Source organism: Enterococcus sp. BWR-S5 (genome assembly GCF_016745255.1).
Taxonomy (GTDB): domain Bacteria; phylum Bacillota; class Bacilli; order Lactobacillales; family Enterococcaceae; genus Enterococcus_L.
This window is the reverse complement of record NZ_JADOEQ010000013.1, coordinates 1-57671: the sequence shown is the minus strand read 5'-3', so window position 1 is coordinate 57671 and position 57671 is coordinate 1. Positions and strand designations below refer to the sequence as shown.

The following is a 57671-nucleotide window of genomic DNA, read 5'->3' as shown; positions in this document are numbered from 1 at the left end:
AAAGGTAAATTAGGCGCAAACGCTATTCTTGGTGTTTCTATCGCTGTAGCTCGTGCTGCTGCTGATTACCTAGAAGTACCTTTATACCACTACTTAGGCGGATTCAATACAAAAGTATTGCCAACTCCAATGATGAACATCATCAATGGCGGATCTCATGCTGACAACAGTATCGACTTCCAAGAATTCATGATCATGCCTGTAGGCGCTCCTTCATTCAAAGAAGCTCTACGTATGGGTGCAGAAGTATTCCACGCTTTAGCAGCTATTTTGAAAGCTAAAGGTTTGGCAACTTCAGTAGGTGACGAAGGTGGTTTCGCTCCTAACTTAGGTTCTAACGAAGAAGGTTTCGAAGTAATCATCGAAGCTATTGAAAAAGCTGGCTATGTACCTGGTAAAGACATCGTTCTTGCTATGGATGCTGCTGCTTCAGAATTCTACGACAAAGAAAAAGGTGTTTACGTTTTAGCTGATTCAGGCGAAGGCGAAAAGACTACTGAAGAAATGATCCAATTCTACACTGACTTAGTTGCTAAATACCCAATCATCTCTATCGAAGATGGTTTGGATGAAAACGACTGGGATGGCTTCAAGAAAATGACTGAAGTTATGGGCGACAAAGTTCAATTAGTTGGTGACGACTTGTTCGTAACAAACACAACTAAATTGGCTGAAGGTATCGAAAAAGGTATCGCTAACTCAATCCTAATCAAAGTTAACCAAATCGGTACTTTAACTGAAACATTTGAAGCAATCGAAATGGCTAAAGAAGCTGGCTACACTGCAGTTGTATCTCACCGTTCAGGTGAAACAGAAGATTCTACAATCTCTGATATTGCTGTTGCAACAAACGCTGGTCAAATCAAAACTGGTTCTCTTTCACGTACTGACCGTATTGCAAAATACAACCAATTACTACGTATCGAAGACCAACTTGGTGATGTAGCTCAATACAAAGGTTTGAAATCTTTCTACAACCTTAAAAACAAATAATCATTTATAGAGTGATTTACCCCTCGGATTTTCCGAGGGGTGTTTTTTTGCAGTGAAAGCTAGTATATCTATTGGCAATCGCTAACCAAGGTTTTCCATTTTTCTTTTTAAAGGTTTAGAAAATATTTTTCTAGAAATCTTTATAATAATGAGTGGCTGCTATTAATGGAGAAAAAACTTAAAGCAGCTGCAATCTAAGAAAAATTGGAGGGAACTTTAGTGAAAAAATGGTGCGGATTGTGGAATTCTATGGATTTTAAGCAAATCGACAACTGTTCGGAAGCCGGAAATCCCTTGACTGTCTATGCCTCAGAGCTTTGTCAACAGGCCAACGAGCTGGTTCTTACGATTAAAGGAGAGAACTTCTACGAGGTACTTCCTCAACTGATGACGTTAGATGCTAAGTTGAGGCTAGTAAAATTTTATATTTCCAGTAGACAGCTATTCAGTGAACTATCTGATTATGAAATTGTTAAGCTGATTGACGAGGATTACAAAAATGCTCATTTTGAAAAGATACTGAATTTCAGTAAAGCGTTTGAAGCGGAGGATTCAGTACTTTTTCAAATTGGATAATCAATCTTATAAGTGAAAGAAGCTGTTGTGGGTATGGAGACCGCAACAGCTTTTTAGATAGTTTAAAGGAAGGTAGAGGATAGAATTTTTTGAAGTTCAGTTGTTCCAGGTGGGAAATCGATAAATAGTGAACGAATCGACGGATTATGTTGTTTTGGTAATGCGGTATTTTTATCCACGATAAATAGTGTCTCACTTGGTTGTACGGTATTTTTTTCGGCTTCTGCGAAATCAGAATAGACAGAAAATTGGATGGTATGTGGCAGGAAATCTTTCAACATCATTTGTGTAATATGGCTATCCATGTTGTTTTCTGAGATTAGAGCAATCGTAGAAACTTGCTTTTTAATAATAAACGGGCTTAATCGACAGCAAAGCACGCTCATGTGTTTTTCAGTGATGTTCAATCCATAAATATTCCATTGTTGAATAATTTGTTCAATTTTTCTGTAGAGGTCAGTATTGACTCTGCCAACACGTAAGTATTCTGTTGAAATCAACGGATGAAGCTCTAGTGTAATGTCTTTTAAAAATATGAAGAGAGCAGATAAGAACCAGTCTTTGGATGTCAGGCTCATTGAAAAGCTCTGTTCAAAACCATCGGTCAATCGCTTGACGCTGGGGTCGTTGAGAAAATTTTCTCGGTAGGCAGCCAGCGTTTCGGAAGGCATAGTTTGGTCAAAAACATGTGTATTAATTATCATCAAGGAGAGGATGGAAAAAAGATATTCTTCTTCAAAATTATCTTGCCATACATCCGAAAAGTTGACTCTGATTGCCTCTTCAAAGTTTTTAGGTCGCAGATAGCTGTTAATAGAATCCAATGTTTCGTCTGGAAAATGAAGGCAGCTTTTTGGCAGTTTATCGGCAATTGTTGTTTGAAGCAGAGAGTCAAAAAATTTCTTTTCGCTGTTGGAAAACTGAATGTTCAAGTCTTGTTCTACAGCACGCAGAACTCTTAGGCTTTTCTCGGTTATTTCCTGATTGAAGGTAAATAGTTCCAGTCCGAATTGTCTAGTTAAAACTGAAGCTAAGAAACGAACCTTAATCTGGTTTCCTATAATCTGATTTTCCGAAATGGTTAAATCGAGCTCCTTTAAAAATTTCTCCACGGTTGCTCGAAGGAGATATCCCTTAGAAACAGAGATAAATTGTTCGTCGATAAATTCAATGTATCTTTTTTTTGAAGGAATCAAAAAATAAGACAAGGTTTTAAGAAATAGGGAATGAGAATAGATTTTTCTGCCAATCGCATCACGATTTCCTTCTGTAAATGGATCGATTCGATACGCGCCGGCTTCACTTTCCAGAACGGTTATATGTAATGTGTTACGTAGATAGTTGATATCATTTGCTGCCGTAATTGGCGTGCAGTTTAAGGTAGAAGAGATACCTGTTTGGCTGATGTATTCTTCGCCTAACAGTAAATCGACCAATTCAACAGCGCGCAGCAGTCCCTTTTCTATGTACGTATAAATCATGGTTGCTTCACTCGATTCATGAATAAATGGTTTAAGCTATGTGTAGAACAATGTGAAACAATGCTGAATAATTTGGGGTAGTCAGCAAAGACAAAAGAGAGCATGTGGCTATTATTCATAAGACATCAATCCTTTCTATCGTTTTTGATTGAATGAATGGCACAAGGGAATTGTAATAGAAATAACAATCATTTGTAAAGGAATTATCTGTGAAGGATGTTTGAACTTAGCCTTTTTTTAATAAATACTCGTATTGAAATAACAAAAAAACAGAAGTATTTGAACTAGCTGCAAATACTTCTGTTTCTTTATAGATAGAAATCTCTGTAGGTATCAACCTTTTCGGCAAAAGTTTTATAAATCGGTTGATATAATTTCGTTCGTTCTTCATCCTTCTTAATAAGCTGGAATGAAGGTGTTGCGTGTTGCTCCAAGCTGTTATCTAGTAAACCAAGCAGACCGAAACCTGGCTCATTCTGTATAGAAAGAAGACAGTCCTTCCCTAGGATATCTGCAGCTAATTGAGCTAGCTTGGTATGACGAAAAACACCACCGTTGATTGATATCTCTTCATCAGAAATTTGGTTTGTCTCCATAATAAACTTCAAATTCAGCAGCATGCCTTCGATTACTGCCCGAATAAAATCGGAACGACCGTGAGTGGTGGTGATTCCTTGAAAAGTACCGGTGATATGCGGCGCCCATAGCGGAGCTCTCTCTCCGTTGATATACGGTAGAAACTGTAAGCCGTTTGAACCGATGGGCGCAGTATCAAGTACAGTATCCAAGTGCTCAAACAAGGCAGAGGGAGTGTCGAAGAATAGACGACTGACCCATTCCAAAACTGTACCGCCGTTATTGGAGGGGCCTCCGCACACCCAAAGATCCTTTTTTAGATAATAACAAAAGGTGGTTCCTTTTGAATCTAATTGACGAGTTGATGAGAGCTTCCGAACAGCTCCGCTTGTACCTAATGTGATGCTGGTTTGAAGTCCGGTATTCAGATAGCCTGCGAATGCAGCAAGACAACCATCGCTGGCACCGATCAAAAGCTTTGTCTCATTACGTAGTCCTAAATCGTTTTTTCGATAGTCTTTGATATCAAGAATAGTATTCGTATCGACGAGCTGAGGAAGTTGTTCTCTTTTTATCTTTAAAAAATCGAGAATCTCATCGTCCCAGTCCATGATTATACTATTGAATAATCCGGTTGCAGAAGCAGTAGAGTAATCCAGCAAGTATTCTCCGGTAAAGAAGTCAGTAATCAGTTCTTTTAGCCCAATCCACTTTTTGACAGGCAGAGAGAAAGGCACTTCTTCTTTTATCCACAAAAGCTTGGAAAATGGCGACATATAATGAATAGGTGTACCTGTTTTTTCGTAGACCTGTTGACTGAAGCTTGTTTTTTTGAACGCTGCAACACTATCAGCTGCCTGTTTATCAGACCATATCAGGATTTCACCGTACCCATGTTCAAAAACGGGAAGTAAACTGTGCATCGCTGTGCTTACAGCAATATAGTCAATGGGGCTTGCCGTCTGTTGAAGTAGTGCCTGCAAACCGGTACGCAAGCTGTTAAGCAGCTCGTCGGGCTTCTGATAAGATTTTCCGTTTGTTTCTGAATAGGTGGTAAGCTGGATTTCCTGCTGATGAATCACTTGTTTCGCTTGATAGAGAAACAGCTTGATTGCTGTTGTTCCAACATCAATGGTTACTGTTGTCCCGGAAGTCATTTGACAGCCTCCTTCACTGCTGCGTGACCGCCAAACTGATTGCGTAATAGAGCAACGACCTTCTCGGCAGTTCGATCCTTACTTTCAGAAGAATAACGGAAAAGAAGTGACTGCGTGATGACGGGCGCTGCTATTTTCAGACTCAAGGCTTCTTCAATGGTCCACTGACCTTCGCCTGAGGAGGGGATGACCCCTTCGATTGTATCTAGCTGCTCGGGCGCGCGGAAAATATTTTCTGTCAGCTCCATCAGCCAGCTGCGAATCACTGATCCATGATTGAATACTTTCGCTGCTGCTTCCAAATCGTAGTCATAAGGAGCGTGAGCAAGAATATCGAAGCCTTCAGCGATTGACTGCATCATACCGTATTCAATGCCATTATGAATCATCTTCAAATAATGACCGCTGCCGGCCGGACCACAGTACAGTACACCGTCTGCTACACAAAGGTCTTTGAATAACGGTTCGATAGCTGCATAATGCTCTGAGGAACCGCCTATCATCATGCAGGCGCCGTTTGTTGCGCCATCTACACCACCTGAGGTACCGACATCAAAAAAGTGAACACCTTGTTCACTGCATAGCTGCTCATTTTTTTTGCTATCTGTGTATTTTGAGTTACCGGCATCGATAAGCGTATCTCCTTTTTTTAGAAAGGCGAGGCAGTCGCTAATTGTCTGATTGGTTAGCTCTCCGGCGGGAAGCATTAGCCAGACGACGCGAGCTTCTGCTTTTCTTGTGTTCAAAAGCTCAGAAAGAGTAGGGAAGAACACAGCGCCTGTTTCCTCAGCAGGAGCTTTTAGTTTTTCGTTAATGTCCATGCAGTGAATCGTATATTTCCTTTTTTTCGATAAATTTTTTAGAATTCCCATCCCCATTTTACCTAAGCCGATCAATTCGATATTCATGTGGTGTACTCTCCTGTCCATGGTAGTCTTCTATCAGTTAAAATACTCTCCTTAATCAGGTTGACTTCATTTGTGGTTGCTAGAAGTCCGTTTGAGTAAGGAGAGTAACGTTATGAAGCGATTGGTTATTGTGGAAGTATCAATTGTCTATCTGTAATCAATTGCTTGTACCAGTACCCTGATTTCTTTAGGCTTCTGGTTCGTTTCTCATCTAGCTCGATTCTGACCAGACCGTAACGGTTTTTGAAAGCATTCATTGGCGAAACGCAGTCGGTAAATGCCCAAAGCATGTATCCTTCACAGTTTGCGCCTTCTTCCACTGCCCGAAGCAGCCAAGCCAAATGCTGTGAAATGAAATCAATGCGATAGTCATCCTGTACCTGACCGCTTTCATCGATATATTGTTCTTCTTGCTCGCGTCCCATCCCATTTTCAGTGACCAGCCATGGGATATTACCATAATTCTCCTTTAGGTAGACAGCCATATCATACATCACCTTAGGATATATCTCCCAGCCGCGCGAGTTGTTCATTTTTCTGCCGGGAAGCTCGAAGTTTTCATAGAACATTTCCGGATGGAAGGGTGTTTCCCCGTTCCATTGATAACGTGGCGCGCGAACTCGTTTTGGATAATACTGATTGATTCCGAGAAAATCGACAGTATTATTTTTAATGATTGCCAATTCCTCTTCTGTTGATGGAAACATGATACCATGTGTACGACATAAATCAAGTAATTCTTTAGGATATTCACCAAGAATCATCGGATCAAAAAAGACTTTATTGAAAAACAGATCATACATATGTGCGGCTTTCTGATCGTGGGCTGCACTTGAACGAGCATAAACCATTTCAGGATTTAGAATACAGCCGATTCGTCCGTTGTATGCTTTTTCATGGAATAGTTTGACTGCTTTGGCAGTAGCCAACGCTTTGTGATAGTTCCAAGTCATCCATTTCTTCGTATCCTGTTCGTGAGGCCAGCGTATAGCATCTAAGTAGCAACGTGTTTGAGAGACAATGGGTTCATTAAAGGTAAACCAGTAATGAACTCGATCAGCATAGCGTGAAAAAACGATTTCAGCATAACTGATATAGAGCGCCACAACTTCTTTTGAGCTCCAGCCATCATATTTTTCCAATAGAACAGCAGGGACTTCGTAATGCTCAAGGCAGAGCATAGGTTCTACGCCGGCTTCCAGCAGGCCGTCAATAACTGCATCAATGTGTGCGGCGTAGTCTTCATCAACAATCAGTTTTTCATGGTCTGTAAAAAAGCGTGCCCAGTTAATTGATGTTCGATAGTGGGTTAGTTTAATTTCCTTCATCAACTCAATGTCTGTTTGATAATTTTCCATAAAATTTGTCGCTGTATCGGGCCCGTAGCCGTCATGCCAGACAAAGGTTTCATTCTTGTACCAAAGATCGAGGAAAGAGTCCTGATTGTCCTTCTTTCCTTTCCAACCTTCAGTCTGCCACGCGGAAGAAGCGGCACCGATAACGAAATTTTCAGGAATCATGATGTTCATAATTTTACCTCCAAAAGAGAATTTTATTTAGCTGTTTCCAATTGTTGACGATTCGATACTTTTACGAATGGCAGATAAATCAACACTGAAACGATAATACAAACGAACTGTGTAATGACTGCTCCAAAATCTCCGGCAGTAGCCAAATAGCCGTTAACCAGCGGTGGCATTGGCCAAGGGACCATTACGACTGCTTTAGCAGCGAAACCGAAATAAGTAGCAACATACCCAATTGTTCCGGTAACTAATGGTGTCAGGATAAATGGAATGGCAAGAATTGGGTTCAACATGATCGGCATGCCGAAAATCACCGGCTCATTAATATTGAAAATACCGGGAGCTGCTGAAAGCTTAGCAATTTCCTTCATGTCATCACGCTTACCTACTAAGAAGATAGCAATTAACAGACCGATTGTCACACCGGAGCCGCCCATACTCATATACATATCCCAGAAAGGCATAGTAATAATGTTTGGGATTTCTTTTCCAGCTTCAAATGCTTCTGTATTAACTGCGATTGCTGCCAGTAACAAGGGTTCTCTGACTGGCTTAACCATCTGATTTCCGTGAATACCAATGACCCAGAAGACCTGTGCGATGAACATTAGCAATAGAATACCTGGTAATCCTTGGACGACATTTTCCAATGGTTTTTGAACGAGATTATAGATAATATCGTACATGTACATCCCTGTCAGCGCTTTGACAGCAAATCCAAGTGTCGCAATCGCTGAGACAGTCAAGACGGTTGGGAATAGAGCGGAAAAGCTTGCGGAAACGTTTGTCGGCACAGTATCCGGCATTTTTAATTTTAGCTTGTCCTGCTTACCAAGCCAACAGTATAGCTCGATAGATAAAATGGCGATAAACATTCCTAAGAATAAACCTTTGGTATCTGTAAACTGTTTAGCCAGCACATTTTCAGCAATCACTGCTTTTTCTTCAAAGAGAAATTCATAGGTAGTTGGGTTGACTGATAGATAAGACATAACAGCAATAATACCGGGAAAAACACCCTTTACCTGATTTAGCTTTGCCAGCTCAATTCCTATTAGGAAGACGGCGTAAATAGTCAAAAAGCTGAGTGTCACATAAGAAATACTGTTTGCAATCGGTTTTAGCGCACCTAAAAATTCAAGTGGTCCAAGCTGTGCCAGACCATTTTCTGTGTCGAAAACCATAGCGGAAAACAAGGTTCCAAAAGCGCCGGTGATGATGACTGGTATCAATGCAGCAAATGCTTCTTTGATGACCTTAATGTAGCGGAGGCTGTTAATCTTTGTTGCAACATTCCCCAAGACGTCAGCAAACTTGTCCATAAAACTTCGATTTTCCATTAGTAAATCCTCCTTAGTATTGTAAAGCTTCCCAAATGCCGTTCAAATAACTTGCGCCAAGTGCTCGATCGTATAATCCGTATCCTGGTCTTCCTTGCTCACCCCAAATCATTCTGCCGTGGTCAGGTCTTAAATACCCCTCATAGTTGTAGCGTTTCAACAGTGATAACACCCTGACCATATCAACCGAACCGTAAGCAGACATGTGTGCGGTTTCTTCAAAGCTGTTGTCCTCATGAAGCAGAATATTTCGAGTATGCATGAAGTGGACGCGTCCCTTCTTTAAGTAATCTTCAAGCATCGTATAGATATCATTGTCGATTCTTGCACCTAATGATCCTGTGCAGAAGGTTACTCCGTTAGCCGGACTGGAATTGAGGGCAAACAGTCGTTGGAAAGCCTCGTCATTTGTGATGATTCTAGGTAAGCCGAAAATAGGGTAGGGAGGGTCATCTGGATGGATGGCCATATTGATTCCCACCTCTTCTGCAACTGGAATAATTTCATTAAGAAAATAGCCTAGATTGTCCCAAAGATCCTCCGCAGTAACCGACTGATAAGCTGCAAACAATTCACTTAGCTCATCCTTTGAGTAAGATTCATCCCAACCGGGAAGTGAAAAATCTCCTGTTAAGGGATCGAGTGAGGCAATTTCCTTTAGGTTTAATGCAAGAGACGAGGAAGAATCCTGATTGATAAAGTTTAAATCTGTTCGAGTCCAGTCGAAAACGGGCATGAAGTTGTAACATATTGTGGTTACTCCGGCTTTGCCCAGTCGTCTGATGTTTTCCTTGTAATTTTCGATATATTTTGCTCGGCTGGGTTTTCCAAGCTTAATATCTTCGTGTATAGGAACACTTTCGACGACTTCAAACAGCATCCCATTTGCTTCAACCTCCATTTTTAGTGACTGAATATCTTTCTCAGGCCATAGCTCGCCTACTGGTACAGAGTATACTGCGCTGACGATTCCAGTCATATTAGGGATTTGTCGAATGTATGACAGTGGAATTGGGTCGGTTGAACCGTACCATCTAAAGCTGAATTTCATTGTATGAACTCCTTTCATAGTCATCTGATGATTTTAATATAAAATACATCTGATGACTTGTCAATAGAAAACGGTTACTTTTTTGTGGTTTAGCATAAAATTAGAGAGGGTGTGTGAAAAAACTATAAAAAACGACCTGAGAAAAGATACGTTTCTCAGGTCGTTTTTTGTAGCAGTTTATTCATTTTCACTTCGCTCAAATTGATTTAGGTTCATTCTGTTATAGGCCATATGCACCGTCATGGCATCGAAAGCCGCGTTGCTATCATGCTTTTTGATGGCTTCGACGATTTCTCGGTGAAGCAAAAGGGTTTCTTCTTTGACCCGCTGGTTTGTATAGCGGTCGTTATAAAGAAACATTGATTCGTTGATAACGGGAATTAAATGATGCATAGCCACGTTATTGCTGGCTTTGGCTATTAGAGAATGGAACTCAACATCCAGATTTAATTGAAGCTGAGTGTCTGTATCCATGGCTTCTTCGATAGCGAGCCGGACCTGATCGATGGCTTGAATCTCCTCATCGGTTGCGTTGGTAGCTGCTAATGCTGCTACACGTGGTTCGAGGATATATCGAATCTCAAACAAATCTTTAGTAAGCTTGAGGGTATCTTTTACAAGTCCAAAACCAAGAGGATCGTCAGCGATTCCTCGTTTCTTACTGATGAAGGTGCCGGCACCTTGTCTGACCTCCAGCACGTTGCGGGAAGCGAGTGAACGAACAGCTTCTCGTATTGTGCTACGCCCGACATTCAGTTCTTTTGCCAAGTCATATTCATTTGGCAAACGGTCACCGACTTGTAAGTCGTGCTCATGTATGTATTCAATAATTGTATCTGCCACCTGCTCCGGCAGTTTTTTTCCAATGTTTCCCATAATAATCCCTCACTTGTCTGATGAATCTATTCTAGCTTACTTTTTCAAGACTTGCAAATTGGGTAGTTAAAAATTAATCATAAGATGAATTGTAGGAGATATCTCTTTGGAAAAGGCAAAACTCTTTGGATTTGTTCTATTGTTTCCTGGCTGTTAAAGTACTGTATCTGAAGGGATTGAAAAAGAAGGATGCACACTATACTATAATAGTATTGTAGAAATAATAAGGCTAAGGGAGTTCTAAAATGAAACGAAGTGTGTTGGGAATCTGTGTTGGATTTGTGTTGATTTTGACTGGTTGCTCATATATTGAACAGAAAAGCGGACATGAAATTAGCGGTACTGAGGAATCTGATGTGTCAGTAGATATGGCTTCGCTGGATCGCTATCTTGGAAAATGGGCATCTGATGGGGAAGAATGGCAACAATATTTAGAGGTTGTAAAGCAAGGGGAGGATAAGCTCATTGTGACAAGCTTTTCTGATGGAGACTCGGAGGGAAGTAGCTATGTGATGGTGATAGATTCGCTTGAAAGAGATAAGATGGATTGCCTTTCGTTAAATGAAAACAATCGCTATTTCTTTTATTTTCTAAATGAAAATCAGCTGACTTATCATTCCGGTGTAAACGTAGTGAAGCATCCTAAGACTGATGGATTATCTAAACCAGTTACTTATATTCGTATGAAGGATAGTGGGGAATAAGGAGATGGAAAGATTGGTTAGAAAGCTTTCCGATATCAGGTCGTGCAAAGCCTCTCCTTGCGACGAGTAATTACTGGAATAGAAATGTTTTATCTTGAGGACCGAGCCCTTCAATTCTTAGCAATTCATTGGTTAGAGATGGAAGAGTTCGTAGTAATATAGCGTCTTAGGACCTGTTCATTTGGTTTGAGAGTAGAGAAAAGAGTGGGAGCCAACGGCCGTCCACTCTTATTCAATATGTTCTAACTAGTTTTTTGTTTTTAAAATGTCCGATAGACATATTCATTTTCCGGTGGTTCAATTTTTTTAACAGTATTAACAGTCATGATTGGCAGCGTTCGTTTAAATGGATGATAGTAATCTGTTGTGATTGTTCCCTCCAACTTAACCCAATCATTATTATCCAATGTTGTACCTTCTGGCAGGTGAGTAAGTAAACCGAAAACACCGGCATCAGCGACACAATGGATGATACCAAAACGAAAAACAAAACTATTTTCGACAGTATCGTCTTTTGAGTGGAAAACAAAGCCTTGGAATGACACCGTTTTTCCTAAAAAATCACTGGGGTAATTATAAATCAGCTCCATCACCTCTAAATAATTGTCATCAGTGATTGAAATGACCTCTTTATTTTCATATTCAGCCATCAATTCTTGCATTTGCCGGTCATAATCAGATTTTTCAAAGAAAATGCTGGTGTCTGGCTTCAAGTATTGTGTCTGGATATCGGGATCGCCTGTGGACTCCTTGCTTAGAGGAAATTGAAATCCCTTTGCCTCGACAATCGTTGTATCCAAGCTGACGGTTGGGAAGGCAAAACCGACAATCAGAGGAAGCGAAAGCAGCAGGTAAGCCCATAATTGCTGCAAAGGCTTCTGTTTGTGATGATGGTCATCATGGTGTTCATGGCTGCTGTGATTCTCTTTATCATTTTTTGTCCAGAGAACCAATTGAAAAACTGCCAGAATCAAGGATAATGCCATCGATAACAGGGCAAGATAACGGTAATGGATATTGATATATTGGTTAAGCTTTCCGGAAATTTGTAAAGACATCATCAATAAGCCATATCCGGCAAAGATAATAAAGCGAATCATACGTTTCCCTCCTTAAATAAGATAGGCGTAGGCGGCCGCTAAAAGTGTAATCAGACCGACGAACTTAAGCATAAATGCCCCTTTGAAATAACGTTTCATCATTAGTAGATTCTTGATATCCACCATTGGTCCAAAGACGAGAAAGCCTACAACCGGACCTGTACCAAACAGGCTTAGTAGAGAGGAGCCAATGAAGGCATCGGCTTCTGAACAAAGGGAGAGAACAAATGCCATCAGAATCATAACGGCAATCGCCAAAAGCTTTGTTTGTCCCAGCTGGAGAATTGCTGCTGTAGGTAAGTAGGTTTGCATAGCAGCTGCCAATAAGGCACCAATAATCAGGTAGCGGCCTGTATCAAAGAATTCATCGATGCCATGTGTTAGGACTTCTTTAGATTTCGAAAGGAAAGAAGCTTTAGGTGCATGTAATGGCTGTGTTGAACAAGCTTCTTTCTCAATCGAGACGTCAGAATCAATAGTTGCTAATAGAATCTCTTCTTTATTGATGAAGGCAAGCCAGAATCCAACAGCAAAGGCAATCAGAAAGCTACCGCCTACGCGCCAAAACACAAATTGCAGAGAATTGCTAAAGGCGATATAGGTCGAAAATAGCACAATAGGGTTGATAATCGGTGCCGTAAGCATGAAAGCAAAGGCGGTGTATGCTGGAACACCTTTCTTTAAAAATTGATGAACAATCGGCACGATTCCGCATTCACAGGACGGAAAGAAAAAACCTAAGATACTACCAAGGAAGATAGACAGCACCTTGTTTTTTGGTAGGAGCCGAATCACTCGCTCTGGCGTTAAAAAAACGTGAATGGCACCGGAAATGAGGCAGCCTAATAAAACAAAAGGAAAAGCCTCGATGACGATAGAAAGGAAAATCGTACTCATTTGCAGGACAGAATTTGGCAATATATGCTCCATTAATTAGGTCTCCTTGCTTGTACAGTATGCGCATGTAAAACTCTTGAATAAATGCTTGAAACTCCTCACTTATTTAACTCCTTTTTTCTTCATAATACAAGCCTCTTCAGCTAAATTTAAAGAAACTTTGTTTCATTCTCATCTATAGAATAGCTGTAAAAAGTGAGAACATGTATTTTTAACTGGAGCTGCCAGAAAACCTAAAGAACTGGCTAAGTAAGACAATTTAAATACTTCTGAAAATAGCTACTGCGTAGTCAGTGGTTATTTGCTATATTATTAGATAACGGATGTAATAAAACGACATTTAGGGGAGTCATGTATGAAAAAGATTTTATTGTTAGAAGATGATGCGAATTTGAACCAAGGGATTACGTTGTGTCTGGTGAAAGAAGGATACGAAGTGTTCTCCTGTAAAACGATTAGAGAAGCGGAAAAGATGTTTGGTTCTGAAGAAATCAATTTGGTTATCAGTGATATATCGCTGCCGGATGGCAATGGTTTGGATTTCTGTAAAGAGATTCGGCAAAAGTCGAGAGTTATCATCATTATGCTGACCTCGTATAATCAAGAATACGATATCGTTTCGGGTTATGAGCATGGAGCGGATGACTATGTAACGAAGCCGTTCAGTCTGATGGTGTTAATTTCTAAAGTAAACGCGTTGATTAAACGCCTTCCGGATGGTAAATCAAAGGTGTTTTCCTCAGACAATATCCGTTTGAATATTTCTGAGATGAAGGTGTTTATTGAAAATGAGTTGGCGCAATTAAGTAAAACAGAAATACAGATGCTTGCATATTTTATGGAAAATCCCAAGCAAATTTTGACGCAGGAACAGCTTCTTGAAAAGATTTGGGATAATAAAGGAGAGTATGTGGACAGTAATACGGTATCTGTAAATATCAGCCGTTTGAGACAAAAAATCGGCAAAGAGAAAATCAAAACAGTGAGAGGAGTTGGCTACATATGGGTCAGCGAGGTTCAAAAGCTCTAACAGTGCTTTTTCTGTTAATCATAGCAGTAATCACAGGAGCATTGTTTCTGAACTATCAGGACTTGGCTAGGCGAACCCTCATAGATAACCGACAGGCTTTAGGCAGTTTTGCGCAAGCTGATATGCTGGATGAAGCGACAGTTGTTGCGGGTTTTGAATCCGCGTTGGATGAAAGCAAAGTAGCTGAAGGTGAACGTCTGGAAGACAAATATGGGTACTCTTTTCAGGACACCCGCCAACAGCAGAATTTGCAACGCTTTCTATTTCGGATGGTACTTATCCTTTCCATCAGTGGTCTGCTGCTTTTAGTCATCTGGTGGATCAGTCGAAAACAACAAAAAACGCTTGAATCAAATTTACTGTTACTATCCGAACGATTTGAAGAGGAAAAGCGACGGAATGCAGTTCTTCTTGAACGGAGAAAGTCTGAAGAAGAGAATGTCAAAGCTGTAATTACAGACATTACGCATCAGCTGAAAACACCAATTGCCTCGTTGAAAATGAGCCTAGAAATTGCTGGTTCCGACAGCTTTTCGATAGAAGAAAGGCAACAGTTTTTTATGCAGGGAAGCAATCAAATTGATAAGCTGGATTTAATGCTGGATTCAATGGCTAAGCTTTCTCAGCTTGAAGCAGAGTTAATCAGTATAGAGCCAACTGCCTTTTCTCTGAAAGAGCTGGTAACTCAGGTTGTCAGTAGTTTAATCATGAAAGCCTTGAACAAAGACATTGAAATAGAGGTAGATATAGAAGCGGATCATTTGATTATTGCTGATAGAAAGTGGACAACTGAAGCTGTCAGTAATATTTTGGAAAATGCGATAAAGTATTCACCGAAAAGAACAGCTGTTACAGTGAGGGGAACAATTCTTCCAAGCTATGCTCTGATCGAAGTGATGGATGAGGGGCCGGGGATTCCCAAAGAAGAGGTGAACTTAATCTATCGCCGCTTCTACCGTGGAAAGAACGCTACTGTTCTTGAAAACGAAGGCTCAGGTGTTGGGCTATATTTAGCGCGTAAAATCATTGAGGAACAAGGCGGAATCATTATGATGAAGGATTGCCAGCCGCAAGGAGCCAACTTTCAGCTGACCATTCCATTAGCATTGAATATAAACACTACCGTAATTAAATCGTAAGCGGCAGGTTTAAAACAGCTGGCGAGGTGAATTTTCGAGAATAGAAAGGCAGATTGTTATTTTCTTACAAACTTGTTATGTTCGTTGACAAGAAAATGAAAGATTCCTTCTGTACACTGAGTTTAGAAAAAGAAAAGAGGGAATAAACAAATGGTATTGAAAATCAATAATCTGGTAAAGCACTATAGCGATGGCGGTACAGTTGTCAAAGCTGTAGACCATACAAGCTTGGAAGTAAAAAAAGGGGAGTTTGTCGCAATCATTGGTAAATCCGGCTCTGGGAAGAGTACCTTACTGAACTTAATTGGCGGTTTGGATCGCCCTGACTCAGGTGAAATATATATTGATGGAAAAAATGTGTTTGAAATGAAGGATGAGGCGTTGGCAAAATTCCGTCGCCAAAAAATCGGCTTTATTTTTCAAAGCTATAATTTGATTCCGTCACTGAATGTTTGGGAAAATGTTGTGCTTCCGCTTGGCTTGGATAATCGAAAGGTAGATGTCGAATTTGTTGACGACCTTTTGAAGAAAATAGATATCTTGGAAAAGAAAAAGGCACTTCCAAGTATGTTATCCGGTGGTCAGCAGCAGCGTGTAGCGATTGCTCGAGCAATTGCTGCTCGTCCGGCTATTATATTGGCAGATGAGCCTACAGGAAATCTTGACACCAAGACAGAGCTGGAGGTTATGTCATTGCTGAAGCATTCTGTTGAGAGCTTTGGGCAGACCTTAATTATGATTACCCATGACGAAGCGATTGCCCAGATGGCGGATCGAGTGATTCGGATTGAAGACGGGCGGGTGAGTTAAATGAAGACAATTAATTCACTTGCCTGGGCAAATGCGAAGTATCATAAAGGGAAAAATCTGCTCTCTGCAATTGCGGTTGTTTTAACAACGGTGTTGATTTTTCTGGTAATAACAATCGGTATTGGTGTAGTAAATGTACAGAATCATGTGGTGAACAAAACCTATCCTACTTGGCATGCGATGTACCGAAATATCTCGGAAGAAAAGAAGAACGAGCTGTTTCAGCATGCGGCAATCGAGAAAGCCGGATTGCGACAGGATATCGGTCAAAGCAGCATCGGTGAGTCTGAGTTCTATATCATGTATATGGATGAAACGGCTCAGGAGCTGAATAAGGCTGAGTTTGTAGAGGGAGCAGCGCCAAAAGCAGGTAATGAAGTTGCGATGACTAAAGAAACATTACGCAGATGGGGCTATTCTCAAGTCGAGGTAGGGGATGAAATCAGTCTCGCTTATCAAAGTAACGAAGCTGACGGGCTGAGCTTGGAAAAAGAGGGCGTATTTAAGCTAGTCGGTATCCTTCCTGATAGTGAAGAAGGCAGTAAAAAGGGTGTTTTCTCAATGCTGGTTTCTACGGAAGTCATGCAGGCAATAATTCCCGAAGCTGAGCGCAACTATCGTGTCATGGTTCGTTTGTCAGAGAATATGTCAACCTCGACAGATGCAATTGAGGAAATGTGCGAAGAGATTGGTCGTTCCTTTGGTGTGCAAGACGATGATGTTGTTGTGAACAGCGAGTACCTGTTTGCCAATTATGTTGATCCAAGCTTTTTGAGCGGAATGGCTGTATTGGTCGTTATCATTGTAATTGCCGGTGCATTAACCATTTATAGTATTTATTATGTCTCTTTGATTAATAAAGTGCAGGAGTTCGGTAAGCTGAAAGCGCTGGGTGCAACGAAAAGACAGATTCGTCAAGCGGTCCTACGAGAGAACTTGATTGTTGCAGGAGCCGCAATTCCAATCGGGTTGCTTATTGGGATAATCAGCACAACACTCTTTTTCAATAGAATTATGTTGTCCTTTATGGATGGGACTGTCTCTTTGAAGGTGATGAAGGAAACCTTGGAAAATGGTGAAGTTCAGTTGATTCTTCCGTGGATTGTTGCTTTGACGATTGCCGTTAGCTTGGTAACAGTTCTTGTTTCTTCGTTGAAGCCAATGCGGCAGGCTGGGAAAATTCTGCCAATCGAAGCGATGCGATACACAGGACAATCTGCAAGCAAGCAGACGCAACGTCAAGGTTTCATTGATATTACCTTGGAAAAACTTGCTGGTGCAACACTTTCCAGAAATAAGAAGCGGACATTGATGACGATTTTCTCGTTAGGAACGATAGGTATTCTATTTGTGGTCGTTTCTACAGTTTTCAATTGTATGCAGCCAAGTCAAATTGCTAGAGATTCGATTGCCGAAGATTTTAGACTTTCCCTTGAACACTGGAGTGGAGATAAGATGAATCCTGAGCGTGAATGGAAGATGATGCAGCAGAACAATCCGCTTGATGAAGCAATGAAGGAACGGATTGCTGCGATTCCGGGAGTGGAAGCGATAGAAGCTCATTTGATGATAAATGGCGAGATACCTGCATTGACAGATTCTTATACCGGAGAGGCATTAGGTGTTTCTATAACTGGTGTTGATGAAGAGCAGTTTAAGAAGTTGCAATCAAACATAAAGGAAGGCAGTATCACTTATGAAGAGCTAACGAGTGGAGAAGCTGTTATCGCCAGTGATATTTTTGCCAACAATTATCCAGAAGCGGAAATTGGTGATGTGTTGGAAACGACGATTTTTGATGGCGAAAGCAGCCATACTAAAAAATTAAAAATCGCAGCCATTGGCGAATTTACTCAGGCGCAGAGTAATTACAGCACCTTTATCAGTTCGAATAACAGTATTCAAGGAATGTCAGATAATAATCTAACCAACTATTATGATATCAAAGTGCAGCCGAAACAGGAATCGAAGGTGAAAACAGCTCTGTCGGAAATCGTTTCCGAGAATGAGGTAATTGAACTGGAGACTTACCAAGAGGCCGTGACTCAATGGGAGTCAATCATGCTGTTGATTAATGGTGCGGGCTATGGAATCATGGCTATTCTGGGCGTTGTTGGAATCATGAATCTGATTAATACAACCATCGATAGTATTCTTACTCGTAAGAAAGAACTTGGCGTCATGCAGGCGATTGGAATGTCCAATAAGCAGATGAAGCGAATGCTTCAGTCAGAAGGTCTATTTTATGCTTTCGGCATTACCGGAACATCGGTTGTGTTTGGCAGTCTGCTTGGCTATATGGTCTATTCATTTGCGGCAGCGAATCGCTTGATGCAAATAAGAGAATATTATTATCCCGTTATACAGGTAATTCTATTGGTAGTAATTGTCGTTGTTATTCAGTTGGTCTTAACCGCAGTCACTACTTCGTTAGTTAATAGAGAACCGGTCATTGAACGTATCAGGGGAGCGGAATAAGTAAGAAAACAACAGCCTTGCCGAATTCGGTAAGGCTGTTGTTTTGCACTTATTTCTGATTAATTTGCTGATTAAGAATGGGCGTAAGTGGCCTGCTAAATATTAATGCATTCGATTGCGTAATGAATGGAATTCTATTTTCTATCTTGAAGATTCTCAAATTGAATAGTAAGGTTATCTTTACTTGTAATATTACTAGATTATATTCTTTGGAATCCTGTTATCGGTAACATCATAAAAACGCTTGCAAAATAACGCAATCGATTGCACAATGAGGATGTCAAAAAAATAACTCTGGGGGAACTAAAATGAATAAAAGAAACTGGAAAAAAATTGGTTTAGGTTTACTGGCATCAGGTGTTGCTCTTGGCTTAGCAGCATGCGGCAATGCATCAGATTCAGCAGGTGGTTCAAATGGCGGATCGTCTGATGGAAAGACAACGGTCGATATTTTTCAATTTAAAGTAGAATTCAAGGATCAGTTCGAGGAGTTGGCAAAAAAATATGAAGAAGAGCATCCGGATGTAAAAATCAATGTAGAAACTGTAGGTGGCGGTTCTGATTACGGTGCGGCTTTGAAATCTAAGTTCTCATCTGGAAATGAACCTGATATTTATAACATTGGCGGTCCGGAAGATGTAGATATGTGGATTGACAGCCTGGCAGATTTAAGTGATACAGGGTCTGCGAAGCAAGCATTGGAAGGAACGTTGGCAGGGGCAACGAAGGACGGTAAGGTTTTGGGCTTGCCATATAACATTGAAGGCTATGGCGTTCTTTACAATAAAGAAATTTTCAAGGAAGCAGGAATTGATGCAGAAAGTATTACAACCTTAGATGATTTGGAAGCAGCTGCAAAAACGTTGGACGGAAAGAAAGACGAGCTTGGGATTGATGCACCATTTGCCTTAGCCGCAAAAGAACAATGGATAACTGGACTGCAAGGCTCGAACGCCTTTTTAAATGCTGAGTTTGATAATGATGTGATGAAGGCTTTTGAATCAGATACAGTAGAGTTCAAATATGGCGATCAATTTAAGAAATATATTGATATTTCCAACAAATACTCTGTTCAACCAACAAACAGCTTGGACTACTCACAACAAGTTGAGCAATTATTCTCTAATGGAAAAGTAGCAATGACACAACAAGGAAACTGGGTTTATACAACAATTGAAGAAATTGATAAAGAATTGGCGACTGAAAATATCGGATTGCTGCCGATTCCAATCGATGGTGTAACAGAAGGGACGATTCCGGTAGGCGTACCAATGTATTGGGGTGTGAATCCGAACGGCTCTGATGAAGAAGTACAAGCTGCGAAAGACTTCTTGGATTATCTATATACGACAGATGAAGGTAAGCAAATTGTTTTAGAAGATTTCAAATTTGTACCGGCATATGAAGGCTATGATACAGACAAAATCTCTGATCCATTGTCTAAGGATGTCTACACGTATTACACTGAAGGCAAAACAACTGGCTGGGTGTTTATGGGCTACCCTTCCGGCTGGGGAGAACAAACATTAGGCGCACAAATTCAGAAATATGTTGCCGGTGAAGCAACTTGGGAAGAAGTGCTGAAGACAGCGCAGGATAAATGGGCTGCTGAAAGAAAATAAGTTTCAAGATGTAGCTTTTAGAAGGGACATCATAGGTTGCGGTAAGGCTTTTCTGTGGAAGACATAATCGCTGAAATGAAGATGCTGTACCTATAAGAAGTATGACGGACAATCCCCAAAATATGTAATGCTATTTTGGGGATTTGTTCCATTTATTTCTAAAAAGAAAGCGGCTATAGCGTGTTTGCTCCGCTTTGTAGAGTGGGTAGGTAAATGTCACAAGCTTAACGTTAAGTATGAAAAGGGTCTGGAACAGAAGTCATCTTTCCGACCTTGTTACATAGGAGGGGACAGAAAATGAAGCATCAAAAGAAAACATGGTTTTATTTATTTGCAGCACCTGTAGTACTGGCATTGACGATTGTAGTGGTCATTCCATTTTTATATGGTGTTTATTACTCATTTACTAACTGGGATGCCGTTGCAAAGGGCGAATTTATCGGTCTTGCAAATTATCAGGCATTACTTTCAGATAGTGGTTTTTGGTCAGCTATTGGATTTACTATAAAGTTTGCAGTTATATCTATTTTATTAATTAATGTGATTGGTTTAGGCTTGGCGATGCTGGTAACCAGCAAGTTCAAAGGAGCAAATATCCTAAGAACAGTATTCTTCATGCCGAATCTAATCGGTGGTTTGATTCTTGGATTTATCTGGCAGTTTATCTTTATTAATGCTTTTGGGGCAATTGGGGATGCTATTGGGAATGAGTCATTGAAGACTTGGCTGTCTACGACTCAGACTGGTTTTTGGGCCTTGGTTATTGTGATGTGCTGGCAGATGTCCGGGTACATCATGGTTATTTATATCTCTTATTTGCAAAATGTGGATGATGCGTTATTAGAAGCTGCGGATTTAGATGGCGCAACAGCTTGGCAAAAGTTTTGGCACGTGAAGTTCCCACTGATTATGCCCGGTTTTACAGTCAGCCTGTTCATGACTCTGTCAAACAGCTTCAAGTTATACGATCAGAATCTATCTTTGACAAATGGCGGTCCATACAATTCAACGCAGATGGTTGCAATGAATATCTATAACAGTGCATTTGTCGAAAACAAGATGGGGTATGCGCAGTCGAAAGCGGTAATTTTCTTTATCATCGTAGCTGTTATATCATTGGCACAGGTTTACTTGACGAAAAGAAAAGAGGTTGAAGTCTAATGCAGAAACAAAAAGCAGGCAGTCAGCTAATGCGTGCCGCCCTCGGCTTTGCTTTGGGGCTAGTTTGGCTGGTTCCATTTTATTTAATGATTAGCAACTCAGTTAAAACGAAACAGGAGATTTTTACCAATCCGCTGGGAATCCCGGAATCCTTTACTTGGGATAACTATCCTGAAGCGTTCACACAATTGGACTTTTTGAAAACCTTATTCAATTCATTGCTCATCACTGTTGTCAGTGTAGTTGTCATCGTGATTTTCTCTTCTCTATGTGCCTACGCGCTAGAACGCATGCAGACAAAGCTAAGTACCTTTATCTTTATGGTCTTTGTCGCTGCGATGCTGGTTCCTTTCCAGTCTGTTATGATTCCTTTGATTTCATTATTTGGTAAAGCGCAAATGCTGAACCAGGCGGGGATTATTTTCATGTATTTGGGCTTCGGTGCAAGTATGTCAATTTTCCTTTATCATGGTGCGTTGAAAAGTATTCCTAAAGCATTGGATGAGGCAGCGATTATTGATGGCGCCAATCGTTTTCAAGTATTTTGGAAGGTGATTTTCCCAATGCTGAAGCCAACTACAGTCACTGTAGTGGTGCTGAATACGATGTGGATTTGGAATGACTATTTACTTCCATCATTGGTAATCAATTCACCGTCAACACAAACAATCCCATTGAAGATGTTCTTCTTCTTTGGTCAATATACAAAACAATGGCACTTAGCATTGGCTGGTTTGGTAATCGCGGTTCTGCCGGTTATCATCTTCTACTTTGTCATGCAGAAACAAATAATTAAAGGAGTTGCCGACGGCGCAGTGAAATAGCGTCCCGCAACAGTTGGAGGATTGACATGCATAAACGATTATTTGACATCGATCCATGGAAAATCACGACCAGTCATTTGGATCGAGAAAACAAACGCTTAATGGAAAGCCTGACCTCTATTGGTAATGGCTATATGGGGATGCGGGGAATGTTCGAAGAAACCTATAGTGGAGATTCCCATCAAGGAGTCTACCTTGCCGGTGTGTGGTACCCGGATAAAACAAGAGTTGGCTGGTGGAAAAATGGTTACCCTGATTATTTCGGCAAGGTCATTAATGCCGTAAATTTCATCGCCATGGATATTTTTGTTAATGGCAAACCACTTGATTTAGCTCAAGTAGAGGTCAAGGAGTTTCACGTAAGCCTGGATATGCGCAACGGGCTGTTGACTAGAAGTTTTATCTATGAAGACGGAGCGACACAAATCAGATTTACCTTTGAACGATTTGTCAGCATTGTTGAGAAGGAGTTGGGCTTTGTTCGAGTTTCAGCTGAAGTTATAGCAGGCACGCCTGCCCTTCAACTGATTTCTAAGCTGAATGGGAATGTTCATAATGAAGACAGCAACTATGAAGAGATGTTCTGGGAAGAAAAGGCTCGTGAGCATAAAGGCGATACCAGCTACCTGACCATGCAGACGGTTCCAAACAATTTTGGTACTCCTCGCTTCACCGTAACGGCGATGATGAGAAATGACAATAATCTGGGGTTGTCCGGTGAATCGTTAAATGAAGCGCTTATGACGGGTGACTCATTCAGTTGGGAGGGGCTTCCAAACCAGAAGCTTGTGTTGGAGAAAACAGTTGCGGTTGTGACAAGCAGAGATGTTTCTGATGAAAAGCAAGTTGATGCAGCTAGCCATCTTTTGCAGCAAAACAGTTCAGAAGGATTTGACGAACATTTTGCAAAACAAACAGCTGCCTGGCAGCTTCGCTGGCAAAAAGCGGATGTAGTGATTCAGGGAGATGATGAAGCACAGCAAGGTATTCGCTATAACCTCTTTCAGCTCTTCTCTACCTATTACGGCGAGGATGAGCGATTAAATGTAGGTCCGAAAGGCTTTACCGGAGAAAAATATGGCGGTGCCACCTATTGGGATACAGAGGCGTATATCGTGCCAATGTATCTATCTGTTGCAGATTCTGAAGTCACTCGAAAGCTGTTGGAATATCGCTATAAGCAACTGGCTGGTGCGAAGATTAATGCCCAGCGACAAGGACTGAAGGGCGCACTTTATCCGATGGTTACCTTTACCGGTGTTGAGTGCCATAACGAATGGGAAATTACCTTCGAGGAAATTCATCGGAATGGTGCAATAATCCATGCGATTGCTGAATATACCGAGTATACTGGTGATAGAACATATCTATTGACCGATGGCATCAAAGTAGTTGTAGAGGTTGCTCGTTTTTGGGCGGATCGTGTCCATTACTCACTCAGAAATCAGCAATATATGATTCATGGCGTGACCGGTCCCAACGAATATGAAAACAATGTCAATAACAACTGGTACACCAATTATCTTGCTGTGTGGTGTCTGAAATATGCGTTGGACAATTATGAACAGGCTGAGAGCGCAGCAAAAGCAGAGTTGAACGTTACCGCAGTTGAAAAAGAAAAATGGCTGGATATCGTCAACAATATGTATTTTCCATATGATGAAGAGCTGGATATCTTTGTTCAGCATGATACATTCCTTGATAAGGAGCTGTTACCTGCGGCTGCCTTGAAAGCGGAGGATCGACCGTTGAATCAAAACTGGTCATGGGATCATATTTTGCGCAGCTGCTACATTAAGCAGGCAGATGTACTACAGGGAATCTATTTCTTTGGTAGTCAATTCTCTTCGGAAGAGAAGAAGCGCAATTTTGACTTCTATGAACCGTTGACTGTTCACGAATCCTCTTTGTCTCCATGTGTCCATGCTATTTTAGCAGCTGAGCTTGGTCAGGAAGAGAAAGCGGTTGAGCTATATAAACGAACAGCACGGTTGGATCTTGATAATTATAATAATGATACAGATGACGGTCTGCATATTACGTCAATGAGCGGCAGCTGGCTGGCAATTGTTCAAGGCTTTGCAGGGATGAGAACGTATCAAGGGCAATTGAGCTTTACACCGTTTTTACCTGATATGTGGGAAGGCTATTCCTTTACAATCAATTATCAAGGCCGGTTAATTTCAGTGAAGACGAACCAAGAGCAAGTCTCAATTGAGCTTCTTGAAGGAGAAGCGTTAGAACTGTTGGTGTATGGAAAGGTCGAAAAATTATCAGAGCTGTTGACCGTTCCTTTGAAGGAATCAGAAAAATAGGAGCTGTATCAAAAGGAGGGACTATGGAAAAGAAATGGTGGAAAGAAGCGGTTGGGTATCAGATTTATCCTAGAAGCTTCAAAGACAGCAATAATGATGGGATTGGCGATTTAAACGGTATTCGAGAGAAGCTGCCTTACCTCAAAGAACTGGGAATCGATTTTATCTGGATTAATCCGGTTTACGAATCTCCTAACGTAGATAATGGCTATGACATCAGTAATTATCAGGAAGTATTGTCGGAGTTTGGAACAATGGCAGATTTTGATTGTTTGTTGGATGAAGCCCATCAAGTCGGACTCAAGGTCATCATGGATTTGGTGATTAACCATACCTCAGACCAGCATGAATGGTTTGTAGAAGCTCGGAAAAGCAAAGAAAATCCATATCGAGATTATTACATTTGGCATGATAGTGTCAATGGAGAGCCGCCGTCTGACTGGGTGGCAATATTTGGTGGCTCGGTATGGGAATTCGATGAAGAAACGAACCAGTATTATTTCCATGCTTTTGCGAAGGAACAACCTGATCTTAATTGGGAAAATGAGTCGCTGAAGCAGGATGTGTTTCGAATGATTAGCTGGTGGCTAGATAAAGGAATTGATGGCTTTCGTATCGATGCTATTTCGCATATTAAAAAGGATGCTTTTCATCTGCCGATAGATGCAAAGAACGTTGCCGCCAGATATCAAAATATCTCAGGTATTGGTGAGTATCTCAAAGAGCTGAAGCAGACTTTTGATCGCTACGATATTATGACCGTAGGGGAAGCGAGTGGTGTCAGCGCGGAGGAGGCCGAGGAGTGGGCCGGAGACGATGGCTATTTCGATATGATTTTTGAGTTTGAGCATATTGGTTTATGGAAGAAAGAGGAAGAACAGGTTCCTATCCGTTCCTTTAAACAGGCGCTGTCTCGTTGGCAGTATGCTTTAGATGGCAAGGGCTGGAATGCTCTTTATATGGAGAATCATGATGTTCCTCGATCTGTTTCGGTTTTTGGCAGCGACAACGAAGAGTATAGAGTTATCTCAGCAAAAGGGTTAGCGATGATGTATCTTTTCCTTCAGGGAACCCCATTTATCTACCAAGGACAGGAAATTGGGATGACCAATATGAAATTCGCATCAATCAATGAAATTGATGCGTTGGATTCAAAGCATATTTACCAAGACATGCTTGCTCAGGGAATTGATGAACAAACAGCATTGGAAACCATCAGTCGGACAACTAGAGACAACGCAAGAACCCCGATGCAGTGGACCGATTCAGAATATGGTGGATTTTCGGAAACACAGCCTTGGCTGACTGTTAACCCAAATACGAAGGAAATTAATGTAGAAAGTCAACTCCAAGACCCTCAGTCCGTTCTCCATTTCTATCGGCAACTGATTCAGCTGCGTAAGGAAAACGAGACGTTGATTTATGGGGGTTTTACGGAGTTGATTTCAGACCACGAACAAATCTATGCGTACCTTCGAACAACGAAAGAAGAGCAATTTTTCATTCTTGTTAATCTTTCTGACCAGTCTGCAGATTACCAGCTGCCTTCGTCAATCAGTGAAAAAGGTAAGGCGTGGGAATTAATAATAAGTAACTATGACCAACCACAGGAACCATTAACGGGTGTGGGCCGATTGGCACCTTTTGAAGCGCGAACCTACAGAGTACAAGTGAAATAAACAGAGGAAGCTTGTTGGAAAACTATAGATAGCAGGTGATATGATAATGAAACAGGAAACACTTCGACAGGAAGAACAACAGGGAAAGTGGTGGCAGCAGGCGGTTGTTTACCAAATTTATCCGCGAAGCTTTCAGGACAGCAATGGTGACGGAGTCGGTGATTTGCGGGGGATTATCTCAAGAATTGATTATTTAAGCAAACTGGGGATTACAGCGATCTGGCTTTCACCAGTCTATAAATCACCAAATGACGATAATGGTTATGACATCAGTGATTATCAGGATATTATGGATGAGTTCGGAACGATGGCTGATATGGAGGAATTGATTGAAAAGGCAGCAGCTGTGAATATTCGAATCATTATGGATTTGGTAGTCAATCATACGTCAGACGAACATCGTTGGTTCATTGAGTCTGCGTCTTCGAAGGAAAATCCGTATCGAGAGTATTATATTTGGCGCGACCCTGTTGCCGGAGAAGAGCCGAATAAGCTGCGCTCCATTTTTAGCGGCAGTGCTTGGCAGCTGGACGAAGCAAGTGGACAATATTATCTTCATCTTTTTAGTAAACGGCAGCCTGATTTAAACTGGGAGAATCCTCAGGTCAGAAAAGAAGTCTATGACATGATGAATTTCTGGCTTGAAAAAGGGATTGGCGGTTTTCGGATGGATGTGATTGATTTAATCGGCAAGCAGCCGGATAAGGAATTGACTGCGAACGGTCCGATGCTCCATGAATACTTGCAAGAAATGAATCAAGCGAGCTTTGGTAATTATGATGTGATGACTGTGGGGGAAACCTGGGGTGCAACACCGGAAATCGCTAAAATGTATTCAGACCCTGCACGCCATGAGCTTTCCATGGTATTCCAGTTTGAACATGTAACGCTGGATCAGCAAGAGGGTAAAGAGAAGTGGGACCTCCAGCCGCTATCCATTCGCCAATTGAAAGAGGTTTTGACGAAATGGCAGACCTCCTTGGGAAATCAGGGTTGGAATAGCTTGTTTTGGAACAACCACGATTTACCGCGAATTATTTCTCGTTGGGGAAATGACCGGATTTATCGTAAACAAAGTGGAAAGATGTTTGCGATTCTTCTGCACATGATGAAGGGAACACCCTATATCTATCAGGGAGAGGAAATAGGCATGACCAATCGTCCGGTAAAATCAATTGATGAGGTCGAAGATATTGAAAGTGTGAATATGTATCGAGAACGACGGGCAGCTGGCTTTTCAGAAGAAGAGATTTTACACTCCATCAATACAAAAGGGAGAGACAATGCTAGAACACCTATGCAATGGGATGATTCTAAGCATGCCGGTTTTACGACGGGAACACCGTGGCTTCCGGTTAATGATAATTACCACGAGGTGAATGTGAAGCAGGCTTTGGCAGATACGGATTCAATTTTTTATACGTATCAAAAGCTAATTCAGTTGCGGAAGGATCATCCGCTGATTGTATGGGGAGAATATGAGCTAATCGAAACGGAAGAAGCGGTTTTTGCCTATTATCGTCAGTATCAAGGAGAAAAATGGCTGATTGCTGTCAATATGTCAGAGCAAGAACAGGAATTCTCGTTGAAGGATCAGGTGAAAGAGTTGATTATCAGTAATAATCCGTCACTGCCATTGACTGTTGGTAATTTGGTTCTTCAACCATACGATGCCTTTGTAGCTCGTGTCTAATCGCTTCCACATGTTATAATGAAGGCAGTATAAAAAGACTCATCAAACCATGAAGAGGTGAATGCAATGGCAACCCTGTCCGATGTAGCTAAGCTGGCGAATGTCTCCAAAATGACCGTTTCTCGAGTCATCAATCATCCTGAAAAGGTAACGGATGAGCTGAAGGAGCTGGTCTATCAAGCGATGAAGGAGCTTGATTATCATCCAAATATTGCAGCAAAGGCGTTGGTTCGCAATCGCTCACAAATCATTAAGCTGTTTATTTTGGAGGAAATTGATACGACAGAACCCTACTATATGAACTTACTGATGGGGATTGCCAGAGCCGTAGGGAAGGAGCACTACTCCTTGCAGCTGGTCACCAAAGATGGTTTTGATACGGGCGCTTGCGATGGGTACATTATCACAGGTTTTCGAGCCCATGATTTCGAGTGGATTAACAGCTTGGAAAAACCAGTCGTTTTATTTGGCGAGAATAATCAGGGCATTGATTTCGTTGACAGTGACAATCAATATGGAACAGAAATGACGACGAACTATGCGATTGCCTGCGGCTATGAAACGATTATTTATATTGGCATCGATGTGGAGGAGTCCTTTGAAAAATCTCGAGAACTTGGCTACTTGAAAATCATGGAAGCCAATGGCAAACAGCCAAGGATTGAACGCTTCAATAATCGTTCGACACTTAGTCAGCTGTTTATCGAAGCCTATTGGGAGGAGTTTTCGGGAAATACCTGTTTTATTTGCAGCTCAGATCGTCTGGCGATTGGTATCGAGCGGGGAATTGCCAATTGCGGTGGTAAAATACCTCAGGAGTATGGCATCATTGGCTTTGATGGTGTTTTTCTGGATCAAGTCAGTTCGCCTAAATTGACAACGGCAAAGCAGTCGATTATCAAAATGGGTGAGGCTTGTGGTGAGATGCTTGTTAGAAAAATTGAAGAAGCTGGGCAAAGCCAAGGGTATCGTCGTTTTCTTCCAGAGCTGATAGTGAGAGACTCAACGAAAAAATAGGAAGAAAATGAACCGCTGGCAGCTTGATAGCTGATTCCCAAGAATGAAATGATAAAAGAACAGAAGCAAGAACCGTGTCAGGTTCTTGCTTCTGTTTTTGCAGCTTTGGACATCACAGTATCTCAGTTACTATAAATATACTGTGAAATCTGTGAGAGCTAAAAAAACTCTTGAAAATCATTTTTAATCGTTTTACGATTTATACAGAGAGTGATTTATCGCAACCTAAAATGGGTATGAAGGCAGTTGTTTGTGACTAGTTTGGGTTGTTGATGAAGAGAAAAGGGGGAGACATTATGAGCAGCTATAAACAAGAATATATTAAACGTATTCACATGCTTCAGGATTACATTGAGGAGCATATTGAAGAGGCGCATACGTCGGAGCAATTGGCAAATATCTCCGGCTTCTCTAAATATCATTTGCATCGAGTATTCAAAAGTATGACAGGAGAATCGATTTTTGAGTATGTCAGCAGAACCCGATTAGAGCAAGCTGCCAGTATGTTGATTGCTCGTTCCGATTTATCGATAACAGATATTGTGTTTCAGTTTGACTTCAGTGATTCTGCTGTCTTTTCAAGAGCTTTTAAGAAGCACTATGGGGTGAAGCCAAGTGAATTTAGACAAAAATACAGCAACAATTGCAAAGATTTTTCCTTTAAACCTTTCTATACTAAGAGAGTAGACAGTCAAATCAATGCAGTGACAGCGGGTGTGGAGATTCTTGATATGGCGGCTTTTCCAGTGCTGTATTCAAGAAAAATTGGTGCTTACAATGAGCTTTATGATTATGCTGAGTCGTTTGAAAAAGCAATTACCGATTTGTTTACTTTTGGAATGAATCGCAATTTAATCGATGAAGATGTAAAAGTATTGTTTGCCTACCACACTTACCCTGACTTTTCAGAGGAGGAGAAGCAGCGAACCAGTTTTTGTGTTTCCATCACTGAACCTGTACGTATTGATGAACAAAGCGAGATTGGATGCATGACTATTCCGACAGGGAGATATGCTGTAGGACATTTTGAAATCCGTCATGAGGAATATACAGACGCATGGAATTATCTTTATGGAGAGTGGCTGCCTCAAAGCGGCTATCTTCCTAGAAACTCATTTCCATATGAAGTGTATCTAAATAAGCCGGATGAACATCCTGAAAAGAAGCATATTGTTGATATCTATGTACCAATCGAACCTTTCTCGTGATGTGTCTGTCGTGAAGACAAGGAGGAAGAACGTATGGATCAAGCAAAAAAAACAGCATTAGAAAAGGCAATACAACAAGAGTATGGTAATACTGCGGGGCTGGTGATACTGAAAGGGAATCAGACGCTTTATGAAGGCTATTTTAATGGTTGTACCGCTGAGAGCCGCATTCATATTTTTTCAGTCACTAAAAGCATCCTTTCTCTTTTAATCGGCATCGCCATTGATAATGGCACGATTGAAAGTGTGGATCAGAAGGTGTTGGATTTTTTCCCGGAGTATGAAGTGTCTGAAGAAAACAAAACCATTCAGCAAATTACGATTCGTCACCTATTAACGATGACTGCTCCGTTCAGTTATGAAGTCGAGCCCTATGTAGAGTATTTTACTAGTGAGAGCTGGTTGACCTTTGCATTGAGTTATCTAGGTGGACAAGACTCAGTAGGAAGTTTTCAGTATCGCCCAATTGTTGGTCCGGATATCTTATCAGGTATTTTGACTAAAGCGACAGGAGAGTCGGTTCGAACCTTTGCAGATAAGCATCTCTTTACGCCGCTTGGAATCAGCGTAGACTCAGATATTGTGTTCCAAAGTCAGGAGGAGCAGTTTGCTTTCTATGAAGCGACAACTATCAGCGGATGGGTGGCTGATCGTACAGGGATAAATGCTGCGGGTTGGGGATTGACCTTAGCTCCGATGGACATGGCGAAAATTGGTTCCCTTTACCTGAACAACGGCAGTTGGCAAGAACAACAGATTGTGTCAGGTGAGTGGATAGATGAAAGTACTAGAGAGCACAGCTGTTGGCAGGAAATGAATTTAGCTTATGGTTACTTATGGTGGCTGATTGATGAAAATTGTTACGCAGCGATGGGGGATGGTGGAAATATCATCTACGTAAATAAAGCGAAACAACTGGTTGTTGCCAGCACAGCTCTCTTTGTTCAGGACGCGAAGGATCGAATTGATTTCATCAAAGCACATATTGAACCGCTTATAGAGTAAATAGAGAATGTGATGTTGATGTAGTGGAGCTGAGGCCGCTGCTAGGTACCTTTAGAATGGAGGTGCTTGGCAGCGGTCAAAGCTTGTTCAGCTTTTCTATTTGTCTAGCTTCACAGAGCAACTTCTTCGACAATAAGATAACTTGTCTTCGATGAACATAATACAAAATTTATAATATGTATCTACGGTTCTCATTTTACTGCGATTCTCGATACAAAACGTTACACTTAGTCCGTTTTCCTATATCGCGCATGAGCTGAACGACTTATTCAACTTTTCTAATATGGCACTTAAGTCGGATTAGAAAATCAGCTTCTCGTTGGATATCGATTTAGAGGATGGGTGCTATACTAATAAAAAAAGCGATCGGAGATGTGTTAAAAATGAAAAAAATCGGTGTTGTTATCTTTAATGTATTAGTTACTTCTTGGGCGTTGTTTACAGTTTATGTATTGATTGCCAGCGCATGGTTCTCACTGGCGATGTTTGCTATCTCACCACTATTGGTTTTAGGAGCAGCCGCTGTTGGCTTGCAACATTTTATGATTGTTAATTTTGGTTTATCTATACTTCTGGCAATGGCGGCTATTATTTTCTTACCGGCACTGCTAAAAGGAACACGTGCTGTTCAACACTTCGTTTCAGGATTTTTCACACAAATGAGCCTGATTTGGCATTCGTAATAAATGCAAATAGATGACCGTCTGCTTCTCATAAGCAGGCGGTCATCTATTTATTTGGCAGCAGGAAGGATCAAGTTAGAAATCTGCCGGTCACAGAATCAGGATGGTTAACTGCTGCTTCAGGAGGTCCTTCAAAGAGGACTGTTCCACCGTTTTTTCCTGATCCCGGACCAAATTCAATCATCCAGTCCGCTTCTTTGATTAACGCTGTGTTGTGTTCAATGACATACAGCGTGTTGTTATTGTTCAATAACTCTTCAAAGACATTTATCAAGGATTGAGTATCTTTGAGACTCAATCCACTGGTTGGTTCGTCTAAAATAATAATTTTTTCTCGACAATCGAGATTACAGGCCAGCTTTAGGCGCTGCAGTTCACCACCGGACAAGGTATCCAAAGTCTGGCCGAGAGTTAAGTAGCCTAAGCCGATTTTGTCCAGCCAATGAAGCTTATCGCTGATTCGCTTTTCTGCTGAGAAGAAAGAGAGACTTTCTGTCACGGACAGCTCAAGAACCTCTGCGATGTTCTTTTCGTGATAAAAGTAGCTCAATGACTCTTGTCTGAATTTTTTTCCGCCACATTGTTCGCAATCGGCTCGAACTGCTTCAAGGAATGCAAGCTCAGTTTCAATATATCCTTTTCCGCGGCAAACTGGACAAGCTCCTTTTCCGTTGAAGCTGAAATAGCCGGCAGCTACCTGGTTGGCGTGTCCAAATAGCTTGCGGATATCATCCAGAACACCGACATAGGATGCAATCGTCGAGCGGCTGCTTGTTCGAATTCGTTTTTGATTGACGTAAAATACTTGATTGTCGTATTTCTGACGTAATCCTTCTGCAAATGAGCTTTTCCCGGAACCGGCAACGCCTGTTATTGCTAGGAGACGGTGAAGAGGGAGTTTAACCGAAATATTTTGGACATTATTTTTAGAAATATTTTCTGCGATGAAATGTTGAGTCGTTGGGCCTCTTTTCTTTCGATTCAATGGAGGAATCAGCTGTTGCTTGGCTTCCCATTCTAAGTAGTCGGTGCTGCCAAGAAGCTGACCGCCATAGCGACCTGCTCCGGGGCCCAGTTCATAAACTGTATCTGCTAACTGAATGACTGCTGGATCATGGTCAATCAGAAGAAGTGTATTTCCATTTTTCTTAATAGCTTGAATCAATCCACCTATTGCTTCCATGTCTTGTGGGTGCAGTCCTGTGCTTGGTTCGTCGAGAATGTAGAGCATGTCTGAAAGACTGCTGCCAATCGAGCGGATTAGCTTAATTCGTTGTGACTCTCCTCCGGAAAGTGTACCGGTTTCACGAGATAAGCTTAAATAATCCAGACCAACCTGACAAAAATAATCCAGCTGCTGAATAATTTTTTCTGTAACCTGCTGAGTTTCTTTCGGTTTCAGTTGTTCCAGAAAGAGCTTGAGCTCATCTAACTGCATAGCCAAACAATCCCCAAGATGCTTTCCATTGATTTTACAGGAAAGTGTTTTTTCATTTAGTCGGAACCCGTTGCAATCAGGGCATGTCTCCTGTTGTGTGACGCGTTGTATCTCCGGCTGATATTTTTTTGCCAGCTTAGAGGAGCTTTGGATAAAGGTTTTCTTAATACGTGGAATGACTCCTTCGTAGACAGAAGAATTGTACCAGCCCTCAAGCGGATGCGGCGGCTTCATTTCCGGTGAATAGAGCAGCAGCTCCAGCTCTTCTTTTGTATAGTTCTTGATTTTCTTATCATTATTGAATAATCCCGAATCGACATACCGTTTCCAGCGATATGTTCCAGGCTCAAAGCTTTCGAAACGAATAGCCCCCTCATTTAATGACTGGTCCATATCCAAAAGTTCATTGATACGAAAGGTTGAGATATTGCCCAATCCCTCGCATGTTGGACACATTCCGGCAGGATTATTAAATGAAAACACATCGGAATACCCAACAAATGGTGTGCCAAAACGGGAAAACAGAAGACGTAAGGTCGGGTTAATATCTGTTGCGGTACCGACTGTCGAACGTCGATTATCCCCCAACGGCTTCTGGTTGACAATGACTGCGGGAGAAAGATTTTCTATTCTATCGACCTCGGGAATCATTAGGTGTGGCATCCGATTCCTCACATAGCTGGGATAGGTTTCGTTCATTTGCCGCTGTGCTTCAGCAGCGATAGTGTTGAAGACAAGTGAAGATTTTCCAGAGCCTGAGACGCCTACAAATACGTTAATCTGATGTTTAGTAATCTCGACATCAATATTCTTTAGATTTCCAGTTCTTGCTCCTTTGATTTTGATTTGACGCATGGTCATTCCTCCTTTACTCTAGTAGTATATAAGTTAATTATGACAGTATTTGTCATATAAAGTGGAAGCGGAGGAAAAGTTGTGAAAAAAGAACAAGTACTCTATGAAATGATGTGGTATATTCAGAACAAAAAAGAGTTTACTGCACAAGAGCTGGCGGATCGTTTCCGTCTATCGGTTAGAAGCGTATACCGTTATATTACAGACTTGGCAGATTTGGGGTTGTATGTAGAGAGCAAGAAAGGTCGGAATGGCGGATTTACTGTTTTGGCGAATCAAGTCTTGCCCCCGGTACTGTTTACGGAGGATGAAATTACGGCGCTGTATTTTGCGATTCAATCTTTGCAAAATTTTGATACGTTTCCTTTTCAAATGGATACAGTAACAGCGGGAGAAAAGCTTTTGGCTGTAGTTCCAGGAAAACTTAAGGATAAGCTGCTGCATTTGGAGGATCACTTTCAATTATCAGCACCTAAGCAGGTGGTTGAAAATCCTTTTTTGAGCGAGTTGATGCGGGCTGCGATGGATAAGGTTAATATAGAAATCGTTTATCAGTCACCGAAGCGGCAGTCAACAAAGCGTCTGGAACCAATTGGAATTTATGCGAATAACGGCTTTTGGTATCTTTTTGCTTTTGATTCTGAAAATGAAGAGACCAGACATTATCGAGTGGATCGCATAAAGCAGGTGCGTATTTTAGAGGTGCCTTCTGAAACAGTATTGACATTAGCCGAGCTAGAAAAAGAATTTATACCTAAAAATCCATTGAAAATGGTTGTAGAGCTTACTGAGAGAGGCGTTAAGCAATGCCTGGAAAATAGGTATTTATACAAAGGACTTCAAATCAAAAAGGGTGGGGGAACATTGGAGTTATTGGTTGCACAAAGAGATATTCCGTATACAGCAACTTATTTGCTTCTTTTAGGAAAAGAGGCGAAGGTAATCGAACCACAGGTATTGATTGACCATTTAAAAGCAAGAATGCAGGAAATAGCGAGTCTGTATCCCTGAGGTCGACGGGGCTAGGGGATTAGCGAGCGTTGATTCTGTACCAGTGAATAACTATTTTTTTCATAGGCTTGGGATGATTTGGTTCTTCAAGAGTGCTTGCTGTTAAGGTAGAATAGAAGATAACTATTGTACATAAATAACAGGTGTTGAAAGGAGAAATCGCTATGGGGTTTTTAAAAAGATTATTTGGAAAAGGCGAATCGATGCCTCAACCGGCTCCAACCGTGGAAGAAGAAATAGCCGAGAAAAATCAGGAAGAGGACAGAGCCGCTTATTTGGCGCTCGTTCGATTACTTAGTCAGGAGAACGAACGCGCCGCGCAGGGAATGCTGTATGCTTTTGATGAGCCAGAACTATTTTTGAAGCAATACCAAGAAATGTTTGCTAATTGGTTCTCCAACGAGATGACTGTTGAAGAGCTTGCAGCCTATCCGATTTGGGAGTTATTCTGTTATGTCTTATATGATGAAGGATATTTAGGCATCACTGACTGGAAATCAGAAGCAGAGGACTTTATCTATTATGCTGAAAAGACAGTGAAAAAGTATGATATGCAGCTGGACTATAGCAAAATCACAGATAAAGAGGAAATGGCACCGGAATTTTTTGAGCAATTGAAACAGGCACTGCCTACGGAACTTGCTTTACTTGATATAGATATCGATTCTGATTCGTACCAGTTGACGGTCATACCAGTGGAGAAAGCGGCTGCGGTAAGAGAGCTTACTGAACGTATAGGAGGAAAAATCAATTGGTATTAGCCGTTTTTTAATGCTAAATTGGGCAGTATGAGAGAAAGCGTGGGAAGCAAATGATTATTGAGTTTGAAGGATATCAATTAATTGAAGCTGACGAAGGAAACAGTGTGAGAAATAATTGCTGTTCTTATGACGTAGGTTTGTTGGTTTATGGCAAGACACGTTCTAAAGAAGAAGTCGCACGAATGATTCATCAAATGGTAGAAAAATTCCCCTTATTAACAAGTAGAGAAGTGGTTGAGCGATTTATGTTAATGTATGGTTATCAGCTTGTTCCTGAAAATTACGTGAATCCGGAGGCTGATTTGCTAGTTGATATGGATACGTATCTAGTGTTTAAACAAAATAAAGATTGGGATGATTCTGATGAATGGGTTAATTAGAAAAGCAGAGATAGCGGATATAGAAGACTTGCTTCAGCTTTACAATGAAGCAACGTTGAAACTAATTAATCAGGGAATCAACCAATGGAGCTACCCCTGGGATGAAGAAACAATGGCTGATCTGCTGCCTCAGCTTGTCGTTTTGGAAAATAATCGACAACTCATTGGCGCGATGGTGATATCAGAAAAGGCGCATTTCAATACCTATTCTTTTGGAAAGCCTGCCTTATTTCTGGAAAAAATTGTTATTCATCCGAGGATGCAAGGGAAAAAGATTAGCGGGCAATTGTTTGATTTTGCTCGTGTACAAGGAGAGTTAGTCAAAAAAGCCGTTTATTTTGACTGCTGGGCAGGAAATGAAAAGCTGATTACATATTATTTAAATTACGCAAAGCAAATAGCAGTAATAGATGAAGAGGATTATGAGGTTGCGCTATTTCAATTGTACTAAAGGAGAAAAGAAATGAAGGAGAAAAAGTTGTCGGTACCTGAACATTTTACGCAGCAGATGAGCCCCAAATCACAAGCAGAAATGATTAAATATTATTTTCATAAACTAAAGGTTTATCCCAAGGCACAACCTCAGGTATTTCGAGCGTTGGAAATTTGTTTGGAGAGCATGACACCTAAAAGGCTGCTGGATACGGTCAGAGACTGCGTGCCTTTTCTTACAGGAAGAACAGTCAATGGTTATGGGAGGAATGGAATCAAAAAGAATTGACCAGCAGAGATTGGCAAAAACCTCCCATCTTCTGGCTATGGCTAACTGCACACCCTAATGGCTATATACGGGAAATTGCATGGGGAAAGTTGAAAAACACAACAATCAAGCACAAGCTGACGTTCCTGCTTTTGACTGTAAATGATAATGTCGCTGAGCTTCGGACACTTGCTGTTCAGCTGCTGATGAGTGAGCGAACGTTTGAGAGGGAGGAATTTGTTTTTAGTTTGCCCTTTATTCAACGTCTGGGAGGCTTGGGACATGTTGAAAGTCGAGCAATACAGAAATATATGATTCAGCTGTTACTTGACCAGCCTGAAAGGTTACTTGAAGCACAGCAGTCAGCGGATTTGTTCATTTACCGTTATGCCTTTGAGCTAAGCTATTCGACTGAAAGCTCCATTATAGGTGAGAGTATTCTGAACGGATTTAAGAAAGCGGATAGGATTACCTTAGCCAGAACCTTCAGAGAGTTTGTGAGAACCGCGGAGGATAAAGAGCTACAGGTAAAGACACTGCTTTCTCATCCGCAAACGATTATAAGGAAGCTTGCAAGTATCTGGTGTTACAATCACTTAGAAGGGGAAACGGCGATGATTCCTTTGCTATTAGATTCAGCGGTCAGTATTCGCTATTTGACGAGAGATTATGTAATGAAGTATTTTCCAAGCTTCGACATGCGTGTATACTATCTTGAGCATCTCTCCTCTTGTGAGGTCAATGCGATTCAAGGGCTGGCAATGCTCAAGGACGACAGAGATAAGGAAATGATGCTTCTTCGGATGAATGATTCCAGGAAGAACGTCCGGTTAGCCGTTTTTAGCTGGCTGAGCTGCTTGCCGATGAAGGAACAGTTGGATAACTATCTTTTAGGACTCGCTGACATTTCCAAAGATGTTCGCAGAAAATCAGAAGAACACTTGGGCGAGCTCTATCCCTATTTTTATTCTGAGCTGAAGCAAGAGCTGTTCACTCAATTCAAGACCAGCAAAGAAACGAAGCAGCAAATCAGTATTCTAAATGTTCTTACCAATGGCATGAGAAAGGAATATCTCTTTGATCTTTTTGAGCTCTACCCTTTTAGTGCAAATCTAACGGTAGAAGAGGAAGTTAAGCAGCGTATCTATGGCTGGGAGTACGCTTGGAACCGTAAATTCTTTGTTGCTTTTACGGAGGAGGAACAAGAGCATTTGAAACAAGCATCCGATAAGCTGCAACTGTTCCTATTTGATGATCGTTAGTAATGACCGTTTGTAGGAAAAATAGATGTATGATAGCTTAAAGAAAGCGATGTATAGCTTGGAGGAAACTTAATGAAAAAAATTTTCAGTGCTGGGTTCAAACTGCTGCTTCTATTCCAGATTATATAGATAATTTGTCTGCATTAAACTGCCCATCCTGTGGGTGTTCTACAGTGGATTATCTGTATGGCGGGGATAGAGAGACCAGAGTCGGCTATGGTCTGTTCTGGTGTAATACCTGTAAGCGGGGCGTCCATATCAGTCGCTTATACATACCGGCTGTTGTTTCTGAGAACAAGGTAATCTATTTTGATGATCCGCGTGGTTCAGAAAAGCAGGCGCAGCTTGTGCCTGAATTTAAAAGAATGACTCCATAGCAATTAAAGCATTCTAGCTGTTCCGTCAGTTGTAGGAAAGCCCACTTTTTTATAATCCGTATAGAGAAAAAATTTATTCTACTCGGATTTTTGAATGGGGGAGGGTAAAATAAAAAAGCGAAGAACGATGGATAAAAAAGTTCAGTAAGATAGGAGAAATGAACGTGGAAGAACTAATCGAGAAAATCAATCATTTTAGAGATGAAAGAGACTGGAGACAGTACCATCAGCCAAAAGATTTAGCTATTTCTGTTTGCCTTGAAGCGTCAGAGCTGCTTGAAAATTTTCAATGGTTAAGTGATGAAGAAGCCATTGAGAAAAACAAAGAAAATATTCGTCAAGAGTTAGCCGATGTTTTGATTTACAGCTTAATGTTGGCTTCGGATTTAAATCTGGATGTGCATGAAATTATTGACAGTAAAATGAAGTTGAATGCTATAAAATATCCGGTGGATAAGAGCAAGGGCAGTAGAGATAAATATACAGAGCTGTAATCAGCAAAAGTGGAAAATGGTTGGCTGTCTATTTGTGAAGTCTTATGTTCAATCTGAATTAAACATTTATTGATAGACTGGAAATTACGTATAAAATTAGGTACAATGGACATACTGGTGCTATAGTACTGGTATTTGGGCAAACCTGTAAAAAAGTTGTGGCTTTTTTACAGGGCCTCACAGGTTGGTTGGCGCTAATCTGTGGGGTGCCTTTTTCATTTACAATGAAGCAGTAGGATAGAAAAAAACGATATCAGGCAGTTACCCGATATCGTCGCAATAGTTTTATATCAAAAAGCCTCCAATTAGTCCTTTGCCGGATTGGCACACAGAAAAAATCCCTAGCGGAAGAAATTGAATATCTGTGTAGGAGTATGCAAAGGAAAGCATTGGAAATTGATACTATTGGCAATAAAGTTGGGCAATTGTGGTTGTCTCAACATTTCTTTCTACTACGGTTGGCGCCGAAGCAGAAGAACCAAATATATTTGAAATTATTTTTTTCTATCCCACTACTATTCTAAGTATATACGAACAAAAATAAAAGGCAAGACAAAAAGTGAGAAAAATTAACGGTTTCTAGAAGAAAATAACATGTTAATAGGGCAGAGGAAAGCTATTTCAGTTGGCTTGCTGGCATTTTTTAACGCTTAAAATAATTATTTATTTCAGTTAAATCTCGAAGGTTTTTTATTAATTTTTAGATATATGTATCAAAAAGAGCGGACTGTAATTCTGTAAGTATCATATAATGCATATTTTTAGACGTGCAAATATATTTTCACTATACTTTTTAATAGTTGATAATCTTGGTTGATTTCTCATTATTCTTCAATAGCGGGCAAAAAAATGATAGTAAGTATATTTATCTTTATGTTAGGATTAATTGATTAAGGTGGATATTTCCTGGTTATTGAAATGGAGAGAGTGAGATAACAAAGTGGCGCGAAGTTGGTAGGTTAAGGAGTACATAGGATTTAACAAAATTATTCATAGCATCAAAAAATACAGGAAAGGGAATTAAAAAATGAAAGATGATGGAAACAGAGTTGACCTGCTGCGGAAAAATCATCAAGACACTTGTGAACAGCTGCAACGAAACCTCTCATTATTACTTCTTGATATGAACAAGCATTCAGAAAACAATCATTCGATAAAAGCATATTATGATAGGGTACTGATGCCGCTCGTTAGAGGTTCGGCATTATTGGCTGAAATGGTTGGAGAGGCAAATGTAAAATTTTCAGAAGAATACTTGTTGGCAGCCGACAGAAAAGAAATCAGTGCGGATGATTTAGAAAAGCAAATTATCCAATGGGACCAGTTGATTCTGGAGATACAAGGGAAGCTGAAGGAACTGGCCGATTCACCAATCGATCCGTTAAATAAGGCATTTCAAATTAGTAAGTGCACAACTCTTCTTGGTCTGTACGGATCAATGAAACGAGAGTTGAAGCATGAGTTAGAACAGATTAGGATGGTTTCGGATTCATCTTCTGTAATTATTGAGGAAATCAATCAACTGACAGTCTTAATCAATCATGGCTATGAGCATGCGGGCAGCTGTTGGGATTGGGAACAGGCAACGTTCATTGAGCCGCAAAAGATGGACTGGGTTACAAAGCTTAAGACTGTTGAGGATGAGTGGTTGAATAAACACCAGTCTAAGCAATATTTACTTGAACCATTTGAGCAATAGTATTAGGTTACCCATGAAGTGTTAGTAAGTACAGCAGGATTTGTTAGTTGTCATATTTCTTCTATTAAGGAGCGGCTTGCTTTGAGGAAATGGTTGACACTGACAACTCCTGTTTTTATGCTGATTTTTCAAAGTAGAAATCTTAAAATTCAGAGTTTTCTATTGTTTAATTTCATGATATTCGATATAGTAAGTTTACATGCTTGAAGTAACAATAGTCTTCAGTATGTTAAGATTCAATATTTTCTAGCTAAAAGATTTTATGGTGTGAATCAATGTTGGATGATTCTGATTTTTTAGTACAGAAAAAAATGGCGGACTATGTTGCTTGCCAGTCTGCTTAAATGACGTAGAAAAAGGAGAAAAGGATGACTAGAAGCGAAATAAAAAAGAAAGCACAGCACTTATTGCATAAAAACTATGGGCATTGGAGCACCTTGGTCATGATTCCCTTCATTATTATGGTTATCTATTCTTTTGTTGTTTTCGTAGGAACTATAGATAATTCCTATAGCAGCTATGACTATGAATATGAAGAGAATAGCGAGCTTTATCGTTCTTGGCAGGATGATACAGATTCAGAAGGTAACTACTATAATGATGATTACATGGATGGCTATGATGCCGGATATGATGATGGTTACTATGATGGGTATGATGATGCTTATTACGATTATGAAGATGATGATGGTTATTTTGGAGATCGGGAGCCCGCTGAAGAAGGGCATAATATCAATTATCCGTTGGACAGAGAGGTAAAAACTCTATCGTTAAGTAATACTGCAAGAATGAACAGCTATGATTATGGCTATTACAATGTTAGAACAAGAACATTTAGCTTCTTATGGTTTCTCTTTGTTTTGATTCTTACAGCAGCATCAATTCTTTATCAAGGGATGCTTCGATGGGCCGGAGTTGATAATGCAGAAGGAATGCCATTTAGCCTGAGACTGACATTTACAAAATTCTTTAAAGAAAATGGCAGACGAGCAGTAACAGCTAATTTATTAGTAGCTCTTTATACATTTTTATGGTCTCTACTGTTATGGGTACCTGGAATTGTTAAACAGATTTCTTATAGTATGACGAACTATTTACTGAGAAAAGATGAGTCCTTAACAGCTAAGGAAGCAATTGATTTGAGTAAAGAATTGATGAAGGGCTATAAGATGGAATATTTCATGTTCACTTGTTCTTTTGTCCTGTGGTACTTTGCATCATTCTTCAGTGGTGGAATTGCTTTATTCTATGTGATTCCTTACTATAGTGTATCAGAAGCACTATTTTTCGATGAAATTGTCAAAGAAAAAAGTCACCTGTTCAGTCATGAACTGGCAGATGGTTACACCGATTTTTAATAAGCATAAAACCCCTGCCGTGAAATATTACGGTAGGGGTTTTTGACTATAAACGACTCGTTCAGCTTTTCTTACTCTATTTTATTTGTTTTTCCATCTTTATAAAATCGTAGGTTCCTCCGTTAGTTTTTTTGAGGAAATGATGGCTTTCGGTGAAACCAACAGCCAGATAGGTTTTGATGGCACGCTGATTGAATGCAGCAACCGAAAGCTCTATTTTTGATATTTCAGGAAATTTTGCGGCTGTAAAATCCATTATTTCACTGATAAATGACTGTCCGAAGCCTTTTCCTGTTAGCTCTGGTTTAAGGCCTAAGCCTAGTTCAACAGTGGTTGGATTGTTAAGTAGAATAACGAAATAGCCAAACAGTTCATCATTTTTCCACATTTCATAGTATTGATTATCTCTTTGTAGAGGATCGATAAGCTCTTGATAGTCTTCTTCATCGGCTGATGCATCATAGAAAGAATACGGCTCTTCATAGGTCCACTGATCCGCAATTATCATAGCAGTTTCCTGTGTCATTAGCTGAATATGTGTTTTCATAGAATACTCCTTTTGTGATTAATGTGATAATTATGTTCTCGTCTTACTGAATAATCGTTTACTGCAAGTGATTATTTCTTAGTTATACAATAGTATATCCTAGAGGTGGATAGAATTGGAAAATATTTTTTTCAAAGAATGGTCACCTTTTTTTATTTAGTTAAGTGATATAATAGCTTCATGTGCCAGATGAATGATGGGAAAGCTTGTTTGCAAGACTCTTTCGAATGTAACGAATTGAGTAGTAAAATGTTTATCCTGGAGAAGCTCTAAATATCCTTAAGGATTTATCAAGCTGGCAGTGACAAACGGAATTGAAGGAGAGAATAGAATGAAAATGAATACAAAAATATTGAAGAATAAATTTAAACAACCGCGTGTGATTCTTTATCTAGTTACAGAAATCTTAATCAATGTGATGCTCTATTATCCGCTATCTTTTGCGTATGCATTGGCAAAAGAAACAACTAGCGGCTTTCAATTTGTTTACTTGGTCACCTATGCGACCGTCATAGGAGTGCTCTCCGGTTTGTTTGCTCTTCTATCAACAAAAGAAGGCTGGAGACAACTATTTTCAGGACTCTTTTTTATTGCTGCACTACTTGTCATTGTTTATGTCTTTCAAAATCTTTTCCAAAGCTGGTTTGGCTGGGTTCTATTATTGCTTATTGGCGGCAGCGGGGTACTTATTTTTTTCAATTTAAAAAAAGGACCGGCACGTGTAGATACTGAACAGAAAAGTGAATAAAAATTGGTTTCTCTCATGAAGCTCCGATAAAAAAACAAAAGAAAGTTCGTAAATTTTATAGAGGTGAGTCTTTAGTTGTCACTGATAAAATCTTTTCGTTGTTATTTGGATTCTTTCTGAAATGATATTTTATCTTTCTGCTTTCTATTTTAAAATAGTCTGAATAGTGAATAATAATCTATAAAAAATCTTAACATATCTTTAGTTGACTTCATTTTTTGATATAGGTATAGTAAATATGAATTAAATGTTGTTGGTAAAATGGTCAAGAGGCTCAATTACTTTAGAGAGAAACAAAGATTCCTCAAGTAAAGTATAATGATGCATCAGGCTGAAGTTGAAAAAGAACATAGCTGAATCAAAAACTGTCGTGAGTAGTAACAAGGCGATGGGTAGATGGAATAAACCAGCTGTGTTGATGAAAGGACTTAACCAAACCAATGAAAAAGACAGCAAAAACGGGAATTATTGTCCTACTTTCGATTATTTTTGTACTTGATGCGCTGGGATGCTACGCCGCACTTACTTTTTTCAGTGCGAAAGAGAATGTTGAAGCGAAAGCAATAGTTACTAAGAATAAGGATTTCAGTGGAGACGATCAAACAAGTGATCAGGAAGTAAATGTCCTGCTGATTGGAACAGATACCAGAGATGATGATGGCGATGGTGGTCGTTCAGATACATTGATGGTTGCGCATTATGACAGTAAGACTAAGCAGCCTAAGCTGATATCAATTATGAGAGACAGCTTTGTTGACATTCCCGGTTATGGTTTAGGAAAAATCAATTCTGCCTATGCTTATGGTGGAGCCAAGCTGACAAAAAAAGTTTTGAATGAGAGCTTTGATCTGCCAATCAATTATTATGCAATCATTGATTTCAGTCAATTTAGTGAATTAGTGGATGAACTTTATCCGGATGGAGTAAAAATTGATGTTGAGAAGGATATCAATTTAGATGGGGTCGATATCTATCAAGGAGAGCAAACGCTTGATGGAGACAGTCTACTACAATATGCACGTTTTAGAATGGATGAAGAAGGCGATTTTGGGCGTGTTCGCAGACAACAACAGGTAATGAACGCTTTAGCCTCTCAATCAGCTAATTTAATCCCTATTTTGAAGCTGCCTAAGGTTGCGGGAGAAGCAGTAGGTAAGCTGGATACCAATATGCCAACAGATTTGATTATTGACTTGGCAAAAGATTTCCTAACAGGAAGCGTGAAAGACCTGGAAACACTTTCTGTGCCAGTCGAAGGAAGCTGGGACTTTAACGATAACACATCTGCGGGAAGTGTCATTGAAATCGATGAAGCAGCCAATGCACAAGCGATTAAAGAGTTTTTAGAAAAAGAGTAATCAACTATAATGTAAAAGCTGCCATCCTTCAATTTGAAGAATGGCAGCTTTTTTATGATAAGAAAAAACTGGACGGTGTGGCAAAAAGCGCCTCACGGTCCAGTTTCCTATATCACTTATAAGTTGAACGACTCGTTCAGCTTTTCTATTTGTCCAGCTTCACGAGTCAACTCAATCGGTGATAAGAAAAACTGAACGGTGTGGCAGAGAGCGCCTCACAGTCCAGTTTTCTATATCACTCATGAGCTGAACGACCCGTTCAGCTTTTCTATTTGTCCAGCTTCACAGACTAACTTCTTCGGCAATAAGATAACTTTTCAACATTGGTAAAAAGCACCAATGTGCTAAGTTCCTATATTGCTCAGAAGTTAATCAAGTCTGTTCAGCTTTTCTATTTTCCGGTTGCGATGAATGGGGCAACCATTCCTGCCAATGCTTCAACATTTCTTGTTTGAATTAAGACAGTTCCTCTTCCGTGGAACTCATTTACCAGACCTTCACCTGTTGTGAAACCAAAAATGCCTGAAGCCACTTTGATATTATAGTCTAGCGATTCTGTCCAAGCAACAACATGCTGATTATCAATGATAAATGGTTGGTTGCCATCAAGCTGAAGCTCAACGATATCACCGTAAGCATTAACCAGTAATGTTCCTTTGCCGGCAGTCTCCATAACGAAGAATCCACCTGTACCACCAAATAAAGAAGTGCTTACCTTTTGACGTTTCATTTCATAAGAAACTGTCGCATCACAAGCTAAGAAGGCACCATCATTTAAACGCCAATGCTCCATGCCAACTTCCAACTCTTTGATTGCGCCCGGCGTACCGGGAGCAAGTGCAATCACAGCATTGTCGCTCAAGCCTGTTGCTTGAGTAATAAAGAAACTTTCTCCACTAGTCATAGAACGTCCTAATGCACGAATCGCGCCACCAAGACCGGATTGTCCGTTACTATTCATTTTTCCTTCAAGGTTGATTTGCCCATTATGGTAAACCATTGCTCCACGTTCCAATTGAATCATTTCTCTGTTTTGAAGTGAAACCTCAACTAATGGAAACAGTGTATTTTCAGTCATTTTAAAATTCATTTTTATCCCCCTTATATTGTTATAGGTAATATTGTTTGATTCAATTATAACTTTGTTCTCAGATAATTCAAAGAAAATTCGAAATTTAAGATTCAAAGTTCACATTTATTCAATAGATTAAAGATAGACTGAAGAAGGAAAGTTGACAAATGATGAAAAGATATTGGGAGTGGGTAAAAATGAAGGAAATCTTACAGATAAAAAATATATGTAAAAGCTTCGGTCATCAGCAGGTCTTAGCTGATATCGATTTGGTCATTGATCAACCTGAAATTATTGCATTGGTTGCGCCAAATGGGTCAGGCAAAACTACATTACTTAATTTGATTGCAGATATAGAAGTTCCTGATGAAGGTGAAATTACAGTTTTGGGCAGACCAAATGTGGATTATCAGATATTCTACGATATGTCCTATTTGCAGGATCCCTCGATTTTGTACCAGCACCTGACAGGTTGGGATCACATGGAATTTATTCGTCGTGAGCATAAGAAAACAAAGGAAGAAATGCTAATGCTGGTAGAAGAACTGGGCATGACGCATTACATGGATAAGAAGGTAAAAAACTATTCTCTGGGCATGAAACAGCACCTGTTATTAGGGATTGCATTGATGAATAATCCAAAGCTGCTGTTAATGGATGAGCCGTTGAATGGACTGGACCCTTGTAGCGTTGAACAAGTAAGGACGATTTTAGAAAGATTGCATCAGCAAGGAGTAACGATTATCCTTTCTTCACATAATCTCGAAGAAATTGAAAAAGTCACAGACTCAATCTTATTTTTGCATGAAGGACAGCTAGTATCCAAAGAGAATATTAAAGTAGAAGAAATTGAATATGAATTCATTCTTGCTGAGCAGGAGCTGGCAGTGAATTTTCTGGAAAAAATCGATGTCTCCTATCAAATCTGTTCACCCTATAAAATCAAAGGAACATTTTTCTCAGAGCAGCTGTTAGCTTTCAAGGCTTTTTGCACAGAGCAAGAGTTAACTGTTTTTGATCAACGGATGGCCAAAGGGACATTGGAAACAATGTATTTCAATTTATTTGCCAGGACTCAGCGTGTGAGCTAGATGAAATTTGAGTGGGTGAAATGGAAAAGGAATCCAAAAAATATTTTGTTGTTAGGTATTTTACTTCTGGCTCTGGGGGTTCAGGTGGCTGAACAATGGGACAGCAGTAAACAGGTAAATAAAAGTGATCATCAGTATTTAAAAGCAGTTGCTGATGAAATACAGCCTCCTCAAGGATATGTTGGAACGCCTGAGCCATACAAGATGCTTCATCATCTTGATGAGCAGGGCGTTTTTTTATCTAAGAAAGATCAGATGCAATACGAAAAAGTAGTAAACATTCTCTATCTGTTGGAAGATGAGAACACTGCCAGACTTACAGGTGACTGGAAAGAGCGACGTAATGTGCAAACAGAACGCCTGCTTCTGCAAAGTGAATATATGAAGGCCGGCGGAACAGAATGGTCGATGCTTTCACTAGACGAAGTAACACAACAACTGGGGCGTAATGAATGGCTAAAGGAACATGATTTACCAATTGAGGATATATCTTCTAGCCCTAAGGGGATGTACTTCCTTTATTCGTTGTTGCGTCATGCGATGTCCTCAGGTCTCTTACTGGTAGTTGTCGCATTGTTTTTCTTTGATTTTATGACAAGTGAATATGAACGCAGAACCTATTTGTTCATGTCTGTTCAACCTATCAGTAAACAAAAAAGATACTTCCGTAAAACAGGGATGGCGGTTTTGATTATAGGAGCTGTCTATTTGCTTTATCTAGGACTTGGATTTTTATCTGCTTCTTTATTGTTTGGAACAGGTAGTGTGTCATATCCAATTATAATAGAAGGAACAAGCGCATTTTACTATATTTCTATTGGCAGCTATATCTTGGCAGTAATTGTCCTGCAACTATTGTTTATCGCTTTCATTGTTCAGCTACTGATGCTGCTTTCTAAAGCAGTCAAACACTCTCTTGAAGTTTTGGCAGTGTTTTTAGCCCTATTTCTTGTACCGAATCTCCTAAAAAGTGTACTTTTTAATGAGAACAGTTTGGTTCAGTGGCTGCCATTCTTTTATATGGATGTCGATGCCTATTTGAGAGAATCGATTGGCTTTACGCAAGCCTTCTTTTTTGGTGCAGCTGTTTTAGTCATTGGGAACATCATTTTGTTGAGGTTAGGCAGTAAGGCGGTGAATAGAATATGATGAACATCATTCGCTTTGAAGAGCTGAAGCTATGGCGTCAACGTAAAACGTATCTGCTGATTGCTGGCGGACTACTCTTTATCGGTCTGTTCTTTCTGTTCAATAGGTACATGGGAATACAAGAAAATCGTGTCATTAATCAGGAAAATGGTTTTTCAAAACCTATATTTGGGCGTAATGCATTAGATGCGGAGCTGGAGGAATACCTGTTATCTGTCAATCAAATGATTGAGACACAGGAAGAGGCGTTTCTTACAGCCGCCGGAAAAGGTGAATCTCTTGAAGAGGTACTGACATTACCTACATACCCATTTTATAGAACTGCACTTAATAACGAGCTGATTGATAGAAAGCTGCCCGCTTATTCTATGCGTTATGGGACACAGAGTAGTGTGTTCTCAGCCATTGCTTTGACGAGCTTGACTAGTCTTTTGGGAATTATCTATTTCTTGTTTTTATTTGGTGACAGCTTAACGAAGGAATTTGAGGAACAGACGATGAGTCTCTGTCTGACACAGCCAATCTCACGCACCCGTCTATATCTCTGGAAGTATTTACTGGCTGTAGGTCATTCTTCTTTACTAAGCGTTGTTCTTGTTTTATGTGCGGGAATGATTGGTTTGATTTTTTCAGGAAGCAGCTCGTGGAAGTATCCGATAATTGTGTTCACGGAGAAGTCCATGACATTTGTTCCTCTTTATCAATATATGATACGCGTTTTTGTTCTATTCTTTTTTGTTTTACTCTTTTGTTTTGCCCTACACTTTCTATTTAGTGTGTTATTCAGAAAAACTGCCTTTTCCCTTATAGCAACGGTCTTTTTGTTGGCTGAAGGCTATTTTATCAGTGTTTCTTCCATTCCTGTACTGAGGAAGCTAGCTCATTGGAATCCTTTTACGTATTTGAATGTTGGCAAGCTGTTTGTAGGCTACGATTTTCGTGCATATGGGCAATATGGTATCGAAAACCAAGAATACTACGCCAACTGGTGCTTGCCTCGGGTGCTGCATAATACACAAATTAATTTTTCTCATGGCCTTTTTACATTGGGGATAGCAACAGTTGTTGTTCTTTGGCTCGGCTGTCAATGCTTCAAAAAAAATATTCGATTTGAAGCGTAAGAAAAGCATGTATTTTTATGGAAAATCACTGAGTGAAGAAAGAGTTTACTTTTTTTGAGTCAACACATAAAATAGTAAGGTATTCATTTATTGGAAGAGGGAGCTTGCACGTGAAAGATTACTTCAAACGACTACATGCTTTTTTTAAGGAAAAAAAGGCAGTTAAAATTTTAATTGCACTACTTTTTTTAGGCTTACTGGTAATTTTCAGTAATTTATATTTACAATGGTGTCAAAACGACCTTTCTGTCGATCTTGCACGTAACTTTGCCTTTTCCTGGCACACAGAAAAATTCTTTCTGGGCTGCTTGGTCTTAGCAGTTGTACTGCTATTCTTAATTGCCTTATCCGGTTCGATTGCTGTGGGGAGTCTTCTATACACAATAATCATTGGTGTACTTGGATTTGCAGACTATCAAAAGATGTTTTACCGAACTGAGCCGATTTATCCTGATGATCTGAAAATGATTACAGAGTTTGGTTTACTCCGAGAGATGGTAGGAACCGGTCCGTTCGTGCTTGTTCTCATTATTGCGATTGGAGGGCTTGCTGCATTTGGCTATGCGCTGTATAAGAGCTTATTCAAAGAGAAGAGACAGCAGCTTGTTCGCGGTGTTCTTCTTGTCTGCTCTGCAGGGATGCTTTTATACATCAGTGACTTTAATAACCCAAACAATCTTTTGAGAAAGGCGTACAATAAAACGGCACTTTGGATTCCTTACAGTCAGAAAATGAATTATTATAATACAGGTTTTATTGGCGGGTTTCTTTATAATTTGAAGGTCGTTGCAATGGAAGAGCCGGCAGATTATTCGAAAGAACGAATTGAAGAAATCGTTGATGAGTATAATGAGTTGGCAGACAAGAAAAATGAAACGAGTAATGAAGAGAAGCCGAATATAGTTTTTGTTATGAGTGAGAGCTTTTCAAACCCGTTAGCCTTGGAAGGTGTGACAGCTGATAAGAATCCGTTAACTGACTATCAAGCCATTGCAGAGCAAACGTATAGCGGGCAGATGCTTTCACAAAATTATGGGGGCGGTACAGCGAATATTGAATTTGAAGCGTTGACTAGCTTTTCAATGGAATTGTTTAACGCTCAGATGACAACGCCCTATACGATGCTTTTGCCTAAGTTGGATGAAGTTCCTTCTATAGTATCTTTATTAAAGAAGGAGAATTATCAAACAACAGCGATTCATCCGTATAATACGTCAATGTATAAGCGGAAAGATGTTTATGAGCTGCTGGGCTTTGATTCATTTTTATATGAAGATACAATGACACATACTGAAAAAATAGAAAGTAATCCGTATATTTCTGATGAAGCGGCCTATCAAGAGGTGATGGATCTATTAGCTGATAATGAAACACCACAATTTGTTCATCTGGTGACTATGCAGACCCACATGCCTTATGGCGACAAGTATTCGACCTTGAACTACGCTTCTCAAAGTAAGGGCAACAAAAAGGCGATTGACAGCTACATGCAGGATATTGCATACAGTAGCGAAGCTTTAAAGGGGTTTATTGCTGAACTAGATAAATTGGATCGTCGAACCTTAGTTGTATTCTGGGGCGATCATCTGCCAAGTATCTATTCTGATGAAATCAAAGCTGAAAATGATGAGGTCGCCATGCATAAGACGGAATTCATGATGTATGATACTGCGGGAAAACTGGCGAACAGTGAAGAGCATGAAGCAACAACCAGTCCGTTTTACTTTGCCCCATCTTTATTTGAGCAAAGCAGCTTGCAAACAAGCGGATTCTATCAACTTTTATTGAATGTACAAGAAGAGCTTCCGGCGTTTGAAAAAGGCTTTTATTATGAAGATGGGCAATGGGAGAAGGAGCTTTCTCTTTCGAAGGCGCAAGAGGACTACTATAAGGCATACCAGCTGATTCAGTATGATATTGTTTCCGGCGAGCAATATAGCTTACAAAGCGATTTCTTTGCGTCCGATTCAGAGTAGAAGACGGCTGCAAAATAATTCAATAGATAAATAGATAAAATTTTTGAAGGGGTTTAGTAATGGGGTTTAAGAAAAAGGATAATCAGTTATACTACAATCCAATTCGTAGAGCGGTTCTCTCGCATCAGATGATTGAGCCTGGTGATCGAGTGGCAATAGGGATGAGCGGCGGCAAGGACAGTACCAGTCTCCTTTATTTTTTGGATATGATAAACAAGCAAGAACGATTGGGCTTCTCTTTTGAGATTGTACCGATTTCCCTTGATATGGGATTTGAGATGGACATTCAACCAATGAAGGAATTTGTAGAAGAGTTAGGTTATGAGTTGGAGATTGTTCCTACCAATATTGCAAAGGTCGTATTCGATATTCGAGAAGAACGATCACCATGCTCTCTTTGTGCAAAGCTGCGACGCGGAATTTTATATACTCGCGCGAAAGAGCTGGGCTGTAATAAAGTAGCATTGGGGCACCATCTGGATGATGCTATAGAAACGTATTTCATGAATTTTCTATTTCATGGGAAAATGGCAAGCTTTGAACCAATTAGCTATTTGACGAAAACGGGCGTTTCTATTATACGTCCCTTGCTCTATCTTCAGGAGAAAGACATCATCCGGCTGGTAAAACGAGAAGAGCTGCCGGTAATATTTAATCCCTGTCCCGTTGATAAGAAGACAAAAAGAGAAGAAATAAAAACTCTTGTGTCCGGTCTTTCAGAAACGTACCCTGATATTCGAGAGAAGTTTGTCATGGGGATGGAACAAGGAAATGCTGAAGATTTTTGGAAAAAAAGTATCAAGGAATAAGAAAATGAAAAAGCATCAAAGCTTACAGAGTATCTCGTAAGCTTTGATGCTTTTTCGTATGTTTATGAGGAAGAATAGGTAAAGTAAAAATTTAAAATTAGTTTCCTATATTAATATACTTTGAGAAAAAATTTGTTTTTCTTAATAAAGTAATTCTAAATCAAACAAACAAAGAAGTCTATAGCTTTTTTTATCATTTATTTCTCCGAAAACCGATTTTTTTGAGAAAAAAGAAAGATATTATTTATTTATTGATATTAATAGAAATGTTGAAAAACCAACGAAAACCTATGAGAACAAAGGGGTTCCATCGGTTTTCAACCGTCAAAACAGCCGTCAGCTTCAAACAGGAAATATATCTTTTTTAATATATTTTTTAGTTATATCAACATTTTTATTGCCTGTTTTATAATCCTTCCCTATTTTTTCAACAAAAAAAGCCGTCAAAATAGCCGTCTTCATGGTTCGAAAGCTATGGTTTTCCCTAGCTAAACTGAATTTTTTCTCAAAGTATATTAATTTGAGAAATTAAAATCTCATAAAAAATGTATAAAAACAAAGAGAATAAAATAATCAAAGGGGGAGAGTCATTAAATGAATGCAGGTGTTATTAACTTATCAGTAGAACTTGATGAATCCTATTCAGAAGAACTTCAAAAAAATGATATCAATGTAATTCCTTTGACAATGGATGATTTTGAACAAAGAATATCTGAGCTAGATGCAGTAATCATTAGAGAGAATGCTCTTGAGGATACAGCACAGACTTGCAGTATTTTGTTAAAGCTAAAAGAAAATTCGGATGTTCATGTTTGGGTGTTTTCTTCCAGTTCTCAAAAAGTTATGAGAACTGTTTATCTTCAATTGGGTGCCTTGGGTATTATTTCTGAAGACTGTGAGGAAGACGAACTACAATTAATCATTTCGAATAGTCTGGGAAAGAAAAAATGCATATCAGGAAATGGAAAGACTGGGAGCAGTGAAACAGAAACAAGTCAAGAAGAAGTTGCCAAGTTGAAGCTTATTCCAAGAAATCATAGTGTCAAGATTCATGGAAAAAAAGAGATTCCATTAACTAAGCTTGAATATAAGACGCTTGATCTTCTCTATAAGAATAAGAATAATACAGTGACTTATGGAGAATTGTTCGAAGAGGTATGGGAAGAGAAATTCACAAATCAGAACTACCGAGTAGCAAATCTGGTTTTTCATTTGAGGGAAAAGATAGAAGATAATTCTGTGAGCCCTATATTTATACGTACAGTCCGCTCGAAAGGGTACATGTTGGATTTGTGGGATTCTTCAGTAGAAGAATCATAGTTTTAACCTTAGTCAGTATTTCTTTTCCAAAGAAAACAGTGAGGTCAAAACACAATATGAAATCTAACGATCTCCTTTTTTAATGGAAATTGAAATAAAGTGCTTCTATATATATTAGAAACACATAATTTTTGAGGAAAGGAGGAAGAAAATGAGAATAGAAAAGAAGAATTATGTCTTTGGTGCAATTGCTGTTCTTTTTAGTATTCTATGTGTGTACTTTGCAATGAATACTAGCTTATTGAAAGCAGATGAAGCCGTTCAAGGCTCTTATAGCTTTACTGGGGAGAATCTTACGGAAGAAGCTGCTTTTTCTGGAACGATTCAAGTCGATTCAGCAAAAGAAGAAACGTTAAAACTGGAAGTGAGTGGAGAAAATGATGGCATTCTATATGCTGAAAATCTTCAAGAAGCTCTTCCAGCAGAGTATCAGGAAAAAGTCCAATTTGAAGACATTGAAGCTGGTAAATCAGTAGCTATGACTGTTAAAGAATCAGGAGAAGCTTTGGATATTCCAGTAACAATTGAAACAGAGCTTTTTGCTGAGGCATCTACGAGAACTCTTTCGTTGAAAAAATCAGATACAGTTTTAGAGACTCTTGAGTTGGAAACAACTAAGGATCCTGAAGCGGATGTTCCTGCTGAACGAACAATGACTAGCTTAACTTCTCAAATAGCACCATTCGCACTTGCAGGAGCAACAGAGGTCACTACTTGGGATCAATTTGTAACTGCATTACAGGATCCATCAGTTTCTGGGATTCAATTAATGAATGATATTTCTAAAGGTTCTTCATCTGCAGTTCCTGGAACAATTACTCGAAGTGTAGCAATTGATGGAAGCAGTGCTGACGGCTCAACGCAATATGAGTTGGATATGGGTAGTTTGGCAACAACGAACTTCCGTATTACTTTAGGAGCCGCTGCTGCAGGAACTGAAATACGTTTTCAGAATTTGAATTTAAAAGGATCTGGTACAGCATTCACTTTAGATTCAGCAATTGTTTATGCAACGGCTGCCAATAGTGCAAACTGGACGGCTTCCTTTAACAATGTTTCTCTTGCGGCAGGTCATACGAAACGTATCGCTTATCTGCCTAATGGGAGTGTTGTTATGGATGGTGGAGAATTCAATTTTTCTCATTCAGCTGTTGGCTCAGGTAGTGCTGGGGGAACTTCTATCACAGCAGGTTGGCATAAGCTGTTTGAAGCAAAGAATATTCATATTACGAATGGAAGTAAAATTTCAGGAGAATTTTCAGATATGTTCTTAGCTTCAAGCGTTGCAGATTCAACGATTCGAGTGGATCAAGGATCTACCTTGAACCTGAAAAATTCTCGTGTTGCGATGATTGCCATTGATGGTGCACGTGCAACTATGCAGTTTGATGGTGCAGGAACTAGTGTGGAGCTTTATGGTTCTCAAAGCGGAACTGATCGAATGGGTGGCTTACTTTGTGTTGAAGGAGCAAACTCACTGATTGAAGTGACAAACTATGCACATTTTGATCTGCACTCAGCTACACACCCATGTACAATTTTGATGGGGAATTACAGTGTTTTCAATATCAAAAACAATGCTGATTTTAATGTGAAAATCGATAACGATGCCAGCGGAAATGCATATGGTGCCGTAATGCGATTTAGAACATCAAACTTTATGGAATTTAACATTGATGAAAACTCAATCTTTTCTCTAGTAAAGGAACAAAGTACACGTTCTGAGACGTTACGCTTATCTGGAAGTGACAATACTGTCAATGTCACGGGAGGTTCTAAATTCTTTGTCCATAATAAAGGAAACCAAGAAGGAATTAACTATGATGGAGGAAGCCGAAACAGCTTCTATCTGAAAGATAAGAATTCTAAAGTGGAAGTTATCTCCGAACAAGGTCGAGGCGTTAACGCTGGTACGTACTTTAAAGTTGCCGGAGAGTCTGGAACTGAGTTTACAGTAGATGGTTATGGAAGTTCGAATGCTGCTTTTAGTTATGGTGGCAATTCACAATTTGAATTCAATAATATGTTGTATTATGATTTCCGAAACAACAGTGGGCATTCTGTTTTTGATGGTACTGCCACTTTGAACAGTGTTTACTCTGATGTCAGTATTTGGAAACAAGGAAATGCTACTCAGCTAGAAGGAAATCCTTTTAAAGCATGGACTTTAGTCGATATGGGGCTTTACGGAGCCGGTGAACGTTATACCGTTCATAGTTCTCGTGCAGCAGCATATCGAACATTCACAATGCCATTATTAGGATTAGCTGGCACGTATACAACAGATGATGATGTTCACTCTGTATTAGGAACAACAGCCAATGATATGCGAACTATGGCTCGTATCAGTGGAAACAACGCTGATCCAGTTGTAGATGAACTGAGAATTCCAACGAATGCAGATAAATATGCTTTTGGACATGTAACGATTCCAGAAGGTGTTGAAGGGCAACGTGATGCGTGGACGGATGAAGTAACCGTGGTTCTGAAGGTAACGAAAGCAGATGGCACGGAGTATGAAATCAACGGAAAAACAGTTGGTGATGACGAAGTCGGTGATGGTTTATCGATTTATGGTGAACCCGATAGAGCAGGAATGTTCCAAGCTGAAAATAAAGATGGTGCATTCTTTGAAACAGGGGATAAAGTCGAAGTACTACGCGCATGGCGTGGAGGAAACGAAGGTGATTTGAACCCTGATCCGACAACTGTGCATATCGGTTATCCGACAGATGATGTTCCCGGTGACCTTGATCCTTGGGTGGATACACCAGTTGTAACAATTGATGTAACACCACCGACTCAAGCAGTCGTTGATCCAAGCATTTCATTATCAAATGCAACAAAACAACTAAACGGCACGAGTGATGAAAATGGCTCGAAGGTATTTGTTAAAGTCAATGGTAATTGGTTGATGGACAGTTCCGGTAATTTACTGACTACTACAGTCACAGACGGAAAATGGGCATTGGACCTTCCTGGTTACTTAACTGCTTCAGATAAATTAGATATTTATTTGAAGGACACAACAGTCATCAATGGTGATCCAGGATTTACTTTGCCAGTGACGTATACACAAACACCAGATGGTGTTTATGGAAACATCAATGAAGAAGTAGACGGTTATGACAGCTATGTCGGCTATCATGATGCAGTCAACAATTCTTCATCAGGCGGCACAGATGATCGTTTTGATTCAGCGTTACGATTAACTGCTAAAGATGTGATTCCAGATGCACCGAAGCTGTCTAAGTATTCGGCATCCAGCGGTGGGGCTACTACTTCTATCGGGGATGAAGTGACATACACACTGACAGCCAAGAATGACAAAGCAGATTCTGCTGATTGGACAGGCGTCGTATTGGAAGATGTGCTTGCTGATGGGTTGGATTTTGATTCAACGGATCATGGCATCACCATTAAACAAATCGATGCTTCCGGTACGGAAACAACTGTGCCGTTGGCAGCCGATACATTCACCTACAATGAAACAACACGTTTGTTAAGTATCAAGCTGGGCGATATTCCGGCAAAATACAGCTATGTTGTAACCTTTAAAATAACTGTAGGTAGTAGTGCAACAGTCGATGAGGATATCTTGAATCAGGCTACAGCTAAAGGCTATTCGCCTCAAGAATCCGCAGATCCATTTGTACCTGGACCGATTACCGGACCATTCAAAGTCATTGATGTGCTTTCTAATGAAGTAGGATTACCGGGTGGTACCTTATATGGTATCTTACAGCTGACTTCAGCGCCGGATGTCATTGACTTCAAGAAACATGCATTGACAGTGAATGATACGCGGATGAATGACCCTGAATTGAGTGCACCGCTGACTGTTTCTGATAGTCGCGGCAATCGTACGAGCTGGACACTGACAGCGAAGCTGACCGGTGTGATGGCGAATACTGATGACGGCACAAAGATTCTGGCAGATGCCATCAAGTTTAACAATGGAACGACGGAAGAAGCGTTGACCGCTTCAGAAATCACCATTAAGACTCATACACATGCTGCTGCGGGAGATTATGTTGTCAGTGATGACTGGAGCGCCAATGGCGCAGGTCTGAAGCTGGAAGTTCCTGCAGGTGGTGTACCGAAGCTTGGGAAATATCAGGCAGAAATCACCTGGATTCTAGGCGACACGCCGACACCTTAACGAAAGAGAGGACACACACATGAAGCAATTTGTTACAACCGTTCTTCGCCTCTCTTTGGTGGCAGGACTTCTGCTGGGCTTTGCCATGCCTGCTCACGGTGCTGAAAATGGGAAAGGTGTTCAGACCAACGGTA

The 57671-nt window shown here is 40.2% G+C and carries 48 protein-coding genes (1 of these 48 running past the window's edge); 36 read left to right on the top strand and 12 right to left on the bottom strand.

The genetic code is table 11. The features are described from left to right. Together eno and IW510_RS14625 are read left to right on the top strand one after the other, a co-directional pair. Positions 1–993, top strand: the 3' portion of a protein-coding gene (gene eno, locus IW510_RS14630; protein ID WP_202060891.1) for a phosphopyruvate hydratase. 306 nt of this gene lie to the left of the window's left edge; only the last 993 of its 1299 coding nucleotides appear in the window; the start codon falls outside the window, past its left edge; its stop codon occupies positions 991–993. A 219-nt stretch (positions 994–1212) separates the two neighbouring features. Next, entirely contained in the window at positions 1213–1569 is a 357-nt protein-coding gene (locus tag IW510_RS14625; protein ID WP_202060889.1) for a DUF7006 family protein, read from the top strand. Between the two features lie 62 nt (positions 1570–1631). On the opposite strand, the gene IW510_RS14620 is transcribed toward IW510_RS14625, so the two are convergent. The 7 genes from IW510_RS14620 to IW510_RS14590 form a co-directional block, all read right to left on the bottom strand. Next, positions 1632–3050 (bottom strand): helix-turn-helix domain-containing protein, encoded by a 1419-nt coding sequence (locus IW510_RS14620; protein ID WP_202060887.1) that lies wholly within the window; start codon positions 3048–3050, stop codon positions 1632–1634. Positions 3051–3358: 308 nt separating this feature from the next. Continuing rightward, positions 3359–4783, bottom strand: a complete 1425-nt coding sequence (locus IW510_RS14615; RefSeq protein ID WP_202060885.1) for a gluconokinase — start codon at positions 4781–4783, stop codon at positions 3359–3361. Continuing rightward, a complete protein-coding gene (gene gnd, locus IW510_RS14610) occupies positions 4780–5691 on the bottom strand; it encodes a phosphogluconate dehydrogenase (NAD(+)-dependent, decarboxylating) (protein ID WP_202060883.1) in 912 nt (303 codons plus the stop codon). Before gnd ends, IW510_RS14615 begins: the two co-directional genes overlap by 4 nt. 125 nt (positions 5692–5816) lie before the next feature. Continuing rightward, positions 5817–7220, bottom strand: a complete 1404-nt coding sequence (locus IW510_RS14605; RefSeq protein WP_202060881.1) for a glycoside hydrolase family 1 protein — start codon at positions 7218–7220, stop codon at positions 5817–5819. Positions 7221–7243: 23 nt separating this feature from the next. Then, positions 7244–8557 (bottom strand): PTS sugar transporter subunit IIC, encoded by a 1314-nt coding sequence (locus tag IW510_RS14600; protein WP_202060879.1) that lies wholly within the window; start codon positions 8555–8557, stop codon positions 7244–7246. 13 nt (positions 8558–8570) lie between these two features. Beyond that, entirely contained in the window at positions 8571–9608 is a 1038-nt protein-coding gene (uxuA, locus tag IW510_RS14595; protein ID WP_202060877.1) for a mannonate dehydratase, read from the bottom strand. Between the two features lie 177 nt (positions 9609–9785). Next, positions 9786–10484, bottom strand: coding sequence for a FadR/GntR family transcriptional regulator (locus IW510_RS14590; RefSeq protein WP_202060875.1), 699 nt, complete (start codon positions 10482–10484; stop codon positions 9786–9788). A 245-nt stretch (positions 10485–10729) separates the two neighbouring features. Between IW510_RS14590 and IW510_RS14585 the strand changes: the two genes are divergently transcribed. Then, a complete protein-coding gene (locus tag IW510_RS14585) occupies positions 10730–11188 on the top strand; it encodes a hypothetical protein (RefSeq protein ID WP_202060872.1) in 459 nt (152 codons plus the stop codon). A gap of 260 nt (positions 11189–11448) precedes the next feature. Here the strand turns inward: IW510_RS14585 and IW510_RS14580 are convergent, their stop codons facing one another. Both IW510_RS14580 and IW510_RS14575 read right to left on the bottom strand, forming a co-directional pair. Beyond that, entirely contained in the window at positions 11449–12288 is an 840-nt protein-coding gene (locus IW510_RS14580) for a TIGR03943 family putative permease subunit (protein ID WP_202060870.1), read from the bottom strand. A gap of 12 nt (positions 12289–12300) precedes the next feature. Further along, positions 12301–13218, bottom strand: a complete 918-nt coding sequence (locus IW510_RS14575; RefSeq protein ID WP_202060868.1) for a permease — start codon at positions 13216–13218, stop codon at positions 12301–12303. Positions 13219–13540: 322 nt separating this feature from the next. On the opposite strand from IW510_RS14575, the gene IW510_RS14570 reads away from it, so the two are divergent. From IW510_RS14570 to IW510_RS14505, 14 genes are all read left to right on the top strand, one after another. After that, on the top strand, positions 13541–14215 hold the full coding sequence (locus IW510_RS14570) for a response regulator transcription factor (RefSeq protein WP_202060866.1): 675 nt from the start codon (positions 13541–13543) through the stop codon (positions 14213–14215). Next, positions 14188–15354, top strand: a complete 1167-nt coding sequence (locus IW510_RS14565; RefSeq protein ID WP_202060864.1) for a sensor histidine kinase — start codon at positions 14188–14190, stop codon at positions 15352–15354. Before IW510_RS14570 ends, IW510_RS14565 begins: the two co-directional genes overlap by 28 nt. A gap of 150 nt (positions 15355–15504) precedes the next feature. Then, a complete protein-coding gene (locus IW510_RS14560; protein ID WP_202060862.1) occupies positions 15505–16164 on the top strand; it encodes an ABC transporter ATP-binding protein in 660 nt (219 codons plus the stop codon). Further along, entirely contained in the window at positions 16165–18642 is a 2478-nt protein-coding gene (locus IW510_RS14555; protein WP_202060860.1) for an ABC transporter permease, read from the top strand. Between the two features lie 308 nt (positions 18643–18950). Further along, on the top strand, positions 18951–20264 hold the full coding sequence (locus IW510_RS14550; RefSeq protein WP_202060858.1) for an ABC transporter substrate-binding protein: 1314 nt from the start codon (positions 18951–18953) through the stop codon (positions 20262–20264). A 297-nt stretch (positions 20265–20561) separates the two neighbouring features. Continuing rightward, positions 20562–21425: a carbohydrate ABC transporter permease gene (locus IW510_RS14545; protein ID WP_202060856.1), complete on the top strand. Its 864-nt coding sequence runs from the start codon at positions 20562–20564 to the stop codon at positions 21423–21425. Continuing rightward, entirely contained in the window at positions 21425–22249 is an 825-nt protein-coding gene (locus tag IW510_RS14540; protein WP_202060854.1) for a carbohydrate ABC transporter permease, read from the top strand. The genes IW510_RS14545 and IW510_RS14540 overlap by 1 nt, the downstream gene beginning before the upstream one ends. Before the next feature lie 20 nt (positions 22250–22269). Next, on the top strand, positions 22270–24564 hold the full coding sequence (locus IW510_RS14535) for a glycoside hydrolase family 65 protein (RefSeq protein ID WP_330932661.1): 2295 nt from the start codon (positions 22270–22272) through the stop codon (positions 24562–24564). A 23-nt stretch (positions 24565–24587) separates the two neighbouring features. Further along, on the top strand, positions 24588–26243 hold the full coding sequence (locus tag IW510_RS14530; RefSeq protein ID WP_202060850.1) for a glycoside hydrolase family 13 protein: 1656 nt from the start codon (positions 24588–24590) through the stop codon (positions 26241–26243). Between the two features lie 46 nt (positions 26244–26289). After that, the gene (locus tag IW510_RS14525; RefSeq protein ID WP_202060848.1) at positions 26290–27936 is read left to right on the top strand and encodes a glycoside hydrolase family 13 protein; all 1647 of its coding nucleotides are present in this window, start codon (positions 26290–26292) and stop codon (positions 27934–27936) included. Between the two features lie 66 nt (positions 27937–28002). Then, entirely contained in the window at positions 28003–28953 is a 951-nt protein-coding gene (locus IW510_RS14520) for a LacI family DNA-binding transcriptional regulator (protein WP_202060846.1), read from the top strand. A gap of 296 nt (positions 28954–29249) precedes the next feature. Continuing rightward, complete coding sequence (locus tag IW510_RS14515; protein ID WP_202060843.1) at positions 29250–30161, top strand: AraC family transcriptional regulator; 912 nt, start codon at positions 29250–29252, stop codon at positions 30159–30161. A 33-nt stretch (positions 30162–30194) separates the two neighbouring features. Next, entirely contained in the window at positions 30195–31166 is a 972-nt protein-coding gene (locus IW510_RS14510) for a serine hydrolase domain-containing protein (RefSeq protein WP_202060841.1), read from the top strand. 383 nt (positions 31167–31549) lie between these two features. Further along, positions 31550–31849, top strand: a complete 300-nt coding sequence (locus IW510_RS14505; RefSeq protein WP_202060839.1) for a hypothetical protein — start codon at positions 31550–31552, stop codon at positions 31847–31849. 70 nt (positions 31850–31919) lie between these two features. On the opposite strand, the gene IW510_RS14500 is transcribed toward IW510_RS14505, so the two are convergent. Continuing rightward, the gene (locus IW510_RS14500; protein WP_202060837.1) at positions 31920–34142 is read right to left on the bottom strand and encodes an ATP-binding cassette domain-containing protein; all 2223 of its coding nucleotides are present in this window, start codon (positions 34140–34142) and stop codon (positions 31920–31922) included. An 81-nt stretch (positions 34143–34223) separates the two neighbouring features. On the opposite strand from IW510_RS14500, the gene IW510_RS14495 reads away from it, so the two are divergent. The 10 genes from IW510_RS14495 to IW510_RS14450 all read left to right on the top strand — a co-directional run bounded on the left by IW510_RS14495 (position 34224) and on the right by IW510_RS14450 (position 42184). Beyond that, the gene (locus IW510_RS14495) at positions 34224–35153 is read left to right on the top strand and encodes a helix-turn-helix transcriptional regulator (protein WP_202060836.1); all 930 of its coding nucleotides are present in this window, start codon (positions 34224–34226) and stop codon (positions 35151–35153) included. A gap of 164 nt (positions 35154–35317) precedes the next feature. Next, a complete protein-coding gene (locus IW510_RS14490) occupies positions 35318–35914 on the top strand; it encodes a DUF6630 family protein (RefSeq protein WP_202060834.1) in 597 nt (198 codons plus the stop codon). Between the two features lie 50 nt (positions 35915–35964). Next, positions 35965–36294 (top strand): hypothetical protein, encoded by a 330-nt coding sequence (locus IW510_RS14485; protein WP_202060833.1) that lies wholly within the window; start codon positions 35965–35967, stop codon positions 36292–36294. Continuing rightward, a complete protein-coding gene (locus IW510_RS14480; RefSeq protein ID WP_202060832.1) occupies positions 36278–36745 on the top strand; it encodes a GNAT family N-acetyltransferase in 468 nt (155 codons plus the stop codon). The genes IW510_RS14485 and IW510_RS14480 overlap by 17 nt, the downstream gene beginning before the upstream one ends. Before the next feature lie 12 nt (positions 36746–36757). Continuing rightward, on the top strand, positions 36758–37015 hold the full coding sequence (locus tag IW510_RS14475) for a hypothetical protein (RefSeq protein WP_202060831.1): 258 nt from the start codon (positions 36758–36760) through the stop codon (positions 37013–37015). An 89-nt stretch (positions 37016–37104) separates the two neighbouring features. Then, positions 37105–38256, top strand: a complete 1152-nt coding sequence (locus IW510_RS14470; protein ID WP_202060830.1) for a hypothetical protein — start codon at positions 37105–37107, stop codon at positions 38254–38256. Between the two features lie 173 nt (positions 38257–38429). Next, complete coding sequence (locus IW510_RS14465) at positions 38430–38633, top strand: hypothetical protein (RefSeq protein ID WP_202060828.1); 204 nt, start codon at positions 38430–38432, stop codon at positions 38631–38633. Between the two features lie 158 nt (positions 38634–38791). Next, the gene (locus tag IW510_RS14460) at positions 38792–39127 is read left to right on the top strand and encodes a nucleotide pyrophosphohydrolase (protein ID WP_202060826.1); all 336 of its coding nucleotides are present in this window, start codon (positions 38792–38794) and stop codon (positions 39125–39127) included. A 1027-nt stretch (positions 39128–40154) separates the two neighbouring features. After that, positions 40155–40826, top strand: a complete 672-nt coding sequence (locus IW510_RS14455) for a hypothetical protein (protein ID WP_202060824.1) — start codon at positions 40155–40157, stop codon at positions 40824–40826. Positions 40827–41194: 368 nt separating this feature from the next. Further along, positions 41195–42184 (top strand): DUF975 family protein, encoded by a 990-nt coding sequence (locus IW510_RS14450; RefSeq protein ID WP_202060822.1) that lies wholly within the window; start codon positions 41195–41197, stop codon positions 42182–42184. 76 nt (positions 42185–42260) lie between these two features. On the opposite strand, the gene IW510_RS14445 is transcribed toward IW510_RS14450, so the two are convergent. Further along, complete coding sequence (locus IW510_RS14445; protein ID WP_202060820.1) at positions 42261–42731, bottom strand: GNAT family N-acetyltransferase; 471 nt, start codon at positions 42729–42731, stop codon at positions 42261–42263. Between the two features lie 331 nt (positions 42732–43062). Between IW510_RS14445 and IW510_RS14440 the strand changes: the two genes are divergently transcribed. Both IW510_RS14440 and IW510_RS14435 read left to right on the top strand, forming a co-directional pair. After that, the gene (locus IW510_RS14440; protein WP_202060818.1) at positions 43063–43479 is read left to right on the top strand and encodes a hypothetical protein; all 417 of its coding nucleotides are present in this window, start codon (positions 43063–43065) and stop codon (positions 43477–43479) included. 440 nt (positions 43480–43919) lie between these two features. Further along, entirely contained in the window at positions 43920–44837 is a 918-nt protein-coding gene (locus IW510_RS14435) for an LCP family protein (protein WP_202060816.1), read from the top strand. A 391-nt stretch (positions 44838–45228) separates the two neighbouring features. On the opposite strand, the gene IW510_RS14430 is transcribed toward IW510_RS14435, so the two are convergent. After that, entirely contained in the window at positions 45229–45927 is a 699-nt protein-coding gene (locus tag IW510_RS14430; protein ID WP_202060815.1) for a TIGR00266 family protein, read from the bottom strand. A gap of 179 nt (positions 45928–46106) precedes the next feature. Between IW510_RS14430 and IW510_RS14425 the strand changes: the two genes are divergently transcribed. The 7 genes from IW510_RS14425 to IW510_RS14395 all read left to right on the top strand — a co-directional run bounded on the left by IW510_RS14425 (position 46107) and on the right by IW510_RS14395 (position 57537). Beyond that, positions 46107–47000, top strand: coding sequence for an ABC transporter ATP-binding protein (locus tag IW510_RS14425; RefSeq protein ID WP_202060814.1), 894 nt, complete (start codon positions 46107–46109; stop codon positions 46998–47000). Then, on the top strand, positions 47001–48149 hold the full coding sequence (locus IW510_RS14420) for an ABC transporter permease subunit (protein WP_202060813.1): 1149 nt from the start codon (positions 47001–47003) through the stop codon (positions 48147–48149). It begins immediately after the preceding gene. Next, positions 48146–49270: an ABC transporter permease gene (locus IW510_RS14415; RefSeq protein WP_202060811.1), complete on the top strand. Its 1125-nt coding sequence runs from the start codon at positions 48146–48148 to the stop codon at positions 49268–49270. The genes IW510_RS14420 and IW510_RS14415 overlap by 4 nt, the downstream gene beginning before the upstream one ends. Positions 49271–49380: 110 nt before the next feature. Beyond that, positions 49381–51246, top strand: coding sequence for an LTA synthase family protein (locus IW510_RS14410; protein ID WP_202060809.1), 1866 nt, complete (start codon positions 49381–49383; stop codon positions 51244–51246). A 59-nt stretch (positions 51247–51305) separates the two neighbouring features. Next, positions 51306–52055, top strand: coding sequence for a tRNA 2-thiocytidine biosynthesis TtcA family protein (locus IW510_RS14405; protein WP_202060807.1), 750 nt, complete (start codon positions 51306–51308; stop codon positions 52053–52055). A gap of 594 nt (positions 52056–52649) precedes the next feature. Then, positions 52650–53375, top strand: coding sequence for a winged helix-turn-helix domain-containing protein (locus tag IW510_RS14400; protein WP_202060805.1), 726 nt, complete (start codon positions 52650–52652; stop codon positions 53373–53375). Positions 53376–53526: 151 nt separating this feature from the next. After that, positions 53527–57537, top strand: coding sequence for a pectate lyase-like adhesive domain-containing protein (locus IW510_RS14395; protein ID WP_202060804.1), 4011 nt, complete (start codon positions 53527–53529; stop codon positions 57535–57537). Positions 57538–57671: the final 134 nt, after the last annotated feature.

What these genes read in the sequence shown, in the direction of transcription:
- IW510_RS14475 (WP_202060831.1), top strand. Translation starts at nt 36,758, where the DNA reads ATGAAGGAGAAAAAGTTGTCGGTACCTGAACATTTTACGCAGCAGATG.
- IW510_RS14455 (WP_202060824.1), top strand. Translation starts at nt 40,155, where the DNA reads ATGAAAGATGATGGAAACAGAGTTGACCTGCTGCGGAAAAATCATCAA.
- IW510_RS14510 (WP_202060841.1), top strand. Translation starts at nt 30,195, where the DNA reads ATGGATCAAGCAAAAAAAACAGCATTAGAAAAGGCAATACAACAAGAG.
- IW510_RS14620 (WP_202060887.1), bottom strand. Translation starts at nt 3,050, where the DNA reads ATGATTTATACGTACATAGAAAAGGGACTGCTGCGCGCTGTTGAATTG.
- IW510_RS14420 (WP_202060813.1), top strand. Translation starts at nt 47,001, where the DNA reads ATGAAATTTGAGTGGGTGAAATGGAAAAGGAATCCAAAAAATATTTTG.
- IW510_RS14415 (WP_202060811.1), top strand. Translation starts at nt 48,146, where the DNA reads ATGATGAACATCATTCGCTTTGAAGAGCTGAAGCTATGGCGTCAACGT.
- IW510_RS14490 (WP_202060834.1), top strand. Translation starts at nt 35,318, where the DNA reads ATGGGGTTTTTAAAAAGATTATTTGGAAAAGGCGAATCGATGCCTCAA.
- gnd (WP_202060883.1), bottom strand. Translation starts at nt 5,691, where the DNA reads ATGAATATCGAATTGATCGGCTTAGGTAAAATGGGGATGGGAATTCTA.
- IW510_RS14580 (WP_202060870.1), bottom strand. Translation starts at nt 12,288, where the DNA reads ATGATTCGCTTTATTATCTTTGCCGGATATGGCTTATTGATGATGTCT.
- IW510_RS14395 (WP_202060804.1), top strand. Translation starts at nt 53,527, where the DNA reads ATGAGAATAGAAAAGAAGAATTATGTCTTTGGTGCAATTGCTGTTCTT.
- IW510_RS14520 (WP_202060846.1), top strand. Translation starts at nt 28,003, where the DNA reads ATGGCAACCCTGTCCGATGTAGCTAAGCTGGCGAATGTCTCCAAAATG.
- IW510_RS14515 (WP_202060843.1), top strand. Translation starts at nt 29,250, where the DNA reads ATGAGCAGCTATAAACAAGAATATATTAAACGTATTCACATGCTTCAG.
- IW510_RS14485 (WP_202060833.1), top strand. Translation starts at nt 35,965, where the DNA reads ATGATTATTGAGTTTGAAGGATATCAATTAATTGAAGCTGACGAAGGA.
- IW510_RS14400 (WP_202060805.1), top strand. Translation starts at nt 52,650, where the DNA reads ATGAATGCAGGTGTTATTAACTTATCAGTAGAACTTGATGAATCCTAT.
- uxuA (WP_202060877.1), bottom strand. Translation starts at nt 9,608, where the DNA reads ATGAAATTCAGCTTTAGATGGTACGGTTCAACCGACCCAATTCCACTG.
- IW510_RS14575 (WP_202060868.1), bottom strand. Translation starts at nt 13,218, where the DNA reads ATGGAGCATATATTGCCAAATTCTGTCCTGCAAATGAGTACGATTTTC.
- IW510_RS14565 (WP_202060864.1), top strand. Translation starts at nt 14,188, where the DNA reads ATGGGTCAGCGAGGTTCAAAAGCTCTAACAGTGCTTTTTCTGTTAATC.
- IW510_RS14615 (WP_202060885.1), bottom strand. Translation starts at nt 4,783, where the DNA reads ATGACTTCCGGGACAACAGTAACCATTGATGTTGGAACAACAGCAATC.
- IW510_RS14545 (WP_202060856.1), top strand. Translation starts at nt 20,562, where the DNA reads ATGAAGCATCAAAAGAAAACATGGTTTTATTTATTTGCAGCACCTGTA.
- IW510_RS14585 (WP_202060872.1), top strand. Translation starts at nt 10,730, where the DNA reads ATGAAACGAAGTGTGTTGGGAATCTGTGTTGGATTTGTGTTGATTTTG.
- IW510_RS14480 (WP_202060832.1), top strand. Translation starts at nt 36,278, where the DNA reads ATGAATGGGTTAATTAGAAAAGCAGAGATAGCGGATATAGAAGACTTG.
- IW510_RS14425 (WP_202060814.1), top strand. Translation starts at nt 46,107, where the DNA reads ATGAAGGAAATCTTACAGATAAAAAATATATGTAAAAGCTTCGGTCAT.
- IW510_RS14570 (WP_202060866.1), top strand. Translation starts at nt 13,541, where the DNA reads ATGAAAAAGATTTTATTGTTAGAAGATGATGCGAATTTGAACCAAGGG.
- IW510_RS14430 (WP_202060815.1), bottom strand. Translation starts at nt 45,927, where the DNA reads ATGAATTTTAAAATGACTGAAAATACACTGTTTCCATTAGTTGAGGTT.
- IW510_RS14550 (WP_202060858.1), top strand. Translation starts at nt 18,951, where the DNA reads ATGAATAAAAGAAACTGGAAAAAAATTGGTTTAGGTTTACTGGCATCA.
- IW510_RS14505 (WP_202060839.1), top strand. Translation starts at nt 31,550, where the DNA reads ATGAAAAAAATCGGTGTTGTTATCTTTAATGTATTAGTTACTTCTTGG.
- IW510_RS14435 (WP_202060816.1), top strand. Translation starts at nt 43,920, where the DNA reads ATGAAAAAGACAGCAAAAACGGGAATTATTGTCCTACTTTCGATTATT.
- IW510_RS14540 (WP_202060854.1), top strand. Translation starts at nt 21,425, where the DNA reads ATGCAGAAACAAAAAGCAGGCAGTCAGCTAATGCGTGCCGCCCTCGGC.
- IW510_RS14450 (WP_202060822.1), top strand. Translation starts at nt 41,195, where the DNA reads ATGACTAGAAGCGAAATAAAAAAGAAAGCACAGCACTTATTGCATAAA.
- IW510_RS14605 (WP_202060881.1), bottom strand. Translation starts at nt 7,220, where the DNA reads ATGAACATCATGATTCCTGAAAATTTCGTTATCGGTGCCGCTTCTTCC.
- IW510_RS14440 (WP_202060818.1), top strand. Translation starts at nt 43,063, where the DNA reads ATGAAAATGAATACAAAAATATTGAAGAATAAATTTAAACAACCGCGT.
- IW510_RS14530 (WP_202060850.1), top strand. Translation starts at nt 24,588, where the DNA reads ATGGAAAAGAAATGGTGGAAAGAAGCGGTTGGGTATCAGATTTATCCT.
- IW510_RS14445 (WP_202060820.1), bottom strand. Translation starts at nt 42,731, where the DNA reads ATGAAAACACATATTCAGCTAATGACACAGGAAACTGCTATGATAATT.
- IW510_RS14525 (WP_202060848.1), top strand. Translation starts at nt 26,290, where the DNA reads ATGAAACAGGAAACACTTCGACAGGAAGAACAACAGGGAAAGTGGTGG.
- IW510_RS14555 (WP_202060860.1), top strand. Translation starts at nt 16,165, where the DNA reads ATGAAGACAATTAATTCACTTGCCTGGGCAAATGCGAAGTATCATAAA.
- IW510_RS14560 (WP_202060862.1), top strand. Translation starts at nt 15,505, where the DNA reads ATGGTATTGAAAATCAATAATCTGGTAAAGCACTATAGCGATGGCGGT.
- IW510_RS14500 (WP_202060837.1), bottom strand. Translation starts at nt 34,142, where the DNA reads ATGCGTCAAATCAAAATCAAAGGAGCAAGAACTGGAAATCTAAAGAAT.
- IW510_RS14600 (WP_202060879.1), bottom strand. Translation starts at nt 8,557, where the DNA reads ATGGAAAATCGAAGTTTTATGGACAAGTTTGCTGACGTCTTGGGGAAT.
- IW510_RS14405 (WP_202060807.1), top strand. Translation starts at nt 51,306, where the DNA reads ATGGGGTTTAAGAAAAAGGATAATCAGTTATACTACAATCCAATTCGT.
- IW510_RS14590 (WP_202060875.1), bottom strand. Translation starts at nt 10,484, where the DNA reads ATGGGAAACATTGGAAAAAAACTGCCGGAGCAGGTGGCAGATACAATT.
- IW510_RS14460 (WP_202060826.1), top strand. Translation starts at nt 38,792, where the DNA reads ATGAACGTGGAAGAACTAATCGAGAAAATCAATCATTTTAGAGATGAA.